Raw genomic sequence first — 57671 nt, 5'->3', positions numbered from 1 at the left:
CCCGGCCGATCGCCAGCATTTGTTGCTCGCCGCCAGACATAGTGCCGGCCCGCTGGTGTTCCCGCTCCTTCAGGCGGGGGAACAGCTCGTACACGTGATCCTGGCTTTTACGGATCTCGGCCTTGGTGTTGAAGAAACCGCCCATGGCCAGATTCTCTTCCACGGTCAGCCCGGAGAACACACGCCGGCCTTCCGGCACAATGGCAATGCCGGAGCGCATGATGTTGGAGGTGGCTTCATTGGTAATATCCCGGCCTTCCAGGATAACCCGCCCGGCGCTGGCCTGGGGGTTGCCGCAAACGGTCATCAACAGGGTGGTTTTGCCCGCGCCGTTGGCGCCGATCAGCGAGACAATCTCGCCTTTATTCACTTCCACCGATACCCCGTGCAAGGCCTCGATCTTGCCGTAGTGGGTATGCACATCTTCCAGTACTAGCATGGTGTTTCCTCAGGCCTCGCCCAGATAGGCTTTGATAACGTCATCGTTCTGGCGCACTTCTTCCGGTGTGCCTGCCGCCAGGGGACGGCCCTGGTTGATCACGGTAATCCGGTCAGAAATGTCCATCACCAGACTCATGTCGTGTTCGATCAACAATACCGAGACGTTGTAGTCCTCTTTGAGGCTGACAATCAGCTGATTGAGGTCTTTGGTTTCCGCCGGATTCAGGCCGGCGGCCGGTTCATCCAGCATCAGCAGTTTGGGCTCGGTCACCATGCAGCGGGCAATCTCGAGCCTTCGTTGCTGGCCGTAGGCCAGATTGCCGGCATCCCGGTTGGCAAGATCAAGCAGGCCCACCCGCTCCAGCCAGTAGGCCGCCCGGTCCAGGGATTTCTGCTCCCGTGAACGGTAGTTGGGGGTTTTAATCAGTCCGGACAGCAGGTTGGTGTTCAGATGCCGATGCTGGGCCACCAGCAGGTTTTCCACCACGGTCATTTTGTTGAACAGGCGAACGTGCTGAAAGGTCCGCACCATGCCCAGCCGCGAGATTTTGTAGTCGGGCTTGCCTTGCACCTCTTTGCCTTCGAACAAGATCTTGCCACCACTGGGCTTGTAGAACCCGCTGATGCAGTTAAATACCGTGGTTTTGCCGGCACCGTTTGGCCCGATGATAGAAACGATTTCGTGTTCCTGCACATCCAGGCTCACCTGATCGACGGCCAGCAGGCCGCCGAAGCGCATGGACAGATTTTTTACATCCAGCATGTCTGTCACTCCTGCCGTTTCAGTTCAATGTGAATCCGCCGCATGGGCATCAGGCCCTGTGGTCGCCACACCATCATCAACACCATGGCTGCACCGAACACCAGCATGCGGTAGTCGGCAAACTCACGGGCGAGCTCCGGCAGTATGGTGACCGCAATGGCGGCGAGTATGACGCCGATTTGCGAGCCCATGCCGCCGAGCACAACAATGGCCAGAATGATGGCGGATTCAAGGAACACGAACGACTCCGGGCTGATAAAGCCCTGCTTGGAGGCAAACACGGTGCCGGCAAAGCCGGCAAAGAACGCGCCGATGGTGAACGCTGAAAGCTTCACCGCGGTGCGGCTCAGGCCCAGTGAGCGGGCGGCAATTTCATCTTCCCGCAGGGCTTCCCAGGCCCGGCCCACTGGCATGCGCATCAGTCGGCGAATCACCAGAGCGGTGATCACCGCCAGTACCAGGGCTATCAGGTACAGGAAAATCACTTTGTGCTCGCCGCTGTAGGCAATACCAAAGGTTTCGTGGAACGAGGTATTGCCTTCTTCCTTAACGCGCCGGCCGAATTCCATTCCGAACAAGGTGGGTTCGGGAATGCCGCCGATGCCGTTGGGGCCGCCGGTAATGGAGGTCCAGTTATTCAGCAGAATCCGGATAATCTCCCCGAAACCAAGGGTCACGATGGCCAGGTAATCGCCCCGCAATCGCAGTACGGGAAAACCCAGTACCAGGCCGAACAGGGCGGCGAGCAGGGCACCGATGGGCAGGGCCATCCAGAACGAAATGCCCATGTACTGGGACAGCAGGGCAAAGGTATAGGCGCCCACGGCATAGAAGGCGACGTAGCCAAGATCGAGCAGGCCGGCAAGACCAACCACCACGTTCAAGCCCAGCGCCAGCATGACGTAGATCAGCACCAGAGTTGCCAGATCCACCGAGCCCCTGGACACGAAGAACGGCCAGAACAGGGCCAGCACAATGATGCCGGTCAGCGCCCAGGACTCCAGTTTTACCCGCTTGGCCTGGGGCATGGGTTCACGGCCTGCCAGTGGGTTCAGTGCCGGCAGTTTGCCGAGATTTCCCATGATGGTGTCGCGATACAGCTGGAAGAAAAACACTATGGCGGCGGCTACGAACACCGAGATAATGGTACTGGCATCGGCGCCTTCCAGGCCGACCCGGGTGCCCCGGGCAACCAGGTTAAGGCCCAGGATGGGGAAGGCGATGACCATGGTGACCACCGCGCAGAACAGAGCGTGCTTGAAGTTGTGTGCTGCCATCAGATCTTCTCAACCTCCGGTTTGCCCAGCAGTCCGGTGGGTTTGAACAGCAGAATCAGAATCAGCAGGCTGAACGACACCACGTCTTTGTACTCCCCGCTCAGATAGCCGGAGGTCATGCTTTCGGCAACGCCCAGAATCAGCCCGCCCAGCATGGCGCCGGGGATGCTGCCGATGCCGCCGAGCACCGCCGCAGTAAAGGCTTTCAGGCCGGCGATAAAACCGAACAAGGGGTCCACCGAGCCGTAGTACATGCCCAACAGCAGGCCGGCCACCGCGGCCAGCGCGGCGCCAATCACGAAGGTGGCGGAGATGATGCGGTTGGTATCAATACCCAGCAGGTTGGCCATGCCCAGATCCTGGGACACGGCCCGGCAGGCGCGGCCGATGCGCGAACGGGCGATAAATAGCGAAAGGATGGTCATGCAGACCAGGGTTGTGATGAAGATGGTGATCTGCATGTAGGAAATCGACAGCTGGAAGCCTTCGCCCGTACCAAAACGGAAGCTGCCATCAATCAGCGCCGGGAAGCCAATGTTGCGGGAACCCTGCGCCAGGTGCACGTAGTTCTGCAGGAAGATAGACATGCCGATGGCGGAGATCAGTGGAATCAGCCGGTGCCGGCCGCGTACTGGCCGATAGGCAACCCGTTCCACAGCCCAGCCCATGGAGCTTGAAACAATCATGGCGCAGATCAGCGCGACGATCAGCACCAGCGGTAACCAGGCAATGCCCAGGGTGGCGAGGCCGGTAATGGCGATCAGCGCGGTGTAGGCACCGATCATGTAGATCTCACCATGGGCGAAGTTGATCATGCCGATGATGCCGTAAACCATCGTATAGCCGATGGCGATCAGGGCATAGGTGCTGCCGATCGTCAGCCCGTTGATGAGCTGCTGCGAGAAATAAAGGAGGTCTTGCATCTGTGTGGAACTCCGAATGCCTGCTGCCCGCACTCCTAGTCCCTTTGACGGGTTGGCCGTCTGGTCGCAAAGCGGGTCAGCAGAAGCCCAGAAAAACACCTTCCCCCGGGTTACGGCGAGAAGGTGTTCTCATAATGACCGTCTGTAAACGATGTTGGCTCAGTTGACCGGAGTCTTGCTGCCGTCGGAGTGCCATTCGTAGACGACAAACTCGAAGGACTCCATATCGCCCGCCTGGTTGTACTGAACGGTACCGATGGGCGTTTCGAAAGTGCCGGCGCGCAGGGCCTTGGCTACTTCAAACGGATCTTTGGTACCAGCCTGCTCGATGCCATCGGCAACCAGCTGAACAGCTGTATAGGAGGTGAGAACAAATGGGCCGGATGGGTCTTCACCCTTGTCAGCGAAGGCGGCTACCAGATCCTGGTTCTCTTCTTTCTCGTCAAAGCTGGGTGGCAGGGTAACCAGCAGGCCTTCGGCGGCTTCGCCGGCAATGGTGTTGATGTCTTTGTTGCCAACGCCTTCAGGCCCCATGAACTTCGCGTTCACGTCCGCCTGGCGTGCCTGGCGAAGGATCAAGCCAAGCTCCGGGTGGTAGCCGCCGTAGTAGACGAAATCCACGTTGGCCTGTTTGATTTTGGTCACCAGTGACGAGAAGTCTTTGTCACCGGCGGTGATGCCTTCAAACATGGCCACTTCCACGCCGGCATTGCGCAGGGTGTCACGCACCGCCGTGGCAATGCCTTCACCGTACTGCTGTTTGTCGTGGATGACAGCGACCTTATTCGGGTTCTGGCTGACGATGTACTCACCGGCGACCGGGCCCTGCATGCTGTCCAGGCCGATGGTGCGGAATACCAGCTCATAACCACGCTGGGTAATTTCCGGGCTGGTTGATGCCGGGGTAATCATCAGGATGCCTTCGTCTTCATAAATATCAGACGCCGGCTGGGTGGAGCTGGAACACAGGTGACCCACCACGTATTGAACACCCTGGTTGACCAGGCGGTTGGCAACGGTGACGGCCTGCTTGGGGTCGCACACGTCATCTACCTCCACGCCCACCAGTTGTTCGCCCATAACGCCGCCGGCAGCATTGATGCGTTCAATGGCCATGCGTGCGCCAGAAAACTGCATATCACCATACTGGGCAACGGGGCCGGTCATCGGGCCGGCAATACCAATTCGGATTTCAGCGGCGGCCTGGCCGGCGGCCATCAGGGCAACAGAAGCGCCTACAGCGGTAGCGAGTTTCTTAACGGACATTTTCATCGTGATGTTCCTGTTTGTTCAGGGTTATTGTTATGTTCTCAGAGACTTAAACAAACACCACAGCCAGCTGCTTGTCAAGCAGATCGGGCCAGGGTTTGCTCTGGAACACAGCGTCGCTTTCCAGGGTGGAATTAGCAAGCTCTGTGCCGTTCTCTGCGATGTTATGCGTCCGTGCTGTCGTCCTGATCGGTGAAGACCAGCGTCCTGTAACTTTCGTGATCGTGCAGTGGCTCGAAACTGGGGTCGACGGAGGCATCGTCGCGGTAGGCTTCGGAGATGTCGATGGCTTTCTCCAGAGTGCTGACGGCGTCTTCCCAGCGGCCAATCTCCGCGTAGGCGCAGGCCAGCTGGTAATGGGCGTGGCCGTTATCCGGGGCCAGCTTCAGTGCCCGTTGGCACAAGCTGATGGCCCACAGGGGTTCGCGCATTTCCAGAACGGCATCGGCTTTGTAGCTCAGGGCTTCCACATCATCAGGGCGTAGATCCAGAATCTGGTCGTAGGCGGAGATCTTGTTTTGCTGGGAGGTCTCCTGGCTTGCCTTCAACCAGAGCGCGTGCACCTCGTTAGTGCGTTCAATCTCTGCCTGGTTCTGGTGAATGATCTCGGATTTCTGCTGCAGCTGCTCTTCAATGGATTTCAGGCGTTTCTCGTACTCCACCACCAGTTCATTCACCCGTTTCTCGGCCAGACTGGTGAGCTGGTTGCGCATGTCGCGGATCGAGTTCCAGCCAATCACCACCAGAATGGAGGTGGCGCCGGCAATCAGGTAAAAGAAGTAGGTGACGGTATCGGTGGCGTAGGACATGGTTTTGTCGGCAACCGACAATTCCTTGTCGACCACTTTTTCAATTAACTCGGCCCGGGTGTTCTGCATCTCCTGCCGCAATGCTTTCACCTCATCCAGCAGGTAGCGCTCCACGAATGGATTGTACAGGGGGCTTTCCAATTCACCGATTCGCTCTTCAACGTCTTCGTCCGTCACTTGCTGGGCCGACTCAGCCGGTTGCTGTTGGGCCATGGAGGCGCTGGCGAAAGTGATGGCAAAAACGAGTGCGAGGAAAAACCTGATCATCAACCGTTATCCGTTTTTGGGTGAGTGGCAAGCTGATGACCATAGCATAATGGCCACCAGAAAAAATGCCGCATACCTGGTGCGCGGCATACTGAGCAATATAGGACGCAAGCTAGGTGATAATGCCCACTTGCAATTACCAGTGCAAAGACCTCTAATTATTAGAGGTATAAACAACGCGTTGATTCTGGAGCAGTGGTGTGAACAATTACGAGCAGGTGTTGGTGGCGCTTCGGCGGGTTATCCGGGCGACCGATCTTCATTCCAAGCGGTTGAGCAAGCACGCCGGGCTGACAGGGCCACAGCTGTTGATCATGCGCACTATCCGGGACCTCGGAGAGGTGACGATTGGCACCATCGCCGAAAACGTCAGTCTTAGTCAGGCCACCGTAACCACCATCCTGGACCGCCTGGAGCTGCGCAAACTGGTGTACCGGGTGCGCAGCACCCAGGACAAACGCAAAGTACACGCGCACCTGACCGAAGAAGGCGCCGAGATACTCGCCCGCGCCCCCAACCCGCTGCAGGAAGACTTTATTGCCAAGTTCCAGAGCCTGGCCGAATGGGAGCAGACCATGATCCTGGCCTCATTGCAGCGAGTAGCGAACATGATGGATGCCGACGACATTGATGCGTCGCCGGTGCTGACCGTTGGCTCTGTGCTCAAGGATGATGGCTGGAAGGAAAAAGCCTGACTGGGGCTTGTCCTAAGGGTCTGTCCCCGAATGGGGACTGACCCACCTTGGAACCAATGGGTTTGAGTTTGGCTAGGGGTCTGTCCCCGAATGGGGACTGACCCATCTTGGAACCAATGGGTTCTGGTTTGGCGGCATGGACGGGCAAAAGTGGGTCAGTCCCCGTTCGGGGACAGACCCTATTACTAATGCACACTAGACCCCTGCTTGGGCTTATTCCCAAAACACACCTGAAACACATCGTTGTAGTGCTTGGCGAAATTCACCGATATCCCGTCCTTCAGGTACTCCGGCAATTCCTCATAATCCCCGCGGTTTGCCTCCGGCAGTATCAGGTTATTGATCTTCTGCCGCCGCGCCGCAATCACCTTCTCCCGAATGCCACCCACCGGCAACACCTGCCCGGTTAGTGTCAGCTCTCCGGTCATGGCGATGTTCTGCTGCGGGGCTTCTTTGCGGGCGATGGAGAGCAGGGCGGTGGCCATGGTGACGCCGGCGCTCGGGCCGTCTTTCGGGGTGGCGCCTTCCGGTACGTGCAGGTGCACGAAGGATTTATCGAAGAAGGTCGGGTCTCCCTTGAAACGCTTCAGGTTGGAAGACACAAAGCTGTAAGCAATCTCTGCCGATTCCTTCATCACATCCCCCAATTGCCCGGTGAGCTTGAAGCCCCGTTGGCTGGTGTGAATGCGGGAGGCTTCGATACTCAGTGTGGCGCCGCCCATGGCGGTCCAGGCCAGGCCGGTGACCACGCCGGTGCCTTTCAGAGATTTCTCTTTCTTGAACGCCGGTTGTCCCAGGTAACTCACCAGATCAGACACCCCTACTTTCACTGGCTCATCCGGGTTTTCCAGCAGCCTCACAATGCCCTTGCGGATAATCTTGTGCAGCAGTTTTTCCAGGTTCCGCACACCGGCTTCCCGGGCGTAACCTTCAATCACCTGGCGGATCGCCGCATCGGTAATGTTCAGCTGTTTTTTCAGCAGCCCGGCCCGTTTCAGCAGGCGTGGCAGCAAGTGGTGCTTGGCGATGGCCAGCTTCTCTTCACCGATGTAGCCAGACAGGCGAATCACATCCATCCGGTCCAGCAGGGGCCGGGGAATGGTGTCCAGTTGGTTGGCGGTGCACACGAACAGCACCTTGGACAGGTCCATGCGCACGTCCAGGTAATGGTCCAGGAATTCCCTGTTCTGTTCCGGGTCCAGTGTTTCCAGCAGGGCAGAGGCCGGGTCGCCTTGATAGGAACTGCCGATCTTGTCGATCTCATCCAGCATGATGACCGGGTTGGCCACCTTGCTGTCTTTCAGGGCCTGAACGAACTTGCCGGGCATGGCGCCGATGTAGGTGCGGCGGTGGCCTTTGATTTCAGCTTCATCGCGCATGCCGCCGACACTGAACCGATAAAACTCCCTGCCCAGGGCATCTGCCACCGAATGGCCAATGGAGGTTTTGCCTACGCCCGGCGGGCCTACCAACAACAGTATGGAACCACTCACTTCACCCTTGAAGGTGCCTTCGGCCAGGAACTCAATGATGCGATCCTTCACATCGTCCAGGCCATCGTGGTCTCGGTCCAAAATGCGGCGGGCTTCGGCCAGGTCAAAATGGTCTTCGGAATGCACACCCCAGGGCACCTGGGTAATCCAGTCCAGATAATTGCGGGTAACGCCGTATTCCGGGGAGCCCTGTTCCAGTACCTGCAGTTTCTGGATTTCATCCTTGAACCGCTCCTGCACCGCCTCCGGTGGGTTCAGCCTGGCCATACGCTCTTCAAACCGCTCCACATCGGCGGTTTTGTCGTCCTTGGCAATACCCAGCTCCCGCTGGATGACTTTCAGCTGCTCCCGCAGGAAGAATTCCCGCTGGTGCTTCTGCACCTTCTCGTTCACTTCCTCGTTAATCTCGGATTGCAGGCGGGCTACTTCCTGCTCCTTGCGCATCAGTAAAAGAACTTTCTCCATGCGCCGGAGCAGGGGTACGGTATCGAGCACATCCTGCAATTCACGGCCCGGGGCGCTGGTCATCGAGGCACCGAAATCCGCCAGGGGCGAGCTATCTTCCGGGCCAAAGCGGGACAGGTACTGCTTCACTTCCTCACCATACAGAGGGTTGGTGCGCAGCAATTCCTTGATGGCAGCGATGATGGCCAGAGTGTAGGCCTTGAGCTCATCCGCCGGCTCCTCTGGCTCTTCCGGGTATTCCACTTCCACCAGGTAGGGTGGGCGGCGGCGCAGCCACTGAACAATCCTGAACCGCTGCATGCCCTGGGCAATAAACTGCACCTTGCCACCTTCGCTCTGGGCGTGGTGAACCTTCACCGCACACCCCATGGTCTCGAGGTCATCGCTGGCGGGAATGCCGGTGTCGGACTCCGGATCTTCCACAAAGCAGATGCCCAGAACCTTGTGGTCGGTTTCACCCACCCGCTTCAGGGTTTCCTGCCAGGGGTCCTGGTTCACCACCACGGGCTGTACCTGGGCCGGAAAGAACGGCCGGTTCGACACCGGCAACACATACATACGCCGCGGCCTGGCCTGTTGAGGCAAGACCAGGCTTTTGCTGTTCTCGTCTTTGCCGATGTACTCGGTCACATCTTCTTCAAATTCTTCCAGGGAGTCTGTGCGGTTCTCGTCATTCATACCGTGCTGCTCTCAAGGCTGAGTGGTTAAAGACCTATGTGACGGCATTGGCGAGATTTTCAAGATGCGTTAAAGCTATCGGTTTCGGCGATCAGGCTGTGCGGCTTTCGCTGCTGACGGTCTTCGTGTAGAAGCGATTGCCACGGAAAAACGTGCCGTAGTCGTTAAACCGAACACCCATCTCTTTCATCACTTTATGGGCGGTTGGTGCGGTCCATTGGCGGATGTAAAACGGCTCCCGCACGGCAAAATGGTGAATGGCATGGGTGCTGCCAAAATTGAAGCAGAATATCTGCATCGGAAACAGCCACCAGGGGTTAAGAACCTGGCACTGCTGCATCACGTTGCGGGCTTCAACATCGCCGTAATAGTGGATATTGGAGCTAATGAAATGCAGGCAGAAGGTGCGCAGGAACGATGGCAGCATATACACCACGGCAAAGGTATTCAGAACCCCGAGCGCGCTGGCAAATTCACCGGTCAGGGTAATGGGAGAGCCCATAACCTGTGGCGAGAACAGCACTACATGGATGGCAATCCAGCCATGAAACAACAGGTAGTAAAGGTTGCCCAGAGGCGCATAGGCCAGCAGTTGCTGGAGTCGCATTTTCTTCACCTCGCCCCGGGATTCCGGTTTCTGGGAGCGGATATAGGCTTTCACTGCACGCACTGTGGTCCTTGGGCGCAGCAGCACTGCCATCATGTTGTCACCGGTCATCAGCAGACGGCGTAAGCCCCAGCGCTCACCGTTGGTGATGCCGCGCTCCTCCAGATCGCTTTCGGTACCACTGTACTTGTGGTGGTGCAGGTGCAGATTGCGACGTACGAATGGGCTGACGGTGCTTGCCCGTGCCAACCAGCCAACGGCCAGCATAAGGCTGTTTACCCAAGGGCGGTTCTTGAAGTACATGAGGTGGATCAGGTCGTGTTCCAGCTCATGGATAAAGGACGCGAAAATGGCGGTGACAGGAATGCACAGCCACCAGGGAATAATGTCCATAACATACAGTGTACCGCTGGTAATCATGCCCAGAAGCGATACCACCATAATGGAGGCGCCAATCAGATTCTGGTGCTTTTCAAGCCACGGATGCCGGCGTCTTAACGCCCGGCCTTCCTCCAGAATCGTCTTGCGAATGTGATCGGTTTTCTCGGCATCGGTCATGGTGCTTGGATCTAAAGACATGGTTTGACCCTTTTAACGGGGGTTATCGGCATCCAGGTACCTGATCCTGGCATCTTCAGTTGCTATTGTGGGTGAGGTGGTGCCCGAACCGGGTATGATCAGACGACAAAAAACGATCATTAGACGACAACTACAATGACAACTGTTTCTATCGTTTCCAGCCAACCGACCGTTCCGGGGACCTACGTACTGCTGCTGATGGATGTGGCCGAACGTTGGAATATATCGGCAGACAAACTGCTGGCGGGGGAAGGCCTGCAGCCGGAAGACTGTTTGCGCAGTGGTTTCCGGTTGCCCCGGGAGAGCTTCGCCAACTTGATAGAGCGGGCGGTCAGCCTGACAGGGGAGCCGGGTATCGGCTTTTTGCTGGGCCTGCAGATGCGAGTGTCCTGCCATGGGGTCATTGGCCAGGCCGCAATGGTCGCGCGCACCCTGGGAGAGGCACTGGAGATTGCCAGGGCCTACTTTGATATGCCCTCTTCGGACCTTCAGTTGCGCATTGAGCGTGAGGCAGGGCATGAAGGCGACATGGTACGGCTTAGCCTGGGGGAACGAGATGAACGCTATCGGCTGAGCGAAGTCGGCGCACAGTTTCTACTTACCGGGTTTGCCGCCATGGCAGAAGCCCTGACCGGCCGCAAGCTCAAAGGCGAGGGCGTAATCCGGTTCCCCCGCCCTTCCTACATGGAGCGCTATGACCATCTGGTTGCCGGCAAGCTTCATTTCGACGGAGCCTTCAACGGTTTTATATTTGATGCGTCGATTCTTGATTACCCCCTGGTGATGTCAGACCCTGTCGCCGCCCGGATTGCTCGGGAACAATGCAAGGAAGAGCTGGGCCGGCTGGGTGGAGGGCGTTCGCTGGCTCAGCAGGTGCGAGACCTGGTGTTTGACGAGGAGTTGGGTTTCGCGTCTATAGAAGAGGTGGCGGAGAAGCTGAATACCACCCCGCGCACGCTGCAGCGTCGTTTGCAGGCTGAAGGTGTGGTCTTTCGACAACTGGTGGAGAGCATTCGCCAACACCATGCAGAGCGGCTGTTGTTGCTCAATCAGAAAAGTATTGGAGAGGTGTCTGACTTACTGGGCTATTCTGACGTTACCAACTTCAGCCGAGCCTTTCGGCGCTGGGCAGGGTGTTCGCCTCGGGACTACCTGAAACAACATGCGGCCGGCTAGCGGGCTTGAAGCGCGCAGGGCCTGGCTTGAATTTTCATTGTCTGGCCCCATTACCGAAAGCATCAAATGCTTCAATAACCGGGTAACTCTATGACCGCTTCGCTGTATATCTTTGACGCCACCGCCGACAACTTTCAGCAGAAAGTAATGGAAGCCTCCGCCACCACCCCAATCCTGGTGGACGTATGGGCCGAATGGTGCGCGCCTTGTAAGCAGCTGATGCCGATTCTGCAGAAGCTGGCGGAGGAGTATCAGGGGAATTTCCAGCTGGCCAAGGTGAATGCAGACGAACAGCAGGAGCTGACGGCTTCCCTGGGTGTGCGCAGCCTGCCCACGGTGATTCTGGTGAAGAATGGCCAGGCGGTGGATGGTTTTAACGGTGCCCTGCCGGAAAGTGAGATCCGCAAGGTGCTGGAAAAGCACATCGACGCGCCGTCTGAAGACCCTTACGAGAAAGCCCACGCCCTGTGGGAAGCCGGTGATGTAGACGGTGCCCTGGCCATCCTCACCGAGATGAACCAGAAAGACCCGGAAAACCTGGATGTGCTGATCGACCTGGCCCAGCTGAAAGCCGAGCAGGGCGATCTCGACACCGCCGAGCAGGTGCTCAACAGCCTGCCGCCGGAAGAGAAACTGCAGCACAAGGCCAAGCAGCTGGCAGCGCGGGTGAAGTTTTTGAAGCAGTCCGGTGAACTGCCGGCGCAGTCGGAACTGGAGGCAAAGCTGGAAGCCAATCCGAAAGACCCGGAAGCCCTGCACCAGTTGTCCCTGCACAAGGTACTGCAGGACAAAAACGCCGAAGCCATGGATCTGCTGATTCGCCTGATGCAGTCAGACAGCACCTACAAAGACGGTATCGCCAAGACTACGCTGGTGGAACTGTTCGAGAAGCTGGGTAACAACAATCCGGATGTGCGTACCTACCGCCGTAAACTCTACACCCTGATGCACTGACAAAGGATGGCTGGCCTGGCTGTCAAGGTCAGGCCAGCAACGCCACCGATTTGATCAGCGCGTACACCTGCTTGCCCGTTGCCAGCCCCAGTTGCTGGACGGCCCGGGCGGTGATTTCCGCCAACAGCAGTTGACCGTCCGCCGTTCGGCAGGCCACCACGCAACGGTTGTCCCTGGGCGGGTCTATGCGTTCGATGGTCACCGGCAGGTGGTTCTGAATGCTGATGTGTTGAGGGTCTACCAGAGACAAACTGACGTCCCGGGCAAGAATGCTAATCCGGGTTCTGTCCATCCCGGCTGCCGGCGCAGAACTTGTTAACCACAGCCGAGCCTCCGGCGGGCCAAAAGGCCGGGCGTTATCATCCCCTGCTTCGCCCAGGGTTCCCTCCAGCACTGAAGCCGCACCCGCATCATCGAACAACGGGGAGTCTGGCCGGGCCAGGGCCTCCCGCAAGGTTTCCACGTTTTGAATCTGGCCGTTCTGCATGAACACCACCCGGTCTGCCAGCCGGGTGACCTCATCCGGGGAATGGCTGACCATGATAATCGGCACCCCGGATTCCGCCGCCATGCGTGACAGAAACGGCATGATTTCCCGTTTGGTCTGGGTATCCAGCGCCGCCATGGGTTCGTCCAGTAGCAGCAACTGGGGGCTGATCAACAACGCACGGCCAAGGGAAAATCGCTGGCGCTGGCCCCCGGAGAGTTGATCAATCCGCCGGTCCAGCAGGTGCTCAATACCCAGCATGGCGGTCACTTCGTCCGGGTGAAGCCGACGTTGTTCCGCCGGTGTGCGCTGGTAGCCATACAGCAGATTCTCACGGGCAGACAGGTGAGGGAGCAGGCTGTGCTCCTGAAACACCAGGCCAATCCTGCGCTTGTGCAGGGGCAGAAACTGCCGGCCCCGTTGCCAGTGCTGCCCGCCAAAGCGCACCACCGCACCCCGTGGCCGTTCCAGGCCGGCGATAATGCGCAGCATGGTGGTTTTGCCACAACCGGAGCGGCCAAACAGCGCGGTGACACCCTCCAGCGGTAGCTCATGGTTAACCTTGAGCTCAAAGTCCTTGCCGTGGCGAAGGTGTGCCTGCAGGTACAGGGTCATAGCTTGGCGACCTCGAACCGGCGGTTAATGCTGTACACCACAAACAAAGTGGCAAAGGCGAAGATTAATAACATCAGCGACAGGCTGTGGGCGGCATCGTAGTTCATGGCCTCGGCGTGATCGTAGATCAAAACCGACAGCACCTTGGTTTCACCCGGAATGCTGCCGCCGAGCATCAAAATAACGCCGAACTCTCCCAGGGTGTGGGCGAAGGTCAGGGTGGCTGCCACCACAAAACCGCCCCGACTGAGGGGGAAGATCACCGTTCGGAACCGGTCCCAGGCGCCGGCGCCCAGGCTGCTGGCCACCTCGACCGGGCGCCGGCCCAGGTTGCGAAAGGCTTCGGTCAGCGGTTGCACGGCAAAGGGCATGGAATAGATAACCGAGGCGATCAGAATCCCCTCAAACGAAAACGCCAGGTGCTGAAAACCCAAGTCCTGAAGGGTTTGACCCACTACGCCCCGGGGCCCAAGAGTGATCAGCAGATAGAACCCCAGCACGGTGGGCGGCAGCACCAATGGCAGCGCCACAATGGCCTGCACAACGGTACGGAATTGAGTGCGCCCCTGCGCCAGCCACCAGGACAAAGGTGTGGCCAGCAATAACAGAATGATGGTGGTGTACAGGCAGAGCTTGAAGGTGACTTCAATGGCCTGCCACTCTGCGGGGCCGAGTTGAAACATTGGGGTCCTTTCAGGTGAAGATGCCGGTTGGCCGTGCGCCGGTCAGGGCATCACAAATCCGTATTGCTCCATTATAGAGTGTGCCTGCTCGGTGGCCATGAAATCAGCAAAGTGCATGGCCTCTGGCTTGTCGCCGCCACGCCGGGTAACCACATAGCCCTGGGTCAGTGGGTTGTGCAGGTTGTCGTCGATCAGGTAGTGGTTGTGGGTGGCCAGTTCCGGAAACTTCGCCAGAGACAGTGCAATCACACCCACCTGAGCGGCACCGGACGCGGCCATCTGCGCCGCGTGGGCAATGTTCTCACCAAACACCAGCTTGGGTTGCACCACCTCCCATACGCCGGCCGCCTGCATGGCTTCCCTGGCACGCAGCCCGTAAGGTGCATGGGCCGGCTGGGCGATGGCGATGCGGGTAATGGAATCTGAAGTCAGGTCGTTGAGGGTCAGGCTGCCGGCGTCCAGGGTGTTGCTCCAGAGCACAATCCGGCCAATGGCGTAAACCGCTGGCGGGGTAGCCGTCAGCCCCTCCTGCTCAAGCCGCTTGGGAAACGCAATGTCGGCCGAAAAGAAAATGTCGTAGGGCGCACCGTTAATGATCTGCGTGGTCATCTTGCCAGAGGAACCATACACCACCTGCACATTGGCGGCCGGGTTGGCTTCGCGATACAGCTCAATGATGTCGTCCAGGGCATACCGCAAATCCGAAGCCGCCGCGATACGCACCAGTTCGCCCGCCTGGAGGCCGGACGTAAAAAGGAAAGCGGCCAGCAGGGCCAGCACTCGCCATGGCTTGAACCATTGATACATCCCGAATCCCCCAAACAACGTATTCTGGTTTAGATAAGCGCAAGGCAGCGTAACCGTTTTACCGCAGCGAACCGAGTAACATGCTAAAACTCCCGCCCCAGCCTGACAACTGTGAACTCTGCGAACGTGCGGTACCCAAACTCACCCGCCACCACCTTATACCCAAACACCTGCACCGCAAAAAGCGGTTTCAGAAGCTGTTCAGCAAAGAGGAGCTGATCACCCGCACCTTGTGGGTGTGCCGGCCATGCCATAACGCAATTCATCGGGCGCGTTCGGAGCATGAGTTGGGGTTGTACTTCAATACGCGGGAACAGCTGCTGAAACTGGAGGAGGTGAAGGCGTTTGTGGAGTGGATTCGGGATAAGCCGGCGGGGTTTGTGCCGAAGAAGGGGAGATGAACAAGCCCGCCGCAGCGGGCCTGTTGCTAGGGGGCTACGCCTTACCCTGCTTCATCGCTTCAAACTCATCCTCAAAGAAGAACTTCTCCTCCCCGAAGGCGGGCTCCAGCTCATGCAGCCAGGTGGCGGTTTCGCTGTACTTGGCGAAGAACGGGCGCTGCACCCAGTCCGGGTTGCGGCCCTGCAGGAAGCGCAGTACGAACACCTTTTCGCCTTTGATTTCGGTAATGCCCTGAACTTCCACCTTGCCGGGGCCGGCGCTCATGCTGGGGCCGCGGGCGGTGCGGGCCAGGCCGCTGACCTTTTTCATGGCTTCGCGGTAGATGTGGTAGGCCTCGGCCAGGGGCACTTCAAAGTAGTTCTTGGCGCCGGTGTCCCGTTCTACAAACATGTAGTAAGGGATGATGCCCAGCTTCACTTCGCGCTTCCACAGCTTGGCCCAGTCGTCGGCGTTGTCGTTCACGTGTTTGATCAGTGGGCCCTGGGCGCGGATCTCGGCACCGGTGGCACGGATGCGGCGGATGGCTTCTTCCGCGATGTCGGTGGTGATTTCCTGCCAGTGGTTGTAGTGGGCCATGATGGCCACGTGCTTGCCGCCATCAACCAGTTTGGCGAACAGTTCGATCAGCTCGTCCGCATCTTTGTCGGTCACGAAACGGTACGGCCAGAAGGTGAGGGCCTTGGTGCCGATGCGGATGGTCTGGATGTGGTCAAACTCCGGCTGCAGCAGCGGTTCCAGGTATTGAACCAGGTTCTTGGTCTTCATCACCATGGGGTCGCCACCGGTGACTAGCAGGTCGGTTACTTCGGTGTGTTCCTGCAGGTAGCCGTGCAGCTTCTCGGCATCGGTGCTGGCCATTTTCAGGTCTTTGTCGCCCACAAACTGCGCCCAGCGGAAGCAGAAGGTGCAGTAGCTGTGGCAGGTCTGGCCCTGGGACGGGAAGAACAGCACGGTTTCGCGGTACTTGTGCTGCACGCCGTCCAGCACCTCGCCGTCCAGTTCCGGCATGTTCATTTCCATCTGGCCGGCCGGGTGCGGGTTCAGTTCGTCCCGGATAACCTTCGCGGCAGCCTGGATGTCCTTCTTGTCGGCACCCTCGCGGTGCAGCTTCGCCATCTGTTCGTAATGTTCGTCCTTGAGCATACCCTTTTGAGGGAATACGAGCTGATAGATGGGATCGTTCGGTACCTTGTCCCAGTTGATCAGTTCGTTGATCACATATTCGTTGACCCGGAATGGCAGCACGCTGGCCACCACTTTCATTTCGAACAGGGTCTCTTCGGGGAGATTCTGGATCGCCTCAATTTTATCGAGCTGGCGGTCGGTAAAAACCTTGAACCGGCGTTCCTCGAATTCCTGAACCGGGATGCGGTTCGGAAAGGTGACGATGGAGTTCATAGATCGCCCTCTGATTAGGTGCCAAAGATAAAAGGAGGGTTAGCAACCTCCTTCACTGGTTAAAAAACGGGCAGGCAAGTATACATAAATCGAAATTCATTTTCAGGTCTAATTAATAATTCAGTGCTTGTGGGTTGAGTTCATCGTCTAAGTTCGCCGAATGTCGCTAATTTAAGGTGAAATAGTCCGAAAATCTCAGATTTGTTTAAGGTTCAGGTGTTTAGCATGGCGATGCAATTCGTAAGTACCAATGCGCTCATACATTGGTCTGATGCCTGGTTGTGAAAGTCATCGAAACCGGACATTATTGCGTAACTAATCTAAATAAAGCGGCTGTTTTAGCATTTCAAACGGCTGTTTGTTTGTTTTTCTGGCTCATTTTGTAGTAAAAGTACGAAAGTTTTGGCATGCGGCGCGCTCAGTGCCGCCGGTGTCGGGAAGTTCGGGGCCAAAAGCTCCGCCCGCAGCCGGCCCGCGCGGCAGGAAAAATGTGAAAGCTGTTCTATGCTTGAGAGAGGTCAAACGCGCTATTAAGCATTTCTCGCAAGCTGATGTATCCACAATAAAACTGCAGGTTATCGCAGCATTTCAAGTTTGCACCGTGACAGGCTGCTGATCGTGGCCCACGAGGCACCTTTTGAGTCCAAGGGGAGGGTTTGATGTACCAGGATGATGATCCCATTGAAACCAGTGAATGGCTTGATGCGCTGGAATCTCTGATCGAGAACGAAGGCGTTGATCGGGCCAAATACATTCTGGAGCGCCTGTCTGAGCGCGCCAGCCGCGATGGTACCGCGCTGCCATATTCCATCACCACGCCATTCCGCAACAGCATTCCGGTGGCCAAGCAGGCGCAGATGCCGGGCGACCTGTTCATGGAGCGGCGCATCCGCTCACTGATCCGCTGGAACGCCATGGCCATGGTGGTGCGGGCCAACAAGCGCCCGGGCGATCTGGGTGGCCACATTTCCACCTTCTCTTCTGCCGCCACATTGTATGACGTGGGCTTCAACTATTTCTTCCACGGTGGCGACGACAAGCGGGAATCTGACCTGGTGTACTTCCAGGGCCATGCAGCGCCGGGTATCTATGCGCGCTCCTTCCTGGAAGGCCGCTTTAGCGAAGAACAGCTCGACAAGTATCGCGAAGAGGTAGACGGCGAAGGCCTGTCCTCCTACCCGCACCCTTGGCTGATGCCGGATTACTGGCAGTTCCCCACGGTTTCCATGGGCTTGGGGCCGATTCAGGCCATCTACCAGGCCCACGTGATGAAGTACCTGCACAGCCGTGAGCTGACCGATATGGACAACCGCAAGGTTTGGGCGTTCATCGGTGACGGCGAGTGCGATGAGCCGGAAACCCTTGGCTCCATTTCCAAGGCCGGCCGCGAGAACCTGGATAACCTGATCTTCGTGGTTAACTGTAACCTGCAGCGCCTGGACGGCCCGGTGCGTGGTAACGGCAAGATCATCCAGGAACTCGAAGGCGTGTTCCGTGGTGCTGGCTGGAACGTGATCAAAGTCGTATGGGGTCGGCATTGGGACCCGCTCTACGCCAAAGACGAAAACGGCGCCATGCAGCGTGCCATGGATGAAATCTGCGACGGTGACCTGCAGAACTTCAGCTTCAAGGGCCCGGCTTACACCCGAAAGGAATTCTTCGGTCGTTACCCGGAGCTGGCGAAGCTGGTTGAGGACATGTCTGATGAAGAGATCAGCAAACTCAACCGTGGCGGCCATGATCCCTACAAAGTCTATGCCGCTTACCACAAGGCGGTGAACCAGGCCAACGGCAAGCCGACGGTCATTCTGGCTCACACCATCAAAGGCTACGGCTTTGGCGCGGCGGGCGAAGCCCAGAACACCGCGCACTCCCTGAAGAAGCTGGACATCGACACCCTGAAGGAATTCCGGGACCGTTTCGGCGTGCCCCTGAAAGACGACGAGCTGGAAGAGGTGCCTTACTACCGCCCGGCGCCAGACAGCCCGGAACTGGTGTATATGAAAAAGCGCCGCCAAGACCTCGGTGGCTTCTATCCGAAGCGCAACAAGGACTGCCAGCCCCTGCAGATTCCCGACCTGGATATCTTCAAGCAGGTGCTGGAAGGCTCTGATGGCCGTGCCATCTCCACCACCATGGCGTTTGTACGCATTCTGAGCGCCCTGGTGAAAGACAAGCGCATCGGCAAACGCGTGGTGCCCATTGTGCCGGACGAAGCCCGTACCTTTGGTATGGAAGGCATGTTCCGTCAACTCGGTATCTACACCTCCGAAGGCCAGAAGTACGTTCCCCAGGATCGTGACCAGATCATGTACTACCGGGAAGACAAGAAAGGCCAGATCATGCAGGAGGGCATCAACGAAGCCGGTGCCATGGCTACCTGGATGGCCGCTGCCACGTCCTACAGCACCAACAGCTACCCGCTGATTCCGTTCTATGTTTTCTATTCCATGTTCGGCTTCCAGCGTGTGGGCGACCTGGCCTGGGCCTCCGGCGACATGCAGGCCCGCGGCTTCCTGATTGGCGGTACCGCCGGCCGTACCACCCTGAACGGTGAAGGCCTGCAGCACCAGGATGGCCACAGCCACGTACTGGCCAACACCATTCCGAACTGCAAGGCCTACGACCCGGCCTACGGTTACGAAATGGCCGTGGTGATTCGCCACGGTATGAAAGAAATGTTCGAAGACAACAAAAACGTCTTCTACTACCTGACCATCGAAAACGAAAACTACGAACAGCCTGCCATGCCGAAAGACTGCGAAGACGGCATCATCAAGGGCATGTACAAGTATGAATCGGTGGAAACCAAGGGCCGCAAGAAGAGCCCGAGGGTTCAGTTGCTGGGTGCCGGCGCGATCATGAACGAAGTGCGCGAAGCCGCCCAGATGCTGAAAGACGACTGGGGCGTAGCCTCCGACGTGTGGAGTGTCACCAGCTTTAACGAACTGGCCCGCGACGGTCAGCACGTAGAGCGCTGGAACCACCTGCACCCGGACGACAAGCCGCGCCAGGCTTACGTTACCCAGTGTCTGGAGAAGGCCCAGGGGCCGGTGGTGTCTGCCACCGATTACATCAAGCTGCACTCCGAGCAGTTGCGGGCCTTCATCCCGAAAACCTTTATGACCCTGGGCACCGACGGTTTCGGCCGCAGCGACACCCGCGAGAAGCTGCGTAGCTTCTTTGAGGTGGACCGCTACTACATCACCGTCACCGCCCTGTCTGCCCTGGCCAAAGATGGCGAGATCAAGCTTGAACAGGTTCTCGAAGCCATGCGCAAGTACGGAATCGATCGCAACAAAACGAACCCGGTGCTGAGCTAAGGAGACCGCCATGAGTGAACAGGAAATCAAGGTTCCCGATCTCGGCGGTGCTGATGAAGTCGAGGTCATCGAAATCATCGTCAGTGCAGGGGACTCCGTTGAAGAAGAAGATCCGATTCTGACCGTAGAATCCGACAAAGCCTCCGTGGAACTGCCGGCGCCCGCCGCCGGCAAGATCACCAAAATCACCGTGAAGGTGGGTGACAAGGTCAAGGAAGGCGATGTGATCGGCATGATGGAAGGTGGTGCCGGCGGCTCTGACGACGAAGGCAGTGACAAAGCCGACGAGCCCGAGCCGAAGGCAGAAAGTAAAACCGAGGCCAAATCCGAAGACAGCAAACCGGCGCCCAAGAAAAAATCCGGCGGCTCCCGCACCGAAGTGGTGAAGGTTCCGTCGCTGGATGGCTTTGACGACGTGCCGGTGATTGAAATCAACGTGGCGGAAGGCGACACCGTTGGCGAGGATGATCCGCTGGTCACCGTGGAGTCCGACAAGGCCACCATGGAAATTCCGTCGCCCTATGCCGGCAAGATCGGCAAGATTCTGGTGAAGGAAGGTGACAAGCTTTCTGAAGGCGTTGACCTGTTGGAAATGACCATCGAAGAGGATGGTGGCGACGAGGAAGAAACGTCAGATTCCGGTGAAAGCGCCAAGGCCGACAGCCAGGGCAGCAAGCCCGAAGTAAAAGCCGACAAACAGGAAGCCGCGCCCCAGCCCCAGGGTTCCACCTACGAGCCACCGGCGCCGGGCACCAAGGTGCATGCCGGCCCCGCCGTGCGCAAACTGGCGCGGGAACTGGGTGCAGACCTCACACGGGTGAAGGGTTCCGGCCCGAAAAGCCGCATCCTGAAAGACGACGTGCACGCCTATGTGAAGAGCCAGCTTCAGCAGGCCCAGCAGGGCACCGGTGTGGCGACAGGTTCCGGCATTCCGGGCGTGAAGCTGCCGGACTTCAGTCAGTTCGGTGAAGTGGAGCGCGAAGGCATGTCCCGCATGATGGCGGCCACCGCCACCAACATGCAGCGCAGCTGGTTGAACGTACCCCACGTCACCCAGTTTGACGATGCCGACATCACCGAGATGGAAGACTTCCGCAAGGCCCAGAAAGCGGCCGGCGAAAAGCGTGGCGTGAAAATGACCCCGCTGCCGTTCCTGCTCAAAGCCTGCGCCGCCGCGTTGGCGGAACTGCCTCAATTCAACGTGTCCCTGGACATGGAACGCAAAGAGGTGGTGCGCAAGAAGTACATCCACATCGGTATTGCGGTGGACACACCCCATGGCCTGATGGTGCCGGTGATCCGGGACGTTGACCAGAAAGGCCTGTGGGAACTGGCCGCCGAGAGCGCCGAACTGGCCCAGAAGGCGAGGGACAAACAGCTGAAGCCGGCAGAAATGCAGGGCGCCTGTTTTACCATCACCAGCCTGGGTGGCATTGGCGGCACCGCGTTCACGCCCATCGTGAACACACCGGAAGTGGCCATCCTGGGTGTCTCCAAGGCATCCATGAAGCCCGTGTGGGACGGCAAGGCATTCCAGCCACGGCTGATGCTGCCGCTGTCGTTGTCTTACGACCACCGGGCGGTGAACGGGGCGGACGCAGCCCGGTTTACCAACCTGCTGGCGCAGCTGTTGGGGGATATTCGTACCCTGCTGTTGTAATGCATGCCTGCTGCCGCCTCCGTTAGCGATGACGGGGGCGGCAGAAACTGGCAGGATGATGGTTTTCTGGTTCAGGGAAACCGTCATGGCCAACAAACCAAGCTTCAACTGGGAAGACCCCCTGCTGCTCGACCAGCAGCTCTCCGAAGACGAACGCATGGTGCGCGACAGCGCCCGGCAGTTTGCTGAAAAGAAACTCCGCCCCCGTGTGGTGGAGGCTTTCCGTAACGAACACACCGATCCTGCTATCTTCCGCGAAATGGGCGAGAACGGCCTGCTGGGCGCCACCCTGCCGGAGCAGTATGGCGGCAGTGGCCTCAACTATGTGAGTTATGGCCTGATCGCCCGTGAGATCGAGCGTGTGGATTCCGGCTATCGCTCCATGATGAGTGTGCAGTCCTCACTGGTGATGGTGCCCATCTACGAATTCGGTAACGAAGAAACCCGCCAGAAATACCTGCCCAAACTGGCCTCCGGTGAATGGATTGGTTGCTTCGGCCTGACCGAGCCGGACTATGGTTCAGACCCCGGCGCCATAATTACCCGTGCCCGCAAAGTAGACGGCGGCTACCGCCTGACCGGCAGCAAGATGTGGATCACCAACAGCCCGATCGCGGATGTGTTTGTGGTCTGGGCCAAGGACGATGACGACAAGATTCGGGGCTTTGTGCTGGAGAAGGGCTGGCAGGGCCTGAGCGCCCCGGTCATTCACGGCAAGGTGGGCCTGCGGGCGTCGATCACCGGTGAAATCGTGATGGATAACGTCTTCGTGCCGGAAGAAAACGCCTTCCCCGATGTGCGAGGCCTCAAAGGCCCGTTCACCTGCCTGGACTCTGCCCGCTATGGCATTTCCTGGGGTGCCCTCGGTGCCGCCGAAGACTGCTGGCACACCGCTCGCCGGTATGTGCTGGACCGCCAACAATTCGGCCGGCCGCTGGCCGCCAACCAGCTGATCCAGAAAAAGCTGGCCGACATGCAAACGGACATCACCCTGGCCCTGCAGGGCAGCCTGCGCCTGGGTCGGATGAAAGACGAAGGCACAGCGGCGGTGGAGATAACCTCCATCATGAAGCGCAACTCCTGCGGCAAGGCACTGGATGTGGCGCGCCTGGCTCGCGACATGCTCGGTGGCAATGGCATCAGTGACGAATTCGGTGTTGCCCGGCACCTGGTGAACCTGGAAGTGGTGAACACCTATGAGGGTACCCACGATGTGCACGCGCTGATTCTGGGCCGGGCCCAGACTGGCATCCAGGCCTTTTTCTGAGCGCGGTAGCACGCCATAAACGGGGCCATTGCCGGTAAGGCATGGTCCCGCTATTCCGCTGAAAGGCTGTCTCCTCGGCCAATGTCTGACGGGTGGCAGCCATCCACTATCAGCCCCATGAACATCCAGAACAATGACATGAGGCTCCCATGAACCCCGCAAAACTGCTCTCCACCCCGCTTAAGCTGCGAAACGGCTCTGTTATCCCCAACCGATTTGCCAAGTCCGCCATGAGCGAGACCCTGGGCACCATTGATAACCATCCCACCAAAGAGTTGGCAACCCTGTATCGTGCGTGGGCAGAGGGCGGCACCGGGCTGTCGATCACGGGTAACGTGATGATCGACCGCCGGCACATCGGGGAGCCACAGAACGTGGTTCTCGAGGATGAAAGCGATCTCGAGCTTCTGACCGCCTGGGCCAAGGCCGGGCAACAGGGAGGCAAGCAGATCTGGATGCAGCTGAACCATCCCGGCAAGCAAAGCCCCAAAATGCTGAACAAAGACCCTGTCTCGCCCAGTGCGATTCCGTTCAAAAAAGAACTCCGCAGCATGTTTGCCACACCCCGCGCCCTGACCGGCCCGGAAATAGAAGACATCATCCAGCGCTTTGCCCGCAGTGCTGCCGTTGCCCAGAAGGCAGGCTTCGATGGCGTGCAGATTCACGGCGCCCACGGCTACCTGGTGAGCCAGTTCCTGTCGCCCCACCACAACCAGCGCACAGACGAGTGGGGCGGCTCTGCCGAGAAACGCCGCCGCTTTGTGCTGGCGGTGTACCGGGCTATCCGGAAAGCCTGCGGTGAAGCGTTCAATATCGGCATCAAACTGAACTCCGCAGACTTCCAGCGCGGCGGTTTTACCGAGGACGAATCGCTGGCGGTGATCAAGGCACTCGTCGCAGAGGGGATTGATCTGGTGGAAATCTCCGGCGGTAACTACGAGAACCCGGCAATGGCAAAAGGCGCGGAAGACGGCGAAGTAAAAGCCAGCACCCTGGCGCGGGAGGCTTACTTCCTGGAATTCGCAGAGAAAGTGCGTGAGCTGACCGACGTACCGCTGATGGTGACCGGTGGCTTCCGTACCGAAACCGGCATGGCCCAGGCCATCGCCTCCGGTGCTACCGACCTGGTGGGCCTCGCCCGGCCGTTAGTGGTTGAGCCGGATCTGCCGAATAGGATTATGGCCGGCAATCAGGTCACCAGCGCCGTGAAACCCATTAAAACCGGTATCCGCCTCATCGACGATATGGCCCTGATGGAAGTGAGCTGGTACACACGGCAGATCGGCCGCATTGCCCGTGGCAAGGCACCGAAACAGCACGACAGGGGGATTCTGTCGTTAATGGAAGTGCTGGGTGTGATGACCACCCGGGGTGTGCGAACCCGATTACGGGCTGGCTAATAGAGTTCCTCAGCAGCAGGTCAGGGCCTTGGCCGCTGGCCTGCTGCTGGTTTGATCAGTTAGCAAAGAACATCCAATCGAAATAGTCGTGCAGATCCTGCATGGCAATGGCTTCAGAAGGCTGGGTAAGCTCGAACAGAACAGACTGGTCTTGGGCTATTTTCATGGTGTCACCTCATGGGGTTGCGACAGTAGAGGCCGGGCAGCGTTGCGGAGGCCGGCTTTGCAATCAGAACATTGCATCAGTCGTGCCAAAGGTGCGGAAACGGCTAACTTGTTGAGTTTTCAGGGTTGGTGTGAAGCGCAATTCGGGGCAAGTGAGCGCAGTGATTCATGGCGGTGCAAACTGCACCAACCTGAAACGAAAAACCCCGGCCGAAGCCGGGGTAATTCTGAGTTAACTTCTAACAGGAAGGGTTAGAAGTTGTACTGCGCAGCGAACAGGATGCGGTTAGCATCGCCGTCTGAACCGTCCACGTTTTCACGCTTCAGGAACTGGTACTCAACGCCCATCATGACGTTTTTGACCGGTGTCCACTGGTAGTTGGCCATAACGGCCTGGTTTTTCTCGCTTTCACCGCCAACGCCAACGCCATCGTCAACGGCATCGTCCCAGTCAACCTCAACATAGCCGTAGCCTATGTTGATGCTGCGGCCGCCGCCCAGGTTGATGCCGGCACCAACGGAGCCGCCGTAGCCTGAGATGGTTTCAACGCTGCCACTGCCATCAACGTAGGCGCTGGCGGCACCGAAGTTTTCGCCAGAGCGGTACAGGTAGCTGTTGGCACCGTCGGTGTAGGTCAGCGTACCCTGCAGGGTGATCATGTCGGTCAGAGCCATCTTGGCGGCAACGAAAGTGGCGAAGCCAAAGGCGTCGTCATCTGTGGCGCCGGTGTCATAACCTACCTGGTGGGCAAGTAATGCAGCACTGTAGGACAGGCCTCCCTGCGATTCTTCAAAGCGCGCGGTGATGGCCGGCATACCGTCTTTTTCGTTGGTATTGTTCTGAATGCTACTTTGCGGCTGCTCCAAAGAGAATGACAGCGGACCAGTGGTATAGCGAGCCTGAGCCACACGGCCTTGCAGGCCGGCCAAACCCGGCAGAGAGTCAAAATCCAGAGTTGATGTATTGCCGACGAAGCTGTTGAAGTTAGACCAGGTTTGGCCCATCAACACGCCATTGTATTCACCAAACGCGTGGCGCAGGCGCAGGTTACCCGGGCGGAAGTCACCCTCAACGGTAACGCTTACACCTTCCGGTGATACGGTTTTGAAACCGAGGCGGCTTTGAACTGCGTCAGCACCGAAGTGGCCATCGGCACCACTGGTGCCGCTTGTGTTGATGTCCGCATACGACCCGGAACGGGTAGAAAGCGCAACATCCTCATCAATATCGTAGCTGGCATTCATACGAGCGTAACCGTAAACGCTTACGTCGTAATCACCCGCACTGAAGCTAACAGCACTTGCCTGGCCAGCTACGCCAAACACAGCCACTGCCGCCGTTGCACGGATTGCCATTCTTAACTTATTGCTTTGCATCGTTGTTGTCTCCACACGTTTATTGTTGTTGGACCCAAAAACAAGGTAGTTACGAATCTGTGACATTTCAAACATAATTGTTGGTTATTTAGACGAATGTCTATAACTCGTTGGTGCGGCAATGCTGGCATCCGGCCCTGCCAAATGGTCGTAATACCTCAGATGACAAAGAAACCTGCGCTTCTCAGTAACGAAACATTTGCTTTCCTTGATATCGAAACCACCGGCGGCAATCCGCAGCGGGACAGGATTACCGAGATCGGTATCCGGTTTTGGCGGGCCGGTGACGTGGTGGGGGAATGGCAAACCCTGCTGAACCCGGAAACGCGGATCTCCGGCTTTATCGAGCGCCTGACCGGTATCAGCAACGAGCTGGTGGCGGACGCTCCGTTATTCTCAGAGATTGCCGATGAGCTGGAAGAACAGTTGGCCGGCACGATCTTTGTAGCTCACAACGCTCGTTTTGATTACGGCTTCATTAAGTCTGAGTTCCGTAAGCTGGGGCGAGCATTCAGCGCCCGGGTGTTGTGCACGGTCAGGCTGTCCCGGGCGCTCTATCCGGAACACAGCCGCCACAATATGGATGCCCTGATCAACCGCCACAACCTGCCGCAGGTGGAGCGCCATCGGGCCATGGGCGACGTTTCCGCCATGCTGGCGTTCTTCGAGCACACTCTGGTTGAGCATGACACTGACACAGTGAGCCAGGCCATCCAGAGACTGCTTCAACGCCAGAGTACGCCTTCTAACGTGCCGCCAGAGATCTTCGCGGAGTTGCCGCAGGGGCCGGGTGTTTATCGGTTTTATGGTGACAATGATGCGCTGCTGTACGTGGGCAAAAGCACCAACATTGCCCAGCGGGTGGCGTCGCATTTTTCCGGCGATCACCAGTCTCCCCGGGGATTGCGCATGTCAGAAAGCCTGCGCCGGGTGGAGTACACCGAAACCGCCGGTGAGCTGGGCGCCCTGTTGCTGGAACTGAAACAGATCAAAAGCCTGAACCCGCTCTACAACCGCCGCTCCCGAGCTGCCAAGAACCTGGTCAGCATCGCACTGACAACCAATAAAGAAGGCTATCTGCAGGCCGAACTGGTGCGAAAAGTGGTGCCGGACCAGCTCGGGGATTACTTCGGATTGTTCCGCAGCAAGCGCGATGCGCTGGGCGCCATTCGCGGAATTGCCGGCAAGAACGACCTGTGCGGCAAACTGCTCGGGTTGGAACCCGCCGCTGCCGGCCCATGCTTCCAGCGCAGCCTGGGCCGATGCAAAGGCGCCTGCGAGGGTGCAGAAGACAGCACCCGATACAACCTGAGAATGCAGATCGCCTTCCACAGCCTGCGCCTGAAAACCTGGCCCTGGCCCGGCCCCGTCGCTCTGGTGGAAGATAACCGCGACACAGACCGCACCGATATTCTGGTTGTCTACAACTGGGTGCACATCGCCACCCTGCGCAGTGAGGAGGAACTGAACGACTTTGAACCGGGGTCTGACCCCGTCACCTTTGATCTCGACTCCTACAAACTGCTGGTCAAAGCCCTGCTGGGCCGCGATAAAAAGCTGTATCGAATCATCGAACTACCACCTTTGACGCAACCGGCTGTTCTTATGCCGTGAGTGGCGTATTATGGGGGCATCCACCCTGTCACTTAGCAATGAGTCACTGAGAGAGATCCATGAACAGAGAACCTGTCTCCCGCGAACTGTTTGATGAAGTAATGGTGCCCAACTACGCCCCCGGTAACATCATCCCGGTGCGAGGCGAGGGCTCCCGCGTGTGGGACCAGGAAGGGCGAGAGTTTGTGGACCTGCAGGGCGGCATTGCCGTCACCAGCCTCGGCCATTGCCACCCGGGCCTGGTGGGCGTGTTGCAGGAACAGGCCGAAAAAATCTGGCACCTGTCCAACGTCATGACCAACGAACCCGCGTTACGCCTGGCCAAAACCCTGTGCGACCAGACCTTCGCAGAACGGGTATTCTTCGCCAACTCCGGCGCCGAAGCCAACGAAGCCGCCTTCAAACTGGCCCGTCGCTACGCCTGGGAACACTACGGCCCGGAGAAAAACGAAATCATCTCCTTCACCAACTCCTTCCACGGCCGCACCCTGTTCACCGTCAGCGTCGGTGGCCAGCCGAAATACCTGGAAGGCTTCGAACCGGCCCCGGGCGGCATCCACCACGCCGAATTCAACAACCTGGATTCCGTGAAAGCGCTGGTCTCCAAAGAAAAAACCTGTGCCATCGTTGTTGAGCCCATCCAGGGCGAAGGCGGCGTAATGCCCGCAGACCCTGAATTCCTCAAAGGCCTGCGCCAGCTCTGCGACGACAACAACGCCCTGCTGGTGTTCGATGAAGTACAAAGCGGCGTCGGCAGAACCGGCCACCTCTACGCCTACGAAATGTACAACGTAGTGCCCGACATCCTCACCAGCGCCAAAGGCCTGGGCGGCGGCTTCCCGGTAGCCGCCATGCTCACCACCGCCGAAGCCGCCAAAAGCCTCGGTGTAGGCACCCACGGCAGCACCTACGGCGGCAACGCCCTGGCCTGCGCCGTCGCCCAGAAAGTAATCGACACCGTCAGCCAGCCGGAAATCCTCAAAGGCGTCAAAGCCCGCTCTGACAAACTGCGCAAAGGCATGATGGACATTGGCGAACGCTACGGCGTGTTTTCCGAAGTGCGCGGCGCTGGTCTACTCTTGGGATGTGTGCTGACCGAGAAGTGGCAGGGCAAAGCCAAAGACTTCCTCAACGCCGGCTTGGATGAGGGCGTGATGGTACTGATCGCCGGCGCTAACGTGGTTCGTTTGGCGCCCTCGCTGATTATTCCTGAATCGGACATTGATGAAGCGCTGGAGCGTTTTGAGGCGGCCGTAAAAAAACTGACGGCATAACAGGACGGCATAGCCCGAAGCAGGGGGCGGGCTGTTCACTCCTTCCGGGAATCTTGGAGGCCATGGATGGCCGGAACGAAGCGCACATGGGTGAGGCAAGTGTTTATGAAGCGAAGCTTCATGCGCAGCCGAACGACAGCAATCTATGATTGCTGGCCGGACCCGCGTTAGCGGGTGCTCGTAGCGTTTCCCGGAAGGAGTGAACAGCTCGCCCCCGGCCGGCAAACTCAAAAGTCGCAGTTAGACCCGGGGAGTAAACGCCATGTGGCGAGTCAGACCAGCCAAACTGGATGACCTGCAACAGATTCTGGACCTGACCAACGCCCAGGGCGGCCGGCTGTCGTCCACCCTGCCCAATACCCAAGCCGCCCTGACCAAAAAACTCGAACAGTCCCAGGCCAGCTTCGCCAACAAAACCGACACCCCACGCCGCCTCCTCTTCGTACTGGAAGACACAGACACCGGCCAACTCGCCGGCACCGCCGGCATAGACACCCGGGCAGGCAACGGCCAACCGTTCTACAACTACCGCCGCGATTACCTTATACACGCCTCCCACGAACTCAACGTCTCCCGGCGCGTGGAAGTGCTTTACCCCAGCCATGCCCTCACTGACCTCACCCTGCTGTGCGCCTTCACCCTCAAACCGGAACTGCGAAACACCCCGGCCTTTGAGCTGCTTTCCCGCGCCCGCATGATGTTCATCGCCAGCCACCGGGAATGGTTCACCAATCGCACCGTAGTGGAAATCCAGGGCATACAGCATGAGAGCGGCGAAGTGCCCTTCTGGGACAGCCTGGGCCGCCACTTCTTTAACATGGATTTCGAAACCGCCGACCAGCACTCCGGTCAGCTTAGCAAAACCTTCATTGCCGAACTCATGCCCCCGAACCCGATATACGTGACCTTACTCAGCGAAGCCGCGCAAGAGGCATTGGGTGAGCCGCACCCGCTTACCCGGCCCAATTTCGACCTGTTGCAACGGGAAGGTTTCCTGCCCGGTTGCTACGTGGATATCTTCGATGGCGGCCCGGTGCTGGAAGCCCGAACCGACACACTGAAAACCGTTGTGACCAGCCAACCGAAAACGCTTCATGGCAGTGAGGGTCTGGATGGGGAAACCTGCCTGATTTCAGCGGGAGAAGGGCAAGACTTCCGCTGCCTGCTGACTCAGGTGTCCGAGACCCTGGCGGACGACGTAAAGGTACCGGTCAGCACCTGGCATGCATTGGACCGGAGCGCCGGCGACCGGGTAAGGATCTCGCCATTATGATCAATCCAGCTCAGGGGAGGGCGTAACATGCTTTTGATTCGCCCGTTGCAGGAAAACGATCTTGATGATCTTTATGGCATGGCCCAGAACGCCGGCAAAGGGCTGACCACCCTGCCGGCAGACCGGGAACTGCTGCAACGTAAGATCGAGCGTACCCGGGAATCCTTCAACCAGCGCTGTGCCCCGGAGGCCGGGCTGTATCTGTTTGCCCTGGAAGAGACCCAAAGCGGAAAAACCGTTGGCATCAGCGGCATTGAAGCCCGCGTGGGCCTGGAAGAGGTGTTCTACAATTACCGGCTAAGCGTTACGGTGAATGCCTCGCGGGAGCTGGGCGTGCATGTGCGTACACCCACCTTGCACCTGTCCAATGATATGACGGACACCACCGAAATCTGTTCGCTGTTGTTGGCCGGAGGTTATCAGGGAGGAGGTAACGGCTTGTTGTTATCCCGCTGCCGGTTCATGTTCCTCGATGACTTTCGCAAGCACTTCTCGGAAAAAGTCTTTGCCGAGATGCGTGGCGTGTCTGATAAAGACGGTCGCAGCCCGCTTTGGGATGCCCTTGGCAGCAAGTTCTTTGACATGGAATTCAGCCAGGCGGACATGCTCTCTGGCCTTGGCAACAAGTCCTTTATTGCCGAGCTGATGCCCAAGTACCCGATTTACCTGCCGATGCTGCCGGAAGAGGCGCGGGCGGTCATCGGCATGGTGCATGATAATACCCGGCCGGCATTGAAAATGTTGCAGGCAGAAGGTTTCAACTTTAACGGCATGGTGGATATTTTTGATGGCGGGCCGGCGGTGGAGGCGTTCGTGAACAACATCCGAACCGTTCGGGAATCCATCAATCGCCACGCCATGGTGGTCAATAAACCCATGAACCTGGACGTGCCACCGGAACAGCGCGTGATGATTTCAAACCGAGCGTTTCGGGACTTCAGGGTAACCACCCTGCCCATGGAATGTATCGGGCCGGATACCGTGAGTATTCCCCGCGACGTGGCGGAAGCCCTGCTGATCGAGTCCGGAGATCCGGTTCGCCTTGCGCCCTTGAAGGAAAGCGCTTTGTCACCCATTCATACACTAAAGGGCCAGGAAAGTGAGGACGAGAAAATTCTCGACCGGGTGCGCCATTATCGTAACCGGCATGGTCAGGATTAGCGCTGAAGCCGCTGACAAATTCCCTAATTGGAGGTGAGGAACAATGGCAAACCTGTCAGGCAATCTTTTTATAGACGGGCTGTGGATTCAGGGCCACGGGCAGCCATTTGAATCGTTACAGCCGGTCACGGGTGAGACTGTCTGGGACGGCAACGGCGCTAACCTAGAAGATGTAGACGCCGCCGTTCGCGAGGCCCGGGCTGCATTTGCACCCTGGCGGCGGAAGAGTTTTGCCGAGCGCCAGGCGGTGGTGGAGGCGTTTGCCCAGCAGCTGGAGGCCAACAAAGAGGCCCTGGCCCACCAGATTGGCCTGGAGACCGGCAAGCCGCTGTGGGAATCCCGCACCGAGGTGGCGGCGATGATTGGCAAGGTGCCTATTTCCATCCGGGCTTACAACGAACGTACCGGGCACTCAGAGTCGGATGTGGCCGGAGGACATGCGGTGCTGCGGCATCGGCCCCATGGCGTGGTGGCGGTGTTCGGCCCTTACAACTTTCCTGGCCATTTGCCGAACGGCCATATTGTGCCGGCCCTGCTTGCGGGCAACACCGTGGTGTTCAAGCCCAGTGAGCTGACACCGGGCGTTGCCGAAATGACCGTGCGTTTCTGGGAAAAGGCAGGCCTGCCGGATGGCGTCATTAACCTGGTCCAGGGCGGGGCTGATACCGGCATATGCCTGGCCCGCCACCCGATGATCGACGGTTTGTTCTTCACCGGCAGCTCCAATGTTGGTCACCTGCTGCACGAACAGTTTGGCGGCCAGCCGGAGAAAATCCTGGCGCTGGAAATGGGCGGAAACAACCCGCTGATTGTGCAGAACGTGGCGGATGTAGACGGTGCAGTTCATCACACTATCCAGTCTGCGTTTTTGTCGGCGGGCCAGCGCTGCACCTGTGCACGCCGTCTGCTGGTTCCCAAAGGCAAGAAAGGGGATGAGTTCCTGGCCCGGCTTGTAGACGTTGCCTCCCGTATTCAGGTGGGCGATTTTGATGCGGAGCCCCAGCCGTTCATGGGCTCGGTCATCTCGGCCCAGGCGGCCGAAATGCTGCTGCAGGCCCAGGCCGATATGCTGGAGAAAGGCGCCAGTTCCCTGCTTGAGATGAAACAGCTGAAGCCGGGCACAGGCTTGTTGTCACCAGGTATTGTCGATGCCACGGAGGTGGAGCTGAAGGATCAGGAATTCTTTGGCCCGCTGCTGACGGTATACCGCTACAAGAGTTTTGACGATGCCCTGGAGCTGGCCAACAACACCCGTTTCGGGTTGTCGGCGGGCATTCTGAGTGACGACCGCAAGCTGTATAACCGGCTGGTGGAAGAGGTGCGCGCGGGCATTGTGAACTGGAACCGGCCGCTGACCGGGGCCAGCAGCGCGGCACCGTTTGGTGGTGTGGGCGCCAGCGGCAACCATCGCGCCAGTGCCTATTACGCGGCGGACTACTGCGCCTGGCCCATGGCCTCGCTGGAGGCTGGCAAGAGTGAAATGCCAGATACCCTGGCGCCCGGCCTGACATTTGACTGACAGGAAGCCTGCTATGGTGAAACACGCGGTTGAAGCGAATTTTGACGGGCTGGTGGGCCCCACCCATAACTACGCAGGTTTGTCCTGGGGGAATGTGGCGTCGAAATCCAACGTGAACTCGGTGGCCAATCCCAGAGAAGCTGCCTTGCAAGGGTTGGCCAAGATGAAGCAGTTGGCCGATCGGGGCTACGTTCAGGGCGTCTTGCCGCCCCATGAACGGCCACACTTGCCAACACTGCGCGCCCTCGGGTTTACCGGTAATGACCGGCAGGTGCTGGAGCAGGCTGCGAGCACAGACCCCTCCATTCTGGCCGCGGTGTCGTCCGCGTCTGCCATGTGGACCGCCAATGCGGCGACGGTGTCCCCCAGTGCCGATACCAAAGACCATCGGGTACATTTCACTCCGGCGAATCTAAGTGCCAAGTTTCACCGGTCCATCGAGCACCGGGTGACCGGCCGCGCCCTGAAAGCCATTTTTACTGACGAAAGCTACTTTGCCCACCATCCGGCCTTGCCCTCGGTCAGCCACTTCGGGGATGAGGGTGCGGCCAACCATACCCGGTTGTGCAGTCGTTATGGTGAACCCGGTGTGGAATTGTTTGTGTATGGCCAGATAGCCTTCAACGAGCAGGCCCCGGCGCCGGTCAAATACCCGGCCCGGCAAACCCTGGAAGCCTCCAGGGCCATCGCCCGGCTGCATGGGCTGAGCGACCGCCACGCGGTGTTTGCACAGCAGAACCCTGCCGCCATTGATGCCGGCGTGTTCCACAACGATGTGATTGCGGTGGGCAACGGCAACTGCCTGTTCTACCACGAACTGGCGTTTCTGGAGGAAGACCGGGTGCTGGCGGAACTGAGCGACCGGCTGACTGGGGCTGCGCTTGAGGCCGTTCGGGTGTCTGCCAATGAGGTGCCCATCGAAGACGCGGTAGCCTCGTACCTGTTCAACAGCCAACTACTGAATACCCCGGACGGCATGTTGCTGGCGGTGCCCGGTGAGTGCCGGGAAGTGCCATCCGTAAGCCGTTACCTGGATCAGCTGGTCAAAGGCGATAGCCCCATCACCAGCGTCGAAGTGTTCGATGTGAAGCAGTCCATGAGAAACGGAGGTGGGCCCGCCTGCCTGCGTTTGCGGGTGGTGTTGAACGATGAGGAGCTACACGCCATCAACCGGGGCGTGATTCTGACCGATGCACTCTACGACCGCCTGGTAACCTGGGTGAACGCCCATTATCGGAGTGAGCTCGACCAACAGGACCTGGCAGACCCGATGCTGCTGGAGGAAGTCCGCAAGGCCCTGGACGAACTCACCGGTATTCTGGGGCTGGGTTCTATTTACGATTTCCAGTTGTAGCGAGCGGCGCTACTGGCTGGCGATGGAGCGGGTCAGCATATCCATGGTGTGGCGAATCAGGGCATCGGCGGGAAAGCTGCCGGCTTGGGTGGCTTCTGATTGGCACAGCATGATCACGCCGTGCAGGGCGCCCCGCAGGTACAGGGCCGTTTGTGCCGGTGAGCTGATGCGCTCCCGGCTCATGGTGCCGTCTTCCAGGCCGGTGTGAATAGCGGCCGTCATCAACTGCATCAGCTCGTTCTTGGAGCAGAGCATTTCCCGGGTCTGCTCTTCGTCGGCATCGGCGATGGCGGTAGACGCCTTGGTGAGCGCCGAGAAATAATCCGGTTCTTCCAGGTAAAAGCGATAGTAAGCCTCCCCCATGGCGCGGATCTGCGCCAGACCTGTCTCGGCTGAACCAAGCGCGTTTTCGAAACGCGTCACCAGGCTTTGGCCTGCCCGCAGCATGATCCCGCGCTGAATGGCCGCTTTGTCCTTGAAATAGACGTACAGCAGTGCCCGGCTCAGACTTGCCGTGCGTGCAATGTCGTCCATGGACGTGCGCTCATAACCCTTCTCGGAGAACACCAGCTCAGCGGCATTCAGAATGGCGTCGTACCTTGCCTGTTTTTCCCGTTCCCGTCGTGACTTCAGGGGTTCGTTCATGGTGTTCCCGGCTTCCTGTGCGATGGCTGCATGATACCTGAAAGTGAATGGAAACCGATTATTGACAATTTGTCAAAGAATGACATGATGTCGGAAAACAAACGGCGGTTTCCGAAGGAATGGAGGCCAACAATCAATCTTTTCAGGGAAAGGGGCTGAATATCATGTCTCTCATCAAGCGCGGTGCGCCATTCTCCTTTGCCAGCCTGGCGCTGGTGGTTCTGGTTCTCTCTGGTTGCCGTGGTGGCACTGCCGATGCCCCCTCGGAGGCTGCGGTGTCTGTACGCGTGGCGGAGGTGACCGGCGGACAGGTGGAAGAAATCCCCTTACGGTTCTCCGGCATTGTCCGGGCTGCCCAGCGGGCCACCCTCACGTTCCAGCTCATCGGCACCCTCCGGGAGCGCCCGGTAGAGCTGGGGCAGAATGTGAAGCCGGGGGATGTGCTGGCACGCCTCTACAATCCCGCCCTGGAACCGGCCCGTGATTCTGCTGCTGCACGATTGGAAGAGCTGAAAACCCAGTTTGATCAGGCCCAGCGGGAATGGGAGCGTTCCAGCCGGCTGCACCAGCGTGGTGTGGTGTCGGAACAGAACCTGGAACAGATCGCCGCCCGTCGGGATTCCCTGAGAGCCAGTATGGCCACAGCGGAAGCCTCACTGGCGGAAGCCACCCGCTTGCTGGAAGAAAGCGTATTGAAAGCGCCGTTTGCCGGTCAGGTGGAAGCCTTGCTGGTGGAGCGTGATGAATTTGTGTCTGCCGGCCAGCCGGTGATTCGATTGTCGTCGCCGCTGGGGCGGGAAGTGGAGGTGCGTGTGCCTGCCCATCTGCTCAGCCACGTACGCGTGGGGCAGGAGTTGCCGGTCTGGTCCGTGCAGGATCGCAACCGGGACGCGGAAACCGGCACCGTGATTGAGATTGCCCAGGGTAGTTCCATTCGCGGTGAGCTGCACCCGGTTTTGGTGAGCCTGCCGCCCCAGTCCCTGGGTTCCGGCGAACCGGTCGAGGTGGGTATCACACCGGTGCGGGCCTCTGCCATAACGGTGCCTTTGCTGGCGGTGGTGCGAAATGACTCGGGCACCAGCGTGTTCCGGGTGGACGACGCCATTGCGCGGCAGGTGCCGGTTAAAATCGACCGGGTGATTGGTGAGCGGGTGATGGTGCACCCGGGCGAATTGCAGGCGGGTGACCAGGTAGTATACGCCGGCACTACCCGGCTGGTAGATGGTGACCGGGTGGAGATCCGCTGATGGCCCGCCAACTGCTGAACTATCAACGCTTGTTGGGCATGGTGGTGACCATGCTTTGCCTGTTGGGTATTGCGGCCTACAGCACCATGCCCCGGCAGGAAGACCCCTCGTTTCCCTATCGTGCCGGCATGATTACCGTCAGTTATCCCGGTGCCAGTGCCGAGGCGGTTGAGCGCCTGGTATTGCGGCCACTGACCGATGAACTGCGTCAGGTGGAGGAACTGGATTTCAGCTTCGGTACCGCCCGCACCGGCGTGGCGCTTTCCCGCCTCAAACTCCGGGACCATATCTACGATACCGACCCCGCCTGGGACCGTGTGCGACAGGCCATGGAGCGGGCCCGGCAGGACTTTCCGGACGATGTTGGCCAGATGACCCTGGATGATCGGCTGATTGATATTCCCGCCGTGGTGATTGCCGTGGGTGGCTCGCCCTCGGTAACCGAACTTTCGAAAGTGGCCGAACGCCTGAAACAGAACCTGTCGGATATTCCCGGCATTTCCCGCATTGAGCTTGAGGGGGATGCCGACGAACAGATCACCCTGGCCCTGGACGACGCCGCACTGTTCCGCCTGGGCATTTCTCCGAAACGGGTGCTGGACACCCTGGCCCAGCGCAACCAGACCATTCCCGGCGGCTTTGTGGTGGTGGACGGCAAGCGACTGTCTGTGTTGCCCAACACCGAATTCGCTGACATAGATGATATTCGCGCAACCCCTATCGAACTGCCGGACGGCTCCCAGGTGCCTCTGGCCGCCGCTGCCGAAGTGTGGCGAGGCCCGGCGGAACCCCGGCAACCGGAAACCTGGTTTGATGGTGAGCGAGTGGTGCTGCTGTCCATCATCATGGAAGAGGGCAGTACCGACGCGATTCGCTTTGGCGAGCGTATCCGCGAGCGGGTAGAGCAGGTTCGGGGCGATTTCGAACCCTATGAAATCCGGGAGATGTTCTTCCAGCCAGACAAGGTTGCCGAACGCCTGGTGAACCTGGCCTGGAGCCTGGTGTTGTCGGTTTTGATTATTGTTGCCGTGGTGTTCACCGGTATGGGCATTCGCATGGGCCTGCTGGTGGCCTCGATACTGCCGATGGTGGCGCTGATCAGCGTGGGCCTGTACGACCTGGGCGGCGGGGTGCTGCACCAGATTGCGGTGATCGGCATGGTGATTTCCCTGGGTATCCTGATCGACAACGCGATTGTCATTGTTGAGAACATTCAGGGTCATCTGGACGAGGGCATGCGTCGCCTTGATGCCCTGAAACAAGCGGTTGGCGAGCTGGCCGGCCCGCTCGGTGCGTCCACTGGTACCACACTGGCAGCCTTTGCACCCCTGCTGATGGCCAAGGGCGGCGCGGCGGATTTCACCCGGGGTGTGCCGGTGATGATCATGCTCACCCTGTCGGTCAGTTACCTTCTGGCCATTTCAGCGGTGCCCCTGCTGGCGGCCCGTTTCCTCAAACCCCGCAAAAACGTGCAGGGTGATCGCCTGATCGGGTTGGCGCGCTTTCTGGGCGGGCTGGTGTTCCGGTATCCCGGGCGCCTGATCATCCTCGGCGCAGGGCTGGTGACCATCAGTCTTTCCATGACTCCGTTCATGGCGCAACAGTTCTTCCCCAATGCGGACCGGCCCCGGGTGATCGTGGAGCTGTACATGCCGGAGGGCACCGACCAGGCCCGCACCGCAGAAGTTGCCGAACGCCTGGAACGGGCCATTCGCACCCTGCCGGAAGCACTGGAGGTGCACCGGTTTGTTGGCTTCACCGGCCCAGCGTTCTATTACAACCTCCAACGATCGCCCCAGTCGCCCAATCGGGCCAGGCTGGTTATCCGCACACCCACCCTGGCCGACACCACCGATTTGATCCACTGGGTCAGGAATGAAGTAGCGGTGTCCATGCCAGAGGTGGATATCTCTGCGGGCATCCTCGGCCAGGGGCCGCCCCGGACCGCACCGGTGGAAGTCCGGGTTTACCATGCCGACGACGCCACCCGCACCCGGGCGACGGAGCAGGTGTTCTCCGCGCTGAGGCGTATTGAAGGTACCGTGGACGTGCGTAACGACCTGGATATCGGTGTGCCCAGCATTGCCATCAACGTGGACGACGCCACTGCCGCCCGTTATGGCCTGAGCCGGGCGGATGTCGCCCAGAGCCTCTACGGCCAGAGCTTCGGTGCGGTGGCTGAGCGTTATCGCCAGGAAGATGACCCGATTCCCATGATCCTGCGTTCCCGCGAGGGTACCTCCCTGTCGCTGTCCCGGCTGTTGTCCGTCAACACCTACAACGACCGGGGCGATGCCGTACCGTTATCCGCTGTCGCCACCGTGGAAACCACCTGGGAGCCGGCTGCCAGATACCTGCGCAACGGCGTTCGGGTGAACACCGTGAGTGCCAACCTGGAAGACGGCTACAGCTTCAGCCAGGCCCTGGATGGCTTGAATGCGGCTCTTGAGAATCAGCCGTTGCCCGCCGGCACGCGGCTGGAAATGGGGGGCGATGCCGAAGGCTCCAACGACGCCAACACAGCACTGTTGAAAGCCGCGCCCATCGGCATGTTGTTGCTGTTGTTCTTCCTGCTGCTGCAGTTCAACTCATTCCGGCGGGTGGGGGTGATTCTGCTGACCGTGCCGCTGGCGACGGTGGGAATATTCCCCGGGCTTGTGTTATCCGGCTCGCCGTTCGGGTTTCAGTCGCTGCTGGGAGTGATTGCGCTGGTGGGAATTGTGGTGAACAACGCCATCGTGCTGCTTGATGTGATGGACCGGGAACTGGAGCGGGGCAGGGCCATCCGCGATGCCGTTCGTACCGCCGTTGAACGCCGAACCCGGCCGATCCTGTTAACCACGGCCACCACGGTTGCCGGATTGCTGCCCCTGGCATTCTCCAGCTCCACCCTGTGGCCGCCCATGGCCTGGGCCATTATCTCTGGCCTGCTGGCCTCAACGGTACTGACCCTGCTGGTGATCCCGTCTGTGTGCACCAAACTGATCAAACTGCCAGTGGCCGAACCGGAAAACGCCCCGGCCTGAGCCTGACCGGGGCCGGGTAACGAACTACCTGGCCCCAAAACTTCCCTTAGCCCGAATCATCAAACCCACCCGCTGGCCAACCGGCACCGCCCGGTTCGGGAACACAATGGCCTCCGGCGCCGTGCCCACCTGATAACGGGTTTCGTCGTCTTCCCAGATCACCGTGCCCGGCTGGTATTCGGTAAAATTCGCCACATCATCCGGCACATGAAACCGGAAGGCTGGCCCGGTATTCAGAATCTCATGCACCACCTCAAACACCGTCAGATGATCAAACGGCGCCTGAACCGCAGGCGCCGGCTGGCCACAAAACCGCCGCCGAAGCCCCCGCTCAATCCCCCTGAACCGCCGCAAATCATTCTTGCCAAACGGCTCCACCTTGCCTAGCTCCACGGTAAAACTCTCAGCGTTCAGCAGGCTGGCCGTGAACGACGAAAACACCGTCGACTCCCGGTGCTGCAACAACAGCGTCTCCACCTCCGCCTCCAGCAGAAACTCACACTGTGCCGCCGGTACCGACCGACCCTCCACAAACGGATACAACGCAAACCGCTCCCGCTTCGACGGCCGAATCGCCGTGTGCAAATCATAGTGACTCAACGCCAGCCCCTGATGCGCCATCGCAAACTGCCGACACATCTCCTCCAGAAACCGCGCCCGCGCTGCCTCCGGCAGGCCCTTATATTCCGGCTTACTGTGAGCCCCGTTAAACAGCCGGTTCATGTTCACATCCACAAACCGCTCCCCGGCCAACATCGCCACCGGATTCCCCAACATCAGCAACGCCGGACAAGCCAACTGCCACTGCCCGGCAAACAATTCCGACACCAACCCGTTCAACACCTCAATCGGCGCCGTCTCATTACCGTGCACCCCGGCCGAGATAATCAACGCCTCCTTGTTCGGATTCTCCCGCCCCGCTGGCGGTGTCAGCCACAAAACACCATTGGCCTTACGGGAAACCTGCGTGCCGTCTGGGAGTTGGTGTTTGGTTTCGGGTAAATCGGAAGACGCGCTGGCCAGCGTATGGGCCAGCCAGTCGGGGTGGAGGTCAAAGAGTGAGTTTGAAACGTTCATATATTCCCCTTAGAAAAGAGCTTCGCGAAAGCCCTCTCAGAGTTCGGGGACAGATGGCAGGATCTGCTTTCCGGGAATCTTGAAGGCCAGGGACGGCCTGAAAGAAGCGCACATGGATGTGCTCGTAGCGTTTCCCGGAAAGCAGATCCTGCCAGCTGGCCTGGCACCAAAACCGAAAGCCAGTCCCGCCGGCTGGCCGTGCACCAAAAGCAACAACTCAGGAGTTTATAGGCCTCTGATGCCGCAAAAGATGGTTTTCCAGTTTGCGGAAAACGAACACCAGCATAAACGTCAAAGCCATGTAGCAAAGCGCCACAAAAATAAACGCCTCAAAAGGAGCATAAAACCGCGAATAAATGTTTCGCGCCGCCCCCGTCAAATCCACAATCGTCACCACACTGGCAATCGCACTCGCATGAAGCATAAAAATCACCTCATTCGAGTAAGCCTGCACCGCCCGCCGCGCCGCATTGGGCAGAATAATCCGCCGCATCCGCAACAGCCAGTTCATGCCATAGGCCTTGGCCGCCTCAATCTCGCCATTGGGCGTCGCCACAATCGCCCCCCGGATAATCTCCGTGGTATAGGCCGCCGTATTCAACGTAAACGCCAACAGGGCAGGGTAGAAAGGCTCCCGGAAAATGGTCCACCAGAACGTCTCATGGATGCCCGGAATCTGCGCCACCCCGTAATAGATAATGTATAGCTGAATCAGCAGCGGCGTGCCCCGGAACAAATAGGTGTACAGCCAGATTGGGCCAGACACAAACGGATTGCGCACCGTACGCAGAATCGCCAGGGGAACTGCAACCACCAGGCCAATCACCAGCGACAGAAACACCAGCTGCACGGTGGTCACCATGCCATCCCAGTATTCCACCATGGTCATGGCATTGAAGATATCGTTCGTGTTCAACCATTCGGCAATGAAATCAGGCATCCTCAATTCCCCCGAACCACGCCGACATTGGCCCGCTTGTCGAGCCACTTGATGAACAACTCAGAGCCCGCCGTCAGTGCCAGATAAACCGCCGCCACCGGGATAAAGAAGTGGAACGGCATACGCTCAGCCTTGGCGGCTTCTTCCGCCACCCGCACCATATCGGTCAGGCCGATGATCGACACCAGAGCAGTGGTCTTCAGCAGCACCTGCCAGTTATTGCCGATACCAGGCAGGGCATGGCGCAGCATCTGCGGAATCATCACCCGCCGGAAGGTGTGCCAGCGAGAAAAGCCGTAGGCCTTGGCGGCCTCGATCTGGCCGGTGTCTACCGCCAGAAAAGCGCCCCGGAAGGTTTCCGTCATATAGGCACCAAAGATCAGCCCGATGGTCACCACGCCAGAGATGAACGGATCGAACTGGAAGAAAAAGTCGATTTGCCGGGTTTCCCATAAATAATCGGATAGCGCGTTCACCGCCACCTGGCCGCCATAGTAGAACAACAGCATCATCACCAGATCGGGCACGCCGCGAATCAGGGTGGTGTAAGCGGTTGCCACGCCGGTCAGTACCCGGTTGCCAGAGAGTTTGGCCGAGGCGCCAAGCAACCCCAGGGTGACTGCGAGAGCGAGCGAGAGGAAGGCCAGTTCAATGGTGACCACCGCCCCCTCTGCGAGGGCCGGGCCGTAGCCTTTCAGATCAAGCATGGGAAGTTCCGGAAAGCGGGGAGCAGCCAACAGGCTGCTCCCGGGGTCTTTTTAAATCTTGATGTCGTAGCTGAAGTACTTCTCCATGATGGCATCATAAGTACCATCTTCTTTCAGCTTCTTGAGCGCGGCATTGATATCTTCGGCCAGCTGGGTGTCACGCTTGCGCATGGCAACGCCCACACCGTCACCGAGTTTTACTGACTCGCCGACTTCCTTGTAACCTTCGCGGTTAAGGATGGTTTGCTCGCCCACCGGGTAGTCCACAAAGACGGCGTCCAGACGCTGGCCTTCCAGGTCCAGAACCATGTCTTCAGCGGTGGTGTAACGCTTGATGGAAACCACGCCGCCCATGTTTTCGGTTACGTAGGTGTCCATGGTGGTGCCACGCTGTACACCGATGTTCTTGCCCTTCATGGCGTCCATGTCGGTTACGTCGGTGTTGAACGATTCAGGGCCGAACCAGCCGCCTGGAGTGATGTAGTACGGCTCGGAGAACAGTACACGCTCGGCGCGCTCAGGGGTGATTGACATGGATGACATGATCAGGTCGAACTTACGGGCCAGCAGGCCCGGGATCATGCCGTCCCACGCCTGGATGACGAACTCACAGTTGGCGTTCAGTTCTTCACACATGGCGGTAGCCAGTTCCACTTCGAAACCGGTCAGCTCGCCGTTCTCGTCGCGGTATTCGAACGGCTCGTAGGGGATATCGAATGCGATGCGCAGGTTCCGGTCCTGAGACTGAGCGGTGCCGGCGATCATGGCCAGGGCACAGCTTGCTGCAACAATCAGTTTTTTCATGTGTCACTTCTCCAGTAAGTTGCCGTTATGGCTTTATTCTTTATGGAAGTTTCTATTCCGTTTCCGGTTTCAAGATAGCACCGGAGTTCAGAACTTGGGAGCAAGAAATTGCTTCATGCGTTCGGATTCCGGATGGTCAAAGACCTTGTCCGGTGAACCCTGCTCCTCAATCACGCCCTGATGCAAGAACAGGACCTGAGTTGACACATCCCTTGCAAACGCCATCTCGTGGGTGACCACAATCATGGTACGGCCTTCCTCGGCCAGACTCTGCATAACCTTCAAAACCTCACCCACCAACTCCGGATCGAGAGCAGACGTGGGCTCATCAAACAGCATGACCTCCGGCTCCATAGCCAGGGCGCGGGCGATGGCTGCACGCTGCTGCTGGCCGCCAGACATCTGGGCCGGGTAGTAATCCTTGCGTTCGTAGATGCCCACCTTATTAAGGTAGGCCTCAGCCCGCTCAATGGCCTCTTTTTTCGGGATTTTGAGGACGTTGATCGGCGCTTCAATGATGTTTTCCAGCACCGTCATGTGGGACCACAGGTTGAAGCTTTGGAAAACCATGGACAGCCGCGCGCGGATCAGCTCCACCTGGCGATTGTCTGCCGGAATTCGCTCGCCCTTGCGGTTGTTTTTGAACCGGATTGGGTCACCGTGCACGATAATGTCGCCGGATGTCGGGGTTTCGAGCAGGTTGATGCAACGCAGAAAGGTACTCTTGCCGGAGCCGGAACTGCCGATCAGCGAGACCACGTCGCCTTTGCGGGTTTCCAGAGAAATGCCCTTTAGGACTTCGAGTTTGTCAAAGGTCTTGTGGATGTCCCTGCAAATCAGAGGCGCTGATTCCGCCATGGGGTGACTCCTGGGGCTGTCATACAAAGGCGCATGTTTTACGGACTGTTGCCGTGGAAATCAATACCGCTTTGTTGGATTTTGGTGAAAATCGAAGCACTTGCCTGTTGGTCATTCTGGCCTAATCAATGATCAATGCAAACAATTTTACACCTCACGGTGAGCCTGAATCGTTCAGCAGATCGGCGAGATCTTCCGGGGCGGGGATGCGCAGCAATTCATCGCCTTCTTTCTCCATTTCTTTCATGGTTTGCCGCACAAAACGAACGTGGGCGGTGGCCACTTTGCGTGCCTGGTCAGGTTTACCGGCCATGATGGCCTCGTAGAGCTGCCGGTGCTGGCCCATGATTTTCCGGCGCATGTCTTCTTTCGGGTTCAGGTTGGACACCGAGGCCTGAACGGTCAGCAGCATCATGTTTTTCAAGCCGCTCAGGATGTGCACCAGGATCGGGTTGTGGGAGGCCTCCACAATGGCATGGTGAAAGCCGTGGTCCGGTCGGGCGTTGCTCAGCGGGTCTGTGCTTTCCAGCGCGCGGAATGCCCGGGTCAGCCGGTGCCGGTCAAGATTGGTGGCTCGCTGTGCGGCCAGAAAAGCGGCCTGGCCTTCCAGTTGCTCGCGCACTTCCAGCAGGTCATAGAGGGTACGGGTGTGGCCCTGATAGAGATACATTAACGGGCTATTGGCGCCCTGCACACCGGATTCCGGCACGATACTGGCAACAAACGAGCCCTTGCCGTGGCGGGTTTCAATGACGCCCCGGGCCTGCAGCTCATGCAGTGCCTCGCGCACCACCGATCGGGATACCCCAAGTTTGGTTGAGAGCTGCCGTTCCGACGGGATCTTCTGCCCTGGCGCCAGGCCGCCTTCCAGAATCAGGTGCTCAAGCTTGTAGGAAATTTCTTTGGATATGCCCATGATCTTATTGCTGGTCTGACCAGTTTCGGGTTGTACGGATCCGTTTTTGCTGAGGCTGCCTGTGCCGCCAAACTTCATGAATGGCGGGAGGTTACGAATTATTCCATGTTTCGGGATTTAACAAACTGGTAGGACCAGTTGCTAAAACGATAGACGATCTCTGCGCTGATGGCGAGTATTCTGAGGTTTGTAGATTCTGAAATTGTACGTCAGCGAGGTTGAAGCCATGTTAACCATCCATCGCCTGGATCTTGAAGATGCCCGGCTCCTGATCAAAGGCGCTAGCGAAAAGGCCCGCGACATCGGTGTTCCCATGTGTATAGCGGTGGTGGACGAATCCGGCAACCTGGTGGCGTTTGAACGCATGGACGGTGGCAAAACCACCAGTGTCATTATCGCCCAGGACAAAGCCTTTACGGCCGCCGCCGCCCGCAAAGCCACCCACGAATACAACGCGGCCAACGTGCCGGGCAATCTGGCTTTCGGTATTCATACCGAAGTGGGTGGCCGTTTAAGCACGGTGGGCGGGGGCTTGCCAGTGCTGGTGAATGGCGAGGTGGTTGGCGGGATTGGTCTGAGTTCAGGCACCCCGCAACAGGACATGGATTGTGCCCAGGCGGGTATCGACTACTTTGAACAACAGCGCCAATAACAATCAGAGAAAGTTATGACAACCACATCACATGCCACCAAATCGGGGTTAACTAAAACGGAATTGGCTGAACAGTTCCGGGCCTTTATCGACCCGGAGTTTGTCATTACCGATGACGAAACCCTCAAACCCTATGAGTGCGATGGCCTGGCCATGTACCGGGAAATGCCCATGCTGGTGGTGCTGCCAGAGACCGTACAGCAGGTGCAGCGGGTCATGCGAATCTGCCACGAACAGGGCGTGCCCGTGGTGGCCCGCGGCGCCGGTACAGGTTTGTGCGCAGGAGCCATGCCCCACAAAGAGGGCGTGGTGCTGTCTCTGGCCAAGTTTAACCGTATTCTGGAAGTTGACCCGCTGGCCCGGACGGCCCGGCTGCAACCGGGCGTGCGGAACCTGGCCATCAGCGAAGAGGCCGCCCAGTTCGGCCTGTATTACGGGCCGGACCCGTCATCCCAGATTGCCTGCACCATTGGCGGTAATGTGGCGGAGAACTCTGGCGGCGTGCACTGCCTGAAGTACGGGCTGACCGTCCATAACCTGCTGAGTGTCGAAATCGTCACGGCCGAAGGTGACCGGGTAACAGTGGGCAGCGACGGGCTCGACAGCTGTGGTATGGACTTGCTGGCACTGCTGACCGGCTCCGAAGGGCTTCTGGGTGTGGTCACGGAGGTGAAGGTCAAACTGTTACCCAAGCCGGAAGTGGCGCAGGTGATCATGGCCGGTTTCGACAGTGTTGAGAAAGCTGGCGATGCGGTCGGTGGTGTCATCGCCCATGGCATCATTCCCGGTGGTCTGGAAATGATGGATGGCCACGCCATTATTGCTGCTGATGATTTTTGCCAGGCGGGCTACCCGAGAGACGCCAAGGCCTTGCTGCTGTGCGAGGTGGATGGCACCGAAGAAGAAGTGCACGAACACATTGCCGAGGCAGAAGCGGTGTTCCGGAAACTGGGCGCTACCTCCATCCGCACGTCCTCCAGCGAGGCGGAGCGTGCGCTGTTGTGGAAAGGCCGTAAATCGGCGTTTCCGGCGGTTGGTCGAATCTCGCCTGACTATTACTGTATGGACGGCACCATTCCGCGCCGACACCTGGCCAAGGTGCTTCTGGAAATGGAGAGCATGTCCGAGCGGTTTGGCCTGCGGGTGGCCAATGTGTTCCACGCCGGCGACGGCAACTTGCACCCGTTGATTCTGTTTGATGCCAATGTGCCCGGTGAGTTCGAGAGTGCCGAGGCTTTCGGCAGCGCCATCCTGTCTCTGTGTGTGGAAGTGGGCGGCTGCATAACCGGCGAACATGGCGTGGGTGTGGAGAAAATCCGCCAGATGGCCGTGCAGTTCAACGACGAAGAATTGCAGCAGTTCCACGATGTAAAGGCCGCCTTCGACCCCACCGGCATCCTGAATCCCGGCAAGGGCGTGCCGACGCTGCGGTTCTGTCAGGAATATCGCTCTATCGAACATAAGCAACACAACCACGAACAGGCGGGTGCCAGCCATGGCTGATCAGATTCAACAACTGCAGGAGCAGGTGCTTCAGGCCCGGCAGAACGGAAACAAGCTGAATATTGTTGGCGGTGGCAGCAAGGCGTTCATGGGCCGTGAGCCAAGCGCAGACGCCGACACCCTGAGCCTGGCCGGCCACACGGGCATTGTGGAGTATCACCCGGTTGAGCTGGTGCTGACGGTGCGGGCCGGCACACCCCTTAAAGATATTGAAGAAGCGCTGGCGGCAGAAGGCCAATGTCTGCACTTTGAACCGCCTCGTTTCACTGAGTCATCCACCATTGGCGGCACGCTTGCCTGTAACCTGTCTGGCCCCGCCCGCCCCTGGACAGGATCGGTGAGGGATCAGGTGCTGGGCATTCGGCTGCTGAACGGCAAGGGTGAACACCTCCGTTTTGGTGGCCAGGTGATGAAGAACGTGGCCGGTTATGATGTGTCCCGGTTGCAGGCTGGCGCAATGGGCACCCTGGGCTTAATCACCGAGATCAGCCTGAAAGTGATGCCGAAACCGGCGGCGTCCGTCACCCTGGTTCAGGATATGGCCATGGATGAGGTGATCGACTACATGAACCGCCGGGCCGGCGAGCCTAAGCCCATCACCGGCGCCTGCTGGGTGGATGGCAAGGTGTACCTGCGTTTGTCTGGCGCACGTTCGGCTGTTGAGGCCACCGCCGACAAATGGTCTGGCGATGTATTGGACGACGGTGACCGCTTCTGGCAGCAGATCCGGGATATGCAGCATGGGTTCTTCTCCGATGCCGAGGCACCCCTCTGGCGTTTTTCAGTGGGATCAACTGCGCCCGCCGCTGATCTGCCCGGCCCCTGGCTGATGGATTGGGTGGGTGGCCAGCGCTGGTATCGGGGTGACGCCTCGCTTGCCGACATGGAAAAGCTGGCGCGGTCAGCGGGTGGCCAGGTCAGCCTGTTCCGCGGCGGCGACCGCCAGGGTGAGGTGATGCAATCGCCACCAGAAGCGCTGAAAACCATCCAGCGCCGCGTAAAAAACTCGTTTGACCCCGACGGCCTGTTTAATCCCGGCCGCCTTTATAGTTGGTTGTAATCATGCAAACGAATCTGGTTCAGCAATTTGCCAATACATCCGAAGGCCAGGAGGCGGAAGAGATCCTCCGGGCCTGTGTGCACTGCGGTTTTTGCACCGCAACCTGCCCCACCTATCAGGAACTGAACGACGAGCGAGACGGCCCCCGTGGCCGGATCTATCTGATGAAGATGTTTCTGGAAGGCGGGGAAGTGACAGAGAAGACCCGGGAGCACCTGGACCGCTGCCTGACTTGCCGCAGCTGCGAGACGACGTGCCCCTCAGGTGTCCAGTATGGTCGTCTGGTGGATATCAGCCGTGGCTTGCTGGAAGAGGAGCTGCCCCGCAAGCCGAAAGAAAAATGGCTGCGCTGGGCGCTCACCCGGGTGTTACCCCATCGCCGGTTGTTCGGCTTGCTGCTGAGGGCCGGGCAGGCATTCCGGCCGATGCTGCCGGAAAAGCTCCGCACCAAGGTGCCGCCGCGCCGGCAGGCCAGCCCCTGGCCAGCTTCAAGCCACAACCGCATTGTGCTGGGGCTTGCCGGATGCGTGCAGCCCTCGGCGGCCCCCAACACCAATGCGGCGACAGCCCGGGTACTGGATAAACTCGGCATTACCCTGGTGGAAGCGCCCCAGGCTGGCTGTTGTGGCGCGGTGAATTACCACCTGTCTGAGCACGAGCGCGGCCTGGAGCAGATGCGCCGAAACATCGATGCCTGGTGGCCGGCCATCGAGGCGGGGGCGGAAGCCATCGTGATGACAGCGTCCGGCTGCGGAGCCATGGTACAGGATTACGGCCATCTGCTCAGGGACGACCCGGTCTACGCCAACAAGGCCCGGAAAGTGAGCGAACTGTGCACCGATCTGGGCGCCTTTATGCTGAAGGAGGATCTGGAGCCCCTGAAAGCCAGTACCCAGGCGGGAAAAGTGGCCTTCCATTGCCCGTGTACCCTGCAGCACGCCATGAAGCAGAACGGCGTGGTGGAGCAGGTGCTGACCCGTGCCGGCATTGACCTGGCCGCCACGAAAGACAAGCACCTGTGCTGTGGTTCGGCGGGAACCTATTCGATCACCCAGCCGGAGATGAGCCAGAAACTGCTGAGTAACAAGCTGGAAGCGTTGACCATTGATGATCCAGTACGAATTGTAACCGCCAATATCGGTTGCCAGCTGCATCTGGAGTCCCGCTCAGACGTGCCCGTTCAGCATTGGATCGAGCTGCTGGACCGGTGACACGGTTCCTGCAAAACCGTTCGTCATCGGTTATAGTCTGACCCGGTGTCAGGTTTCTGCCTGGCACCGGCACACTCGAGCACCAACAACTTCACAGGATGTGAACCTATGCCAAGGATCAAGGCCCTGCCGTTTTGCCTATGTCTTTTCCTCTCGCTGCCGGCTCAGGCGGAAATCTATCGCTGGACCGATGCCAACGGCTCCATTCACTTTTCCGATACGCCGCCGATGCTGGACGAGCACCATCGGGTGCAGGTGCGGCCGACTACCACCATGCCGATGGCAGAGAATATCCGGCAGTCTGACCGGGTAACCCGGAACCGCAAAGAGCTGGACCAGCTACTCTCGCCTAACAGCAAGAATCGTTACGCCAAATCTCAGCAGGCGGAGGAAGCCCGTACTCGGCAGTGCGAGCAGTACCGCAAGCAACTGGACCGTTTACAGGCGAGACTTCGCGCCGGTTACGGCAACGATCGGGGCAACAGTCTGCGGCAGCGGCGCCGGGAACTGAGCCAGACCTATAGCCATGAGTGTGTGCTGAATTAAGCGGCTTTCGGAAAGCGCTGATTGCCAGGCGGCCATAAATATTGTTAGCTATCTACCTTGTCTCTGGAGGTAGATCTTGTCGCATTTTCAGCTTGCACTTCTGCTTGGTATGACTGTCGCACTTGGGCCCCTGGCCCTGGATGCCTACCTGCCCGCGTTCCCGGCCATTGCCCGGGATTTTGCCATTCCCCATGCCGATGTAGGCCTAACGCTGAGCGCCTATGTGGCAACTCTGGGCATGGCCCAACTGGTGGGCGGGCCGTTGTCTGACCGTTATGGCCGCCGCAACATCCTGTTTATCGGACTGGCGGTGTTTGCTCTGGCCAGCCTGATGATAGCGCTGGCGGATAACCTGTCCAGCATGATTGCCTGGCGGGTGGTCCAGGGTATTGGCGGCGCATTCTGTGCGGTGTCGGTGCCCGCTATCGTGAGGGACCAGGTGGGTGGCCAGGAAGCAGCCAGACTGTTCGGATTGATCGGGCTGATCATGTTTATTGCCCCTGCGGCGGCTCCGTCTCTTGGCGCCCTGATGCTTGCGCTGGGTGACTGGCACTGGATCTACGTATTTCTGGCGGCCTACGCGTTCTTCCTGGCCGTGGTCCTGCAACTGGCTTTGTTTCCTCGGCTCAAACCCCGGCCACGGGCAACCACGCCGGTCAAAACCCTGGTGACCAACTATGTGCTGGTGCTCAAGCATCGCACGACCATGCGTTTTGTCGGCATCCAGGTGATGTGTTTCAGCAGCATGATGCTGTTTATCACCCATTCTTCGTTTATCTATCAGGAGTGGTTCGGGCTGTCGAACAGCACGTTCTCCGTTCTGTTTGCCGCCAATATCGGAGTGATGGCAGCGCTCAACCTGATTAACCGGCCTCTGCTGCGCACCTTTTCTTCCGTGGTGCTGTTAAGGGTGCAGGTCATCATCCAGTTCGTGATGCTAGTGGGTCTGGTATCAGTGGTGTTGCTGGATGGGCCCTTGTGGGCGGTAGCCGGATTTATTATCGCGGCGGTAGGTTGCCAGGGTGGGATTGTGCCGAACAATATGGCCAACGCCCTTGAATTCTTTCCCCACATGGGGGGTACGGCCGCGGCCATGCTGGGGGCGTCCCAGTTCACTTTGGCCGGTGCGATCAGTGCCTTGTCGTCGGCCTATGGTGGCGAGGCTCTGCTGCCTATTACCCTGAGTATGCTGGCCTGTTCGGTGGGTGCGGTTTTGTTGTCATTAGGAGCGCCGGCAGCCGTAGCCCGGGAAAAGGCCGCAGAACAAGCGGCCTGAGCATCAGGCGAGCTGGCGGTTGTTGCGCCGGACATTGACCAGCAGCGGGCTGCCTGTGGCCGGATCGTGCAGCAGCTCGCAGCTTACACCGTAGAGTTCCTGAACCAGCTCCGGCGAGACAATCTCTGCCGGGCTGCCCTCCTCGATAATCTTGCCGTCTTTCATGGCGACCATGTGGTCGGCATAACGACAGGCACTGGCCAGGTCATGGACCACCATGGCGATGGTTTTACCCTGCTCCCTCAGGTTCCGGATAAGCTCGAACACTTCAATCTGGTGCCCCAGATCCAGTGCCGAGGTGGGTTCGTCCAGCAGCAGAAGTGGCGTTTGCTGGGCCACCGCCATGGCAATCCAGGCTCGTTGGCGTTGGCCTCCAGAGAGGGTATCCAGCGCCCGGTTGACCAGGCCCTTTACGTCAGCCGCCTGCACCGCCCGGTCAAAGGCTTGCTGATCTTCCTGTGACCACTGCTTCATCCAACCCTGGTGGGGCTGGCGGCCAAAGCGCACCAGATCTCCGACGGTCAGGCCTTCTGGCGCGGTATTTTCCTGGGGCAGCAGGGCCAGTTTGCGGGCAACGTCTTTCGAGGGGAGCCGGTGAATGTCCTTGCCATCCAGCAGTACCGCGCCGGCTGCCGGGGCATGGATTCGGGCCAGGCCGTTCAGCAGGGTGGATTTGCCGCAGCCATTCGGGCCGACAATGGCAGTGACTCTGGCGGATGGCAGCGTCAGGCTCAGATTCTCTGCCACGGTAAAACGCCGGTGCGCCAGGGTTATCCGGTCGGCGGCCAGAGTGGCCGTATTGGAATGGCTCATGTCAGGCTCCGTGTTGAAGGTCTCAGTAGAATCCAGAGAAGGTAAGGGCTGCCGACAATGGCGGTAATAATGCCCACCGGAATCTCCAGGGGCGAGAACAGGGTTCGGCCAAGCAAGTCGGCGATCACCATAAAAGCGGCTCCGGCCAGGGCGGCAGCCGTCAGTGGAATCCTGCCTGGCCGGCAAACGGTGCGGGCCAGTTCCGGTGCTAACAGTGCCACCAGGCCAACCGGGCCGCACACCGACACGGCCAGCCCGGTCAGCAAGACCGACAGGCCCAGGCCAACTACTCGGGTGCGGCGCAGGCGAGTGCCCAGAGCAATGGCGACGGGGTCTGAGAACTGAAGGGTGTTCAGTGCACGGACAATGGCCACCATTACCAGGCAACTGGCGGCCAGCCCCAGGGCCAGAACCTGAACACTGGCACCGGAGCGGGCATTCAGGCTGCCCACCGTCCAGGGGTACGCGGCATTGGCGTCGTCTATGGCTACCTGGCTGAGCATGACCTGGGTGACGGCGCCGGCAATGGCGCCGATGCCGAGGCCGGCGACAATAAAGCGATAGCCTCGGGTGCCATTGGCCCCGGCCAGGCCAAAAGCCAGGGCGGTGGCAGTGGCGGCGCCAGCCAATGCCATGGCAGAAGGCGCGATCGCTATGCCGGTACCCACCACGGATGCCACAGCAAAGGCGGTGGCTGCATTGTCGATACCAATGATGCCGGGCGTGGCCAACCGGTTGCGAGCCAGGGTTTGCATCAGGCAGCCAGCCAGGGCCAGTGCTGCGCCACTGAGCATGCCCGCCACAACTCGGCTCAACCTCAGTTCGTTAATCACAAAGGCCGCCATAGGATCTTCGGTGGTGCCGATCAGAGCGCGGATGACTTCAGCCGGCGCAATCTGCACCGTACCCATGGACAGCGAAATAATCACGGCCGCGGCGACCAGCAACAGAAGAACGGCGTTGGCAACCAACGTGCGGGAGTCGGGCATGGTGAGCGCGTTTCTGTGCATCACAGTGAAGGCATCCGGCCGGCGCGAACAATCGCCAGCAGCACCGGGGCGCCGATCAGGGCGGTAACCACACCCAGAGGCATTTCCGCCGGTGCCGCCATCAAACGGGAAACCACATCGGCTGCCAGCACCACAGCGGGGCCGATGGGCAGGCACAGCCATAGGGTTTTTCGGATGTCGGGCCCGGAAAAGGCGCGGGCGATAAACGGCACCACCAGGCCGACAAAGATCAGCGGCCCGGCCAGAGCCGTGGCAGCGCCGACCAGCAGGGCAACGGTAACGGTGATCAAAAAACGGATGCGGCCGGGATGGTGGCCAAGCCCCACGGCTGCACGTTCACCCAGTGCCATGGCAGCCAGCGGTCTGGCCACCACGACGACCAGCGCCAGTGCAATGATCAGAGAGGGCAGGGTGGCCTGAAAGGTTGCCAGGGATTTGCCGGCAATGCTGCCGGTAATCCAGAAGCGGATTTCGTCTGCTGCCCGTTGATCCATCAGCATCAGCATGGAGGTGAGTGCCAGCAACAAGCCGCTCAGGGTTGCCCCTGCCAGTACCAGCCGAACCGGATCGTTGCCCAGCCCCTGCACACGGGTGGCGGCAATCACCAGAGAGCAACCTGCAAGTGCACCGACCTGGGCAATCAGGGTAGTGAGTGTGGCCGTGCTGGCGCCGAACAGGATGGCAACGGCCACGGCAAATCCCGCACCGGCGCTGACGCCAAGCAGCCCCGGTTCGGCCAGGGGGTTACGGGTCATGGCTTGTAGCAGGGCACCGGCAATGCCCAGAGCCAGGCCGGTGGCCAGGCCAATCAGGGTTCGCGGCAGGCGCAGTTCACGGATGACAAACCAGGCCTCATCAGAACCCGTGCCAGCCAGTGCAGCGAGAGCCTCCCGAGGGGTTACCGGGCCGGCGCCGTAAATCAGGCTGCCAATGATTACCGGCAACAGAAAAAGCCCTGCCGCAACCAGCGGCAGGAGTAAGGAGCGAGACGCAACAACGTTTCGCGGGTTTGCCGGGGCAGTCAGCGGGGCGTTCACGGTGCAAGCTTGGCCAGCGCCGCCTCAATATCGTCAAGAATGGCTTTGGCGGCCAAGGGGCCGCTGGCGCTGCTCCAGAGCTGACCGTTAACGGCGACCACCTGGTTCTGGCCGCTGGCTTTCAGGCGGCTGAAGGCCGGTGTCTGGCGGGCGGCTTCCAGTGCCTGCTGGCCATCGGCATTCAGGGTGGCCAGGAACACCCAGTTCTGATCCATGCGGGCCAGATTTTCCAGGCTCAGGGGTTGGCTGTGGGGGCGGCCGTCGCTCACCAGGCCGTTATCGGTAACCTCAAAACCGACCGCCTGCAGCAGCGTGGCGGAAAACAGCCCCTCTGCCATCACCAGCGGGCCTTGCGGCATCCAGCGCACAAGCGTGGCATCCCGTTGATCCTCAGGCACCGTTCTTTCTACCAGAGCGGCGACTTCGGCAATGCGGGCTTTGACGTCTTCAATGGCGTTTTCAGCGGCTTCCTCGCGCCCCAGTGCCCGGCCAAATAGCCGGGTTTCCTGTTCCCAGCTGTCTGCCTGGAACATAGGAACGTTCGACACCACCACCGGGGCAATTCGGGACAGCAGTTGATACTGCTGCTGGTTGGTTTGCGCGGGCGCCAGGATGATATCCGGCCGGGCTGCAATCACGGCTTCAATATTGGTTTCCGCCGGGGCGCCCACGATGGCAATGTCACCGGCCCGTGGCTTGATGTATTCGGCCACGTCATTGCCGCCTCGGGTGATCACAGCGCCTACTGCATTGGCGCCTACCGCCAGGGCAGGGTCCAGAGCACCTTCGTAAAGTGTGACCGCTCTCTGTGGTTGACCGTCGATGGTGACTGCGCCATAGGCCGTGTCCACGCTGCGCGACTCTGCGTTGGCCGGGCCCAGGGCCAGGGCGCCAAGTATGGCGATTGCAGCTGTGAGACGGCGTTTCATCGGCGGGTGTTGGCTCATTGTGCTGCGGCTCCGGACAAAAGATAGTTTGCAAAGCAAGCTGGAAATTAATGATAATGGTTCGCATTACATTTTTAAAGTGATAAATTGGGACGGTAGGTTTCAGAATGTGGAACGAGAAGATGTACGATCTCTCAGAGCTGGAAGCATTTGTCTCAGTGGTGCGAACAGGCAGCCTGACGGCCAGTACCAGAGACCTGGGGCTGCCGAAATCAACGCTCAGCCGGAAAGTTCGCCAGCTGGAACAAGCCGTAGGGCAGCCACTGTTGCTGAGGCAGTCCCGGCGCATTGTGCCTAACGAGGCGGGGCGCGTGTTCTACCGTTACAGCGTTGAGATTCTTGAATTGGTGTCCCAGGGCCGGGAGGCGCTGGATGAATTGAAGGAGGATGTCAGCGGAACACTGGAGCTCCGGTGCCATGAAGCTTTTGTGCGTGGTTGGTTTTCCGGTGTGGTGCGATCGTTTCTCGAACAGCATGGCGATGTGCGGGTGGCTATTGGTACCCAGCAGACGGTTCCCGGTGAGCTGGAAGATGGCGTTTGTTTATGGCTCGGAGAGGTTGGAGAAACCACCCTGAGACAGGAGCATTTGGGGAGCCTTAGCCAGGGTATCTATGGCAGCCCGGACTATTTCGAGCGGTATGGCGTGCCGGCGTCTCCCGGCGAGCTTGATGGCCACCAGTGGGTTGACCTGCTTGGAGGCACTGGGCCGGGTCTGGTTTTGCGTCATCCCAAGCTGGGAACCTACCCACTCGCCATGCCTGTACGGACGTTTACCGTTGATCAGTCGTGTGTTCAGGGCGATGCCATAGCGGCTGGCCGAGGCCTGGGGTTGATTCCTCACTGGTTGGCCGAGCGCCGGCTGGAAGCTCACCCGGGGCAATTCAGACTGTGCCTGCCTGAGTGGCGAGGGCCGGTGCTGCCAGTCACCCTGCTGTATCCTCACGGTCATTTGCCCAGAAGGGTGAGGGCGTTCATGGCTCACCTGCGAGCAAACGTGCCGGATGAATGGCTCCGGGAGTTGGCTAAGCCTCCGGTTGTTCCGGAAACCGGAACGCATCATGCCGGTACTTGAAGTACGGGCCTGTGGTAACTTTCCTGAAATTGATAACCATTCCCATAACGCCCTGGGTTTGAATACCTTGCAGGAATTCAAGGCCAATAGATTTCAGGAACGACCATGACCAACCCTGTAACGATACTGACTGCGACTGTTGCTGCCCTTGCTCTGGCGGGTTGTGCGGCAAGTGGCAATGCTAATGGCCCCACGGTCATCAGCTACGACCACGGCGCATTGGACACCCTTCTTGAGTTGGGTGTGGATGACCAGATTCTTGCGTTGCCCCATCAGGGCCTGCCGGATTACCTGGAGAGCATGCAGGCCAGGCTGCCTGACGCCGGTAGTCTGAAACTGCCAGACCAGGAACTGATAGGCCAACTGACCCCGGGGCTGGTGCTGATGACCGCTCGCCAAGGGGCAGAGTTGCAGGTGGAAGTGGCCCGGCTGGCCCCGGTGCGGGATGTCACCCTCCCCGAAGGTGATTATCGCGAAGTAGTGAGTGCACGGGTCACCAGCCTGGCCGGTTACTACGGCCTGGAGGCGGACGCCGGTATCAAACTGGATGCACTCTGGCAGCATGTGGCTGAACAGAAAGCTGCCGTGCCTGCAGGCAGAACCGTGACAGTGGTTACCCACAACGACGGTAATCTGTCCTTGCGCAGCGAGCCCGTTGTTTATGAGCTGCTGGAACTGACCTCCGCCACCGTTCCGGATGCTGTACAACCGGTCACGCGAGGCGAACGCACCTTCTACCCGGTGACAGCAGACATTCTGGCTGAGATGGCGCCGGATACCCTGCTGGTGGTCGATCGTAGTGCCGCTATTGGTGGTGAACCGCTGGCGCCGCAGGCTTTGCAATCTGCTCTGAACCAGGCCGGCGCCTCGACCAGGGTGGTGGTTCTGAACCCGGGCCTTTGGTACCTCTCAGGTGGTGGCCTGCAGAGTGTTCGCCTGCAGGTGGATGAGGTTGTCGACGCAGTCCGTTAATGTCTGCCAATGTGGTAATCAAAAAAGGGCCTGCCAGAGACATCTGGCAGGCCCTTTTTGTTGGTGTGGCTTTCGATAATAATGTGCCGCTATGAAACTTATCCTGAGCCGCAAAGGCTTCGACAGTTCTGCCGGTGGTTGCCCGAACCCTGTGTTTCCGGACGGACGTGCTCTGGCACTTCCGATACCGGATGGTCAGTCGCCTATCCGGTATAGCCAGATTCAGCACGATGGCCAAAGCATTGGCCCCCTGGTATCCCAGCTAACCGGCCGCTCTGGCTTCTCTCGAACAGGCGCCCACCTGGACCCGGATCTGATCGAGGGTGCCTATTCCCGGCTGCCAGGCTGGCGCCCGGTACTCGGTCAGCACGGCTCGGCCCAGGCTCATCTGGCCAACCACGGTGTGGGGCCCGGCGATCTGTTTCTGTTCTTTGCTTTGTTCCGGCAGGTGGAGCGGTATCGCCGGCGCTGGCGCTTTGTGCCGCAAAGCCGGCCGTTTCACGCCATTTGGGGCTGGTTGCAGGTGGGGCAAGTCTGGCCAGTTTACGAGGCGGCGCCCATGCCGGAATGGGCGGCCTACCACCCGCATCTGCACGGCACACGATCCGCTCACAACTGCCTGTATGTCAGTGGTGACAGACTGCAGATTCCAGGTCTGAATGGGGACTTGCCCGCCGCCGGGGTGGTGACTGTTCCATCGGATCAGCATCGATTGACGGCGGCGGGAGCGGCAAACGTGACTGACTGGCGGTTGCCGGCGGCTTTCATGCCAGGAGCCGATAGCGTGCCGCTGAGCTATCACCAAAAACCGGAGCGCTGGCGCCCGGATGGCTCCCCGGAATACTGTCGCCTGAAGTGCGCGGCACGGGGGCAGGAGTTTGTGCTGGATCTGACGCAGTATCCGGGCGTCAGTAAATGGTTGCTGACCCCCGAGTTGTTGTCTTAAAAGGCGGTGGTTAACAGATAGACCGTGTAACCAATAAAGACGGCCAGCAATCCGGCGCCTTCCAGCCGGTTGATACGCCCGGGGCCTCGAAAACCGTAACCAAGTACAAACAGGGCAAGGGTGAGGCCTACCATCACGGGAATGTCACGCATCAATACCTCGTCCGCCACGGCCATGGGTGCAATGGTACCGGCAATGCCCACCACCGCCAGAGTGTTGAACAGGTTGGA

At 59.1% G+C, this 57671-nt stretch carries 50 protein-coding genes (2 of these 50 running past the window's edge); 25 read left to right on the top strand and 25 right to left on the bottom strand.

Going from position 1 to position 57671, the window contains the following annotated elements; translation table 11 throughout:
• From QUE75_RS16605 to QUE75_RS16580, 6 genes are all read right to left on the bottom strand, one after another.
• Positions 1–439 carry the 5' portion of an ABC transporter ATP-binding protein gene (locus tag QUE75_RS16605; RefSeq protein ID WP_106694139.1) on the bottom strand. Its footprint begins 263 nt before the window's first position, so 439 of the gene's 702 nt are visible here — the first part of the coding sequence; its start codon is at positions 437–439; the stop codon falls past the left edge of the window.
• 9 nt (positions 440–448) lie between these two features.
• Positions 449–1204, bottom strand: coding sequence for a high-affinity branched-chain amino acid ABC transporter ATP-binding protein LivG (gene livG, locus QUE75_RS16600; RefSeq protein ID WP_286251870.1), 756 nt, complete (start codon positions 1202–1204; stop codon positions 449–451).
• Between the two features lie 5 nt (positions 1205–1209).
• Positions 1210–2481: a high-affinity branched-chain amino acid ABC transporter permease LivM gene (locus QUE75_RS16595; RefSeq protein WP_058092563.1), complete on the bottom strand. Its 1272-nt coding sequence runs from the start codon at positions 2479–2481 to the stop codon at positions 1210–1212.
• Positions 2481–3404, bottom strand: coding sequence for a high-affinity branched-chain amino acid ABC transporter permease LivH (livH, locus tag QUE75_RS16590; RefSeq protein ID WP_230715466.1), 924 nt, complete (start codon positions 3402–3404; stop codon positions 2481–2483). Before livH ends, QUE75_RS16595 begins: the two co-directional genes overlap by 1 nt.
• 159 nt (positions 3405–3563) lie before the next feature.
• Positions 3564–4676: a branched-chain amino acid ABC transporter substrate-binding protein gene (locus QUE75_RS16585; RefSeq protein WP_072678123.1), complete on the bottom strand. Its 1113-nt coding sequence runs from the start codon at positions 4674–4676 to the stop codon at positions 3564–3566.
• 161 nt (positions 4677–4837) lie between these two features.
• Entirely contained in the window at positions 4838–5695 is an 858-nt protein-coding gene (locus QUE75_RS16580; protein WP_374786928.1) for a TPR end-of-group domain-containing protein, read from the bottom strand.
• Between the two features lie 254 nt (positions 5696–5949).
• Between QUE75_RS16580 and QUE75_RS16575 the strand changes: the two genes are divergently transcribed.
• On the top strand, positions 5950–6444 hold the full coding sequence (locus QUE75_RS16575; RefSeq protein WP_106694135.1) for a MarR family winged helix-turn-helix transcriptional regulator: 495 nt from the start codon (positions 5950–5952) through the stop codon (positions 6442–6444).
• A gap of 185 nt (positions 6445–6629) precedes the next feature.
• Here QUE75_RS16575 and lon read toward each other — a convergent pair whose 3' ends face one another.
• Together lon and QUE75_RS16565 are read right to left on the bottom strand one after the other, a co-directional pair.
• Positions 6630–9080 carry an endopeptidase La gene (gene lon / locus QUE75_RS16570; protein WP_286251869.1) on the bottom strand — a complete coding sequence of 817 codons (2451 nt, stop codon included), beginning with the start codon at positions 9078–9080 and terminating at the stop codon, positions 6630–6632.
• Between the two features lie 91 nt (positions 9081–9171).
• On the bottom strand, positions 9172–10266 hold the full coding sequence (locus QUE75_RS16565) for a fatty acid desaturase (protein ID WP_286251868.1): 1095 nt from the start codon (positions 10264–10266) through the stop codon (positions 9172–9174).
• Positions 10267–10401: 135 nt separating this feature from the next.
• Between QUE75_RS16565 and QUE75_RS16560 the strand changes: the two genes are divergently transcribed.
• Both QUE75_RS16560 and trxA read left to right on the top strand, forming a co-directional pair.
• Positions 10402–11442: an AraC family transcriptional regulator gene (locus tag QUE75_RS16560; protein WP_286251867.1), complete on the top strand. Its 1041-nt coding sequence runs from the start codon at positions 10402–10404 to the stop codon at positions 11440–11442.
• A gap of 90 nt (positions 11443–11532) precedes the next feature.
• The gene (gene trxA, locus QUE75_RS16555) at positions 11533–12396 is read left to right on the top strand and encodes a thioredoxin (protein WP_286251866.1); all 864 of its coding nucleotides are present in this window, start codon (positions 11533–11535) and stop codon (positions 12394–12396) included.
• 28 nt (positions 12397–12424) lie between these two features.
• On the opposite strand, the gene modC is transcribed toward trxA, so the two are convergent.
• From modC to modA, 3 genes are read right to left on the bottom strand one after another with little or no spacing between them, the layout of a single operon-like run.
• Positions 12425–13498, bottom strand: coding sequence for a molybdenum ABC transporter ATP-binding protein (gene modC, locus QUE75_RS16550; RefSeq protein WP_286251865.1), 1074 nt, complete (start codon positions 13496–13498; stop codon positions 12425–12427).
• Positions 13495–14181: a molybdate ABC transporter permease subunit gene (gene modB, locus QUE75_RS16545; protein ID WP_058092570.1), complete on the bottom strand. Its 687-nt coding sequence runs from the start codon at positions 14179–14181 to the stop codon at positions 13495–13497. Before modB ends, modC begins: the two co-directional genes overlap by 4 nt.
• A gap of 42 nt (positions 14182–14223) precedes the next feature.
• Positions 14224–14988 carry a molybdate ABC transporter substrate-binding protein gene (gene modA, locus QUE75_RS16540; RefSeq protein WP_286251864.1) on the bottom strand — a complete coding sequence of 255 codons (765 nt, stop codon included), beginning with the start codon at positions 14986–14988 and terminating at the stop codon, positions 14224–14226.
• A gap of 80 nt (positions 14989–15068) precedes the next feature.
• Here modA and QUE75_RS16535 point away from each other — a divergent pair, with 80 nt between their 5' ends.
• Positions 15069–15389 (top strand): hypothetical protein, encoded by a 321-nt coding sequence (locus QUE75_RS16535; protein ID WP_106694129.1) that lies wholly within the window; start codon positions 15069–15071, stop codon positions 15387–15389.
• A 34-nt stretch (positions 15390–15423) separates the two neighbouring features.
• Here QUE75_RS16535 and QUE75_RS16530 read toward each other — a convergent pair whose 3' ends face one another.
• On the bottom strand, positions 15424–16788 hold the full coding sequence (locus QUE75_RS16530; RefSeq protein ID WP_286251863.1) for a KamA family radical SAM protein: 1365 nt from the start codon (positions 16786–16788) through the stop codon (positions 15424–15426).
• Between the two features lie 659 nt (positions 16789–17447).
• Here QUE75_RS16530 and aceE point away from each other — a divergent pair.
• The 4 genes from aceE (at position 17448) to QUE75_RS16510 (ending at position 24438) form a co-directional block, all read left to right on the top strand.
• Entirely contained in the window at positions 17448–20111 is a 2664-nt protein-coding gene (aceE, locus tag QUE75_RS16525) for a pyruvate dehydrogenase (acetyl-transferring), homodimeric type (RefSeq protein WP_106694127.1), read from the top strand.
• 10 nt (positions 20112–20121) lie between these two features.
• Positions 20122–21771: a dihydrolipoyllysine-residue acetyltransferase gene (aceF, locus tag QUE75_RS16520; RefSeq protein ID WP_286251862.1), complete on the top strand. Its 1650-nt coding sequence runs from the start codon at positions 20122–20124 to the stop codon at positions 21769–21771.
• An 85-nt stretch (positions 21772–21856) separates the two neighbouring features.
• Positions 21857–23038 (top strand): acyl-CoA dehydrogenase, encoded by a 1182-nt coding sequence (locus QUE75_RS16515; protein ID WP_286251861.1) that lies wholly within the window; start codon positions 21857–21859, stop codon positions 23036–23038.
• A gap of 149 nt (positions 23039–23187) precedes the next feature.
• Complete coding sequence (locus QUE75_RS16510; protein ID WP_286251860.1) at positions 23188–24438, top strand: NADH:flavin oxidoreductase/NADH oxidase family protein; 1251 nt, start codon at positions 23188–23190, stop codon at positions 24436–24438.
• 417 nt (positions 24439–24855) lie between these two features.
• Here the strand turns inward: QUE75_RS16510 and QUE75_RS16505 are convergent, their stop codons facing one another.
• A complete protein-coding gene (locus QUE75_RS16505) occupies positions 24856–25980 on the bottom strand; it encodes a porin (RefSeq protein WP_286251859.1) in 1125 nt (374 codons plus the stop codon).
• 162 nt (positions 25981–26142) lie between these two features.
• Here QUE75_RS16505 and QUE75_RS16500 point away from each other — a divergent pair, with 162 nt between their 5' ends.
• The 6 genes from QUE75_RS16500 to astB all read left to right on the top strand — a co-directional run bounded on the left by QUE75_RS16500 (position 26143) and on the right by astB (position 34175).
• On the top strand, positions 26143–27594 hold the full coding sequence (locus tag QUE75_RS16500) for an exonuclease domain-containing protein (RefSeq protein WP_286251858.1): 1452 nt from the start codon (positions 26143–26145) through the stop codon (positions 27592–27594).
• A 59-nt stretch (positions 27595–27653) separates the two neighbouring features.
• Complete coding sequence (locus QUE75_RS16495) at positions 27654–28868, top strand: aspartate aminotransferase family protein (RefSeq protein WP_286251857.1); 1215 nt, start codon at positions 27654–27656, stop codon at positions 28866–28868.
• 262 nt (positions 28869–29130) lie between these two features.
• A complete protein-coding gene (locus QUE75_RS16490; protein ID WP_286251855.1) occupies positions 29131–30141 on the top strand; it encodes an arginine N-succinyltransferase in 1011 nt (336 codons plus the stop codon).
• 27 nt (positions 30142–30168) lie between these two features.
• Positions 30169–31302, top strand: a complete 1134-nt coding sequence (gene astA, locus QUE75_RS16485) for an arginine N-succinyltransferase (protein WP_138435740.1) — start codon at positions 30169–30171, stop codon at positions 31300–31302.
• 43 nt (positions 31303–31345) lie between these two features.
• Positions 31346–32821, top strand: coding sequence for a succinylglutamate-semialdehyde dehydrogenase (astD, locus tag QUE75_RS16480; RefSeq protein ID WP_286251852.1), 1476 nt, complete (start codon positions 31346–31348; stop codon positions 32819–32821).
• A gap of 13 nt (positions 32822–32834) precedes the next feature.
• Positions 32835–34175 carry an N-succinylarginine dihydrolase gene (astB, locus tag QUE75_RS16475; RefSeq protein WP_286251850.1) on the top strand — a complete coding sequence of 447 codons (1341 nt, stop codon included), beginning with the start codon at positions 32835–32837 and terminating at the stop codon, positions 34173–34175.
• A gap of 9 nt (positions 34176–34184) precedes the next feature.
• On the opposite strand, the gene QUE75_RS16470 is transcribed toward astB, so the two are convergent.
• Positions 34185–34820 (bottom strand): TetR/AcrR family transcriptional regulator, encoded by a 636-nt coding sequence (locus QUE75_RS16470; protein WP_058090451.1) that lies wholly within the window; start codon positions 34818–34820, stop codon positions 34185–34187.
• Positions 34821–34984: 164 nt separating this feature from the next.
• Here QUE75_RS16470 and QUE75_RS16465 point away from each other — a divergent pair, with 164 nt between their 5' ends.
• Both QUE75_RS16465 and QUE75_RS16460 read left to right on the top strand, forming a co-directional pair.
• Complete coding sequence (locus QUE75_RS16465) at positions 34985–36067, top strand: efflux RND transporter periplasmic adaptor subunit (protein WP_286251845.1); 1083 nt, start codon at positions 34985–34987, stop codon at positions 36065–36067.
• Positions 36067–39093 (top strand): efflux RND transporter permease subunit, encoded by a 3027-nt coding sequence (locus tag QUE75_RS16460; RefSeq protein WP_286251844.1) that lies wholly within the window; start codon positions 36067–36069, stop codon positions 39091–39093. Before QUE75_RS16465 ends, QUE75_RS16460 begins: the two co-directional genes overlap by 1 nt.
• Before the next feature lie 24 nt (positions 39094–39117).
• Here the strand turns inward: QUE75_RS16460 and QUE75_RS16455 are convergent, their stop codons facing one another.
• The 6 genes from QUE75_RS16455 to QUE75_RS16430 form a co-directional block, all read right to left on the bottom strand.
• Positions 39118–40170 carry a succinylglutamate desuccinylase gene (locus QUE75_RS16455; protein ID WP_286251842.1) on the bottom strand — a complete coding sequence of 351 codons (1053 nt, stop codon included), beginning with the start codon at positions 40168–40170 and terminating at the stop codon, positions 39118–39120.
• A gap of 217 nt (positions 40171–40387) precedes the next feature.
• Positions 40388–41110 carry an ABC transporter permease gene (locus QUE75_RS16450; protein WP_286251839.1) on the bottom strand — a complete coding sequence of 241 codons (723 nt, stop codon included), beginning with the start codon at positions 41108–41110 and terminating at the stop codon, positions 40388–40390.
• Between the two features lie 2 nt (positions 41111–41112).
• Positions 41113–41817 carry an ABC transporter permease gene (locus QUE75_RS16445; RefSeq protein WP_106694115.1) on the bottom strand — a complete coding sequence of 235 codons (705 nt, stop codon included), beginning with the start codon at positions 41815–41817 and terminating at the stop codon, positions 41113–41115.
• A gap of 51 nt (positions 41818–41868) precedes the next feature.
• On the bottom strand, positions 41869–42621 hold the full coding sequence (locus tag QUE75_RS16440; RefSeq protein ID WP_286251836.1) for a transporter substrate-binding domain-containing protein: 753 nt from the start codon (positions 42619–42621) through the stop codon (positions 41869–41871).
• A gap of 87 nt (positions 42622–42708) precedes the next feature.
• Positions 42709–43479 carry an ABC transporter ATP-binding protein gene (locus QUE75_RS16435; protein WP_061330594.1) on the bottom strand — a complete coding sequence of 257 codons (771 nt, stop codon included), beginning with the start codon at positions 43477–43479 and terminating at the stop codon, positions 42709–42711.
• A 154-nt stretch (positions 43480–43633) separates the two neighbouring features.
• Positions 43634–44395, bottom strand: a complete 762-nt coding sequence (locus QUE75_RS16430; RefSeq protein WP_072678128.1) for an FCD domain-containing protein — start codon at positions 44393–44395, stop codon at positions 43634–43636.
• Between the two features lie 226 nt (positions 44396–44621).
• On the opposite strand from QUE75_RS16430, the gene QUE75_RS16425 reads away from it, so the two are divergent.
• The 6 genes from QUE75_RS16425 to QUE75_RS16400 all read left to right on the top strand — a co-directional run bounded on the left by QUE75_RS16425 (position 44622) and on the right by QUE75_RS16400 (position 50643).
• Complete coding sequence (locus tag QUE75_RS16425; protein WP_058090460.1) at positions 44622–45047, top strand: GlcG/HbpS family heme-binding protein; 426 nt, start codon at positions 44622–44624, stop codon at positions 45045–45047.
• A gap of 15 nt (positions 45048–45062) precedes the next feature.
• Positions 45063–46550, top strand: coding sequence for an FAD-linked oxidase C-terminal domain-containing protein (locus tag QUE75_RS16420; RefSeq protein ID WP_061330593.1), 1488 nt, complete (start codon positions 45063–45065; stop codon positions 46548–46550).
• A complete protein-coding gene (gene glcE, locus QUE75_RS16415; protein ID WP_286251829.1) occupies positions 46543–47610 on the top strand; it encodes a glycolate oxidase subunit GlcE in 1068 nt (355 codons plus the stop codon). The genes QUE75_RS16420 and glcE overlap by 8 nt, the downstream gene beginning before the upstream one ends.
• A 2-nt stretch (positions 47611–47612) precedes the next feature.
• Positions 47613–48821 carry a glycolate oxidase subunit GlcF gene (gene glcF, locus QUE75_RS16410; protein WP_286251827.1) on the top strand — a complete coding sequence of 403 codons (1209 nt, stop codon included), beginning with the start codon at positions 47613–47615 and terminating at the stop codon, positions 48819–48821.
• A 108-nt stretch (positions 48822–48929) separates the two neighbouring features.
• A complete protein-coding gene (locus QUE75_RS16405) occupies positions 48930–49367 on the top strand; it encodes a DUF4124 domain-containing protein (protein ID WP_208622803.1) in 438 nt (145 codons plus the stop codon).
• A 76-nt stretch (positions 49368–49443) separates the two neighbouring features.
• The gene (locus QUE75_RS16400; protein WP_138435726.1) at positions 49444–50643 is read left to right on the top strand and encodes a multidrug effflux MFS transporter; all 1200 of its coding nucleotides are present in this window, start codon (positions 49444–49446) and stop codon (positions 50641–50643) included.
• Positions 50644–50646: 3 nt separating this feature from the next.
• On the opposite strand, the gene QUE75_RS16395 is transcribed toward QUE75_RS16400, so the two are convergent.
• The 4 genes from QUE75_RS16395 to QUE75_RS16380 all read right to left on the bottom strand — a co-directional run bounded on the left by QUE75_RS16395 (position 50647) and on the right by QUE75_RS16380 (position 54450).
• A complete protein-coding gene (locus tag QUE75_RS16395) occupies positions 50647–51456 on the bottom strand; it encodes an ABC transporter ATP-binding protein (RefSeq protein ID WP_286251820.1) in 810 nt (269 codons plus the stop codon).
• On the bottom strand, positions 51453–52466 hold the full coding sequence (locus QUE75_RS16390; protein ID WP_286255724.1) for a FecCD family ABC transporter permease: 1014 nt from the start codon (positions 52464–52466) through the stop codon (positions 51453–51455). Before QUE75_RS16390 ends, QUE75_RS16395 begins: the two co-directional genes overlap by 4 nt.
• The gene (locus QUE75_RS16385) at positions 52466–53410 is read right to left on the bottom strand and encodes a FecCD family ABC transporter permease (protein ID WP_286251818.1); all 945 of its coding nucleotides are present in this window, start codon (positions 53408–53410) and stop codon (positions 52466–52468) included. The genes QUE75_RS16390 and QUE75_RS16385 overlap by 1 nt, the downstream gene beginning before the upstream one ends.
• 89 nt (positions 53411–53499) lie before the next feature.
• On the bottom strand, positions 53500–54450 hold the full coding sequence (locus tag QUE75_RS16380; protein ID WP_286251817.1) for an ABC transporter substrate-binding protein: 951 nt from the start codon (positions 54448–54450) through the stop codon (positions 53500–53502).
• Positions 54451–54557: 107 nt separating this feature from the next.
• Between QUE75_RS16380 and QUE75_RS16375 the strand changes: the two genes are divergently transcribed.
• From QUE75_RS16375 to QUE75_RS16365, 3 genes are all read left to right on the top strand, one after another.
• Complete coding sequence (locus QUE75_RS16375) at positions 54558–55523, top strand: LysR family transcriptional regulator (protein WP_286251815.1); 966 nt, start codon at positions 54558–54560, stop codon at positions 55521–55523.
• A gap of 105 nt (positions 55524–55628) precedes the next feature.
• Positions 55629–56495, top strand: coding sequence for an ABC transporter substrate-binding protein (locus QUE75_RS16370; protein ID WP_286251813.1), 867 nt, complete (start codon positions 55629–55631; stop codon positions 56493–56495).
• A 91-nt stretch (positions 56496–56586) separates the two neighbouring features.
• A complete protein-coding gene (locus QUE75_RS16365; protein WP_286251812.1) occupies positions 56587–57441 on the top strand; it encodes an Nmad3 family putative nucleotide modification protein in 855 nt (284 codons plus the stop codon).
• Here the strand turns inward: QUE75_RS16365 and QUE75_RS16360 are convergent.
• Positions 57438–57671 carry the 3' portion of a calcium/sodium antiporter gene (locus tag QUE75_RS16360; RefSeq protein WP_286251811.1) on the bottom strand. 732 nt of this gene lie beyond the right edge of the window, so 234 of the gene's 966 nt are visible here — the last part of the coding sequence; the start codon falls outside the window, past its right edge; its stop codon occupies positions 57438–57440. The two genes, QUE75_RS16365 and QUE75_RS16360, sit on opposite strands and share 4 nt — an antisense overlap.

The sequence above is a fragment of the Marinobacter shengliensis genome (assembly GCF_030297115.1).
Taxonomy (GTDB): domain Bacteria; phylum Pseudomonadota; class Gammaproteobacteria; order Pseudomonadales; family Oleiphilaceae; genus Marinobacter; species Marinobacter shengliensis.
The sequence above is the reverse complement of the archived record's forward strand: the minus strand, read 5'-3'. Positions and strand labels throughout refer to the sequence as shown.

What these genes read in the sequence shown, in the direction of transcription:
- livG (WP_286251870.1), bottom strand. Translation starts at nt 1,204, where the DNA reads ATGCTGGATGTAAAAAATCTGTCCATGCGCTTCGGCGGCCTGCTGGCC.
- QUE75_RS16595 (WP_058092563.1), bottom strand. Translation starts at nt 2,481, where the DNA reads ATGGCAGCACACAACTTCAAGCACGCTCTGTTCTGCGCGGTGGTCACC.
- livH (WP_230715466.1), bottom strand. Translation starts at nt 3,404, where the DNA reads ATGCAAGACCTCCTTTATTTCTCGCAGCAGCTCATCAACGGGCTGACG.
- QUE75_RS16585 (WP_072678123.1), bottom strand. Translation starts at nt 4,676, where the DNA reads ATGAAAATGTCCGTTAAGAAACTCGCTACCGCTGTAGGCGCTTCTGTT.
- QUE75_RS16580 (WP_374786928.1), bottom strand. Translation starts at nt 5,695, where the DNA reads ATGGCCCAACAGCAACCGGCTGAGTCGGCCCAGCAAGTGACGGACGAA.
- lon (WP_286251869.1), bottom strand. Translation starts at nt 9,080, where the DNA reads ATGAATGACGAGAACCGCACAGACTCCCTGGAAGAATTTGAAGAAGAT.
- QUE75_RS16565 (WP_286251868.1), bottom strand. Translation starts at nt 10,266, where the DNA reads ATGTCTTTAGATCCAAGCACCATGACCGATGCCGAGAAAACCGATCAC.
- QUE75_RS16560 (WP_286251867.1), top strand. Translation starts at nt 10,402, where the DNA reads ATGACAACTGTTTCTATCGTTTCCAGCCAACCGACCGTTCCGGGGACC.
- trxA (WP_286251866.1), top strand. Translation starts at nt 11,533, where the DNA reads ATGACCGCTTCGCTGTATATCTTTGACGCCACCGCCGACAACTTTCAG.
- modC (WP_286251865.1), bottom strand. Translation starts at nt 13,498, where the DNA reads ATGACCCTGTACCTGCAGGCACACCTTCGCCACGGCAAGGACTTTGAG.
- modB (WP_058092570.1), bottom strand. Translation starts at nt 14,181, where the DNA reads ATGTTTCAACTCGGCCCCGCAGAGTGGCAGGCCATTGAAGTCACCTTC.
- modA (WP_286251864.1), bottom strand. Translation starts at nt 14,988, where the DNA reads ATGTATCAATGGTTCAAGCCATGGCGAGTGCTGGCCCTGCTGGCCGCT.
- QUE75_RS16535 (WP_106694129.1), top strand. Translation starts at nt 15,069, where the DNA reads ATGCTAAAACTCCCGCCCCAGCCTGACAACTGTGAACTCTGCGAACGT.
- QUE75_RS16530 (WP_286251863.1), bottom strand. Translation starts at nt 16,788, where the DNA reads ATGAACTCCATCGTCACCTTTCCGAACCGCATCCCGGTTCAGGAATTC.
- aceE (WP_106694127.1), top strand. Translation starts at nt 17,448, where the DNA reads ATGTACCAGGATGATGATCCCATTGAAACCAGTGAATGGCTTGATGCG.
- aceF (WP_286251862.1), top strand. Translation starts at nt 20,122, where the DNA reads ATGAGTGAACAGGAAATCAAGGTTCCCGATCTCGGCGGTGCTGATGAA.
- QUE75_RS16515 (WP_286251861.1), top strand. Translation starts at nt 21,857, where the DNA reads ATGGCCAACAAACCAAGCTTCAACTGGGAAGACCCCCTGCTGCTCGAC.
- QUE75_RS16510 (WP_286251860.1), top strand. Translation starts at nt 23,188, where the DNA reads ATGAACCCCGCAAAACTGCTCTCCACCCCGCTTAAGCTGCGAAACGGC.
- QUE75_RS16505 (WP_286251859.1), bottom strand. Translation starts at nt 25,980, where the DNA reads ATGCAAAGCAATAAGTTAAGAATGGCAATCCGTGCAACGGCGGCAGTG.
- QUE75_RS16500 (WP_286251858.1), top strand. Translation starts at nt 26,143, where the DNA reads ATGACAAAGAAACCTGCGCTTCTCAGTAACGAAACATTTGCTTTCCTT.
- QUE75_RS16495 (WP_286251857.1), top strand. Translation starts at nt 27,654, where the DNA reads ATGAACAGAGAACCTGTCTCCCGCGAACTGTTTGATGAAGTAATGGTG.
- QUE75_RS16490 (WP_286251855.1), top strand. Translation starts at nt 29,131, where the DNA reads ATGTGGCGAGTCAGACCAGCCAAACTGGATGACCTGCAACAGATTCTG.
- astA (WP_138435740.1), top strand. Translation starts at nt 30,169, where the DNA reads ATGCTTTTGATTCGCCCGTTGCAGGAAAACGATCTTGATGATCTTTAT.
- astD (WP_286251852.1), top strand. Translation starts at nt 31,346, where the DNA reads ATGGCAAACCTGTCAGGCAATCTTTTTATAGACGGGCTGTGGATTCAG.
- astB (WP_286251850.1), top strand. Translation starts at nt 32,835, where the DNA reads ATGGTGAAACACGCGGTTGAAGCGAATTTTGACGGGCTGGTGGGCCCC.
- QUE75_RS16470 (WP_058090451.1), bottom strand. Translation starts at nt 34,820, where the DNA reads ATGAACGAACCCCTGAAGTCACGACGGGAACGGGAAAAACAGGCAAGG.
- QUE75_RS16465 (WP_286251845.1), top strand. Translation starts at nt 34,985, where the DNA reads ATGTCTCTCATCAAGCGCGGTGCGCCATTCTCCTTTGCCAGCCTGGCG.
- QUE75_RS16460 (WP_286251844.1), top strand. Translation starts at nt 36,067, where the DNA reads ATGGCCCGCCAACTGCTGAACTATCAACGCTTGTTGGGCATGGTGGTG.
- QUE75_RS16455 (WP_286251842.1), bottom strand. Translation starts at nt 40,170, where the DNA reads ATGAACGTTTCAAACTCACTCTTTGACCTCCACCCCGACTGGCTGGCC.
- QUE75_RS16450 (WP_286251839.1), bottom strand. Translation starts at nt 41,110, where the DNA reads ATGCCTGATTTCATTGCCGAATGGTTGAACACGAACGATATCTTCAAT.
- QUE75_RS16445 (WP_106694115.1), bottom strand. Translation starts at nt 41,817, where the DNA reads ATGCTTGATCTGAAAGGCTACGGCCCGGCCCTCGCAGAGGGGGCGGTG.
- QUE75_RS16440 (WP_286251836.1), bottom strand. Translation starts at nt 42,621, where the DNA reads ATGAAAAAACTGATTGTTGCAGCAAGCTGTGCCCTGGCCATGATCGCC.
- QUE75_RS16435 (WP_061330594.1), bottom strand. Translation starts at nt 43,479, where the DNA reads ATGGCGGAATCAGCGCCTCTGATTTGCAGGGACATCCACAAGACCTTT.
- QUE75_RS16430 (WP_072678128.1), bottom strand. Translation starts at nt 44,395, where the DNA reads ATGGGCATATCCAAAGAAATTTCCTACAAGCTTGAGCACCTGATTCTG.
- QUE75_RS16425 (WP_058090460.1), top strand. Translation starts at nt 44,622, where the DNA reads ATGTTAACCATCCATCGCCTGGATCTTGAAGATGCCCGGCTCCTGATC.
- QUE75_RS16420 (WP_061330593.1), top strand. Translation starts at nt 45,063, where the DNA reads ATGACAACCACATCACATGCCACCAAATCGGGGTTAACTAAAACGGAA.
- glcE (WP_286251829.1), top strand. Translation starts at nt 46,543, where the DNA reads ATGGCTGATCAGATTCAACAACTGCAGGAGCAGGTGCTTCAGGCCCGG.
- glcF (WP_286251827.1), top strand. Translation starts at nt 47,613, where the DNA reads ATGCAAACGAATCTGGTTCAGCAATTTGCCAATACATCCGAAGGCCAG.
- QUE75_RS16405 (WP_208622803.1), top strand. Translation starts at nt 48,930, where the DNA reads ATGCCAAGGATCAAGGCCCTGCCGTTTTGCCTATGTCTTTTCCTCTCG.
- QUE75_RS16395 (WP_286251820.1), bottom strand. Translation starts at nt 51,456, where the DNA reads ATGAGCCATTCCAATACGGCCACTCTGGCCGCCGACCGGATAACCCTG.
- QUE75_RS16390 (WP_286255724.1), bottom strand. Translation starts at nt 52,466, where the DNA reads ATGCACAGAAACGCGCTCACCATGCCCGACTCCCGCACGTTGGTTGCC.
- QUE75_RS16380 (WP_286251817.1), bottom strand. Translation starts at nt 54,450, where the DNA reads ATGAGCCAACACCCGCCGATGAAACGCCGTCTCACAGCTGCAATCGCC.
- QUE75_RS16375 (WP_286251815.1), top strand. Translation starts at nt 54,558, where the DNA reads ATGTGGAACGAGAAGATGTACGATCTCTCAGAGCTGGAAGCATTTGTC.
- QUE75_RS16370 (WP_286251813.1), top strand. Translation starts at nt 55,629, where the DNA reads ATGACCAACCCTGTAACGATACTGACTGCGACTGTTGCTGCCCTTGCT.
- QUE75_RS16365 (WP_286251812.1), top strand. Translation starts at nt 56,587, where the DNA reads ATGAAACTTATCCTGAGCCGCAAAGGCTTCGACAGTTCTGCCGGTGGT.